Genomic DNA, 48,194 nt, shown 5'->3' with positions numbered 1-48,194 from the left:
GCCGGTCGATCAGCCGCAGGATCCCGGCGCGGGTGGCGAGCACCCAGGCCCGCGCGGCGCTCGCCTCGGTGTGTTCGACCAGCTCCCATGCCTTGTCGATCGCCACGACGACCTCGTCGAGCGTGCCGTCGACCGAAAGCAGCGCCTCCGCGTGCCGTCGCCAGACCTTGGCGGCCCGTTCGTTGCCGGTGTCCGGGCCGAGGGCCTCGGTCGCGGACCGCGAATAGGCGACCGCGCGCTCCGGCTCCCCCGACGTGCTCGCGAAATACGACGCCTCGTGCAGGAGGCGGAGCTCGTCGACGTCCGACGGGCGGTCCGCCGCGGGCACGGCGTCCCAAATGGACAGTGCCTGCTCGACGTGCCGCAACGCGGAACCGGGCGCGCCCAGCTTCTCCGCCTCGTCCATCGCGCGCAGCAACGCGGCCAGCGCGGTGACGAAGTCCTTGCTCTCCAGGCTGTGGTGCGCGAGCCGCGCGTGCTGGCCCCGGCCCTGGGTCCGGTTCCGGATACGGGCCGCGTACGCCGCGTGCATCCGCACCCGTTCGCCCGGCAGCAGGTCGCCGTAGACCGCTTCCTGCAGAAGCGCGTGGCGGAAGGTGTAGAAACCGTTTTCGATCACCAGGACGTGATGCTGCACGGCCTCGCGCAGCGCCTCGTCGAGTTCGAGCTCGTCCAGCCCGGAGATCTCGGCGAGCGCGGCGTGCGCCACCGAATCCTTGGCGACCGAGACCACGCGCAGCACCCGGCGCGTGATCTGGGAAAGCTGTTCCACCCTGGCGAGGAGCACTTCGGCCAGCCCGGCGGGGAGTTCGCGGCAGTCCTTCGCGGACGCGAGCAGCTCCTCGACGAAGAACGGATTGCCCTCGGAGCGGGAGACGATGTCGGCGATCATGTCCTGGCCGATCGGCTCGTCGGCCAAGGCCTCGACGAAGGCGCGCGCGTCCTCGGCGCCGAACGGCTTGACCTCGACGCGTTCGACCGCGCCCAACCGGACCACCTCGGACAGCAGCGCGCGGAGCGGATGCCGCCGGTGGACGTCCTCCTCGCGATAGCTCGCCACCACCAGCAGCCGCTGGGTGCGCAGCCTCGTCAAGAGGAAGGACAGCAGGTTCCGGGTGGAGCCGTCGGCCCAGTGCAGATCCTCCAGGAGGATCACCACGGGCCGGCGCTGAGCGATGACGGTCAGCACCCCCAGTACCGCGTCGAACAGCTGGAGCTGGCCGAGGTCCTGCTCGGGACCGAGCCGTTGCGTCGACACCCGTTCGCTCGCGGTGAGCTGACCGTCTTCGATGGCGGGGTAGTCCTCCGCCTGCTGCATCTGCGGGAGCAGCCTGCCCAGCGCCGGCCGGGCCCGGACCGCGGCGGTGACCGCGGGATCGGAGGTCGTCGCCAGCGGCGCCAGCGCCTCGGCGAACGGAAGATAAGGAAGACCGCCCTCATGGACGTCGATACAGCGCCCGGTGAGCACCAGGGCGCCCGCGCCCGCGGCGTACTCGCCGAGCGCGGTCAGCAGGCGGGTCTTGCCGACGCCGGCGTCACCGGAGAGCAGCACCGCGCCGGCCTCGGCCCGTTCTGCACGGGCGAAGGCGGCGCGGAGCTGCCGCATCTCCTGTGTGCGGGCGACGATCGGGATTCCGGAGCCAAGACGGGGCACGAGGTGCATTCTTGCCTACCGGACCGACAACTTCGCCTGTGTTTTCGCCGAGAGCTTCATCGCACTCGACCTCTACCGGGTGACGTCGCCGCTGCGGGCGGGCGCCTGCCGGACCTCGCGGCGCTCCTGGGCCGGCACCTGGACCTCGGCGCGCTGCGCGCGGATCCGCTTGCTCGCCCGGCGGGCCCGCTCGACCCACATGCTGCGGCCCGCTCGCTGCAGCGCCTCCCTCCGGTATTCGACCTCGGCTAGTACGCCGGTGAGGAGGGCGTCGTTCGTGTTCATCTTTTCCCCTTAGGAACTCACTGCCTTGTTGGTAGTGACGAGATTCGTCCTGAGGGGTGCCCTGAGGCATCGGGTGATCACCTACACCCGGACGTGATTCGACCCCTTACGCCGGCCCATCCCCTGCTCGGGGGGCGTAAGGGGTCGAGTTCGAGGGTGTTTAGCCGTGATCCGGGCCACTCGTGCGCACCGCGCCGAGCAGCCCGCGCCAAGCCTGCGGCGAGAGGCGGAAGGCACCTCCCTCGGGGTCCTTGGAGTCCCTCAGCGCGGCACCGTCACCGGTGAAGGCGACCTCGACGCAGTCGTTGCCGCCACCGCTGTGGCTGCTCTTGAACCACCGGGCCTGGGAAAGGTCATCGTTGGGCGTCATGCTCCCCACTCCTTACTTGTTTCCAGGGACTTCTCCGGAAGGGCCGCCTGTTCGGCGAACCTCCCGGCGGCCTCGGCGATCACCTCGACCGAGTCGTCCGGCTTCAACGCGGCGGCGCGGAGATGGTCGAACATCAACGCGTATCGCCGGACGTCCGGGGGTTCCTCCAGGTAGAGCCCGCTGGAGGTGCTGTCGACGTAGACCACGTCGGTGTCGGCCAGTTCGGGGAAGCCCATGATGAGGAACGGACCCTCCATCCCGGGATGGGCACCCGCGCCGAACGGCACGATCTGGACGGTGACGTTCGGCTGGGCAGCCATCGCGACCATCCGGTACAGCTGTTCCGCCATCACCTCGGGCCCGTCGACCACACGGTGCAGGACCGCTTCGTCGATGACGGCCCAGTATTCCGGGGGCGATGGATCGGTCAGCAGCTCCTGCCGTGCCATCCTCGCCGCGACCCGGCGCCTGATCTCGGCGTCCTCGGCGTCGGGCCGCATCGCCCTGATCACGGCCTTGGCGTAGCGCTCGGTCTGCAGCAGGCCCGGCACCAGCAGCGCCTGGAACGCGCGCAGCGAACTCGCGTCCGCCTCCAGGCCGACGAAGGTGCCGGTGAACACCTCGTTGTACGCATGCCACCAGCCGCGTTTGCGGGCTTCCCTGGCCAGCTGGACGAGCGCCTCCTGCTCGTCACCGGCGATGCCGTACAGCTCGAGCATGTCGCGCGCGTCGCGCGGGGTGACGCCGACATGCCCCGTCTCGATCCGGCTGACCTTCGACGCCGAGCATTCGAGCTTCTCGCTCACCTCGTCGATGGTGAGGTCGGCCGCCTCGCGCAACCGCCTCAGTTCGCTCGCCAGTCTCCGGCGGCGCACGGTGGGTCCCTGACCCCTCGTCATCACGGCACCTCCACAAGCTGTCCGAGCAACACCGATCGCGACACGGCGAGGAGAACAGTGTTCAGTAACCCCGCACGAAGCACATCTAACCAGCCCGAGACACATTCGGTGAGATGGTCACAGACCATTTTCACCCTCGCGTCGATTTTCATCCTGCAAATTGCAGATTGCCGTTGTAGGTTGAGCATTGTGCGACGCGGTACGCCCGCCCTCACCGGCGGCAGCGGATCCGCTCGCGGCACGGGCGCGGGGCCGCGAGCTGCACCGATGGGCTTTCGGAAGGATACCCGTCGAAGCCGGATTCACCCCCGGTGCAGGGCCGGAGCCGTCCCCCGATCGGTTCCGGCCCTCCCTTTAATTCGTAATGCTCTGGCTCCAGATGTTAATGCGTTTCGACATTCCCTCTAAAGGGTGGACAAGGCCCGCTACCGACTGCGGAACGTCACACGACTCGGAGAAGACCTTCCTGCACGACGGTCGCGATATGCGTTCCGTCCTCGGCGAAGAACCGGCCGGTCGCCAGACCCCGGGCGCCCGACGCCGTCGGCGACGCGCTGTCGTAGAGGAACCACTCGTCGGCCCGGAACGGGCGGTGGAACCAGAGCGCGTGGTCGAGGCTCGCGCCGAGCACCTTGTCGAGATCCCAGTAGACGCCGTGGCGCGCGAGGACCGAGTCCAAGAGCGTCATGTCGGAGGCGTAGGTCAGGACGCAGACGTGCAGCAGCTGCTCGTCCGGGAGTTTGCCGTCGGCCCGCATCCAGACCTGGTTCCTGGCGGGCCGGTCGCCCGTCTTCCTGGTCACCCACGGCGGATCGTTGACGTAGCGCAGGTCGATCGGACGCGGCCGGTCGAGATGGCCCATGAAGTACCCCTCGGCCCGTTCCTGCAGCGTCGGGAGCGATTCGGGGGACGGGACGTCCGGCATGGCCTCGGAGTGCTCGATACCGCCCTCGTCCTTCTGGAACGAGGCCGACAGGGAGAAGATCGCCTTGCCGTGCTGGATGCCCACGACGCGGCGGGTGGTGAACGAGCGGCCGTCGCGGATGCGGTCGACCTCGTAGACGATCGGGACACTCGGGTCGCCGCCGCGGATGAAGTACGCGTGCAGCGAGTGGACCTTCCGCTCCTCGGGGACCGTGCGGCCGGCGGCGACCAGCGCCTGCCCCGCGACCTGGCCGCCGAACACCCGCACCGGCGAGTGGGCTGGCGAGACGCCGCGGAAGATGTTCTCTTCGATCTTCTCCAAGTCCAGCAACGCGACCAGCCGGTCGAGCACGGGCTGTCCGCCCACCCCGCCGGCATTGTCGAAACCGGCCGCGGCTTCCCTGGCCATCTCAGTCATGTCCTGAACTTTAGGCCGTAAGGGTGCCGGGAGCCCCGGTGAGGCGGGACGTTTGTCGCGAAGGCCACCTTCGGGACACCTCGAACGCTATGAAGGACCCTTTCCTGGCAAATTTCGCAAGGAAAGGGTCCTTCATAGCGTTGGTAGGGGCGGTCAGGCGTGGTCGTCCTCGCCCAGCCGGTGCACCCGGATGAGGTTGGTCGACCCGACGGTCCCGGGCGGCGAACCGGCCACGATGACCACCAGGTCACCCTTGGCGTACTTGCCCATTTCGAGCATCGCGTGGTCGACCTGCTGGATCATCTGGTCGGTCGAGCCCACCTTCGGCACGATCCGCGTCGTGGTGCCCCACGTCATCGCGAGCTGGCTGCGGACGCTCTCCTCCGGCGTGAACGCCAGCAGCGGCAGCCGCGTGTGCAGCCGCGCGAGCCGCCGGACGGTGTCACCGGACTGGGTGAAGGCGACCAGGGCCTTGGCGTTCAGCCGCTCCCCGATGTCACGGGCCGCGTAGGAGATGACGCCGCGCTTGGTGCGCGGGACGTGCGACAGCGGCGGCACGACCGGCGAGTCGGTCTCGACGGCTTCGATGATCCGGCCCATGGTCTTGACCACGTCGATGGCGTAGCGGCCGACGCTGGTCTCACCCGAGAGCATGAGCGCGTCCGCGCCGTCGAGCACCGCGTTCGCGACGTCCGAGGCCTCGGCGCGGGTCGGGCGGGAGCTGTTGATCATCGATTCGAGCATCTGCGTCGCGACGATGACCGGCTTCGCGTTCTCGCGGGCGATCTGGATGGTGCGCTTCTGCACCAGCGGGACCTGCTCCAGCGGGAGTTCGACGCCGAGGTCGCCGCGCGCGATCATCACCGCGTCGAAGGCGAGCACGATGGCTTCGAGGTTGTAGACCGCTTCGGGCTTCTCGATCTTCGCTACCACCGGGAGGCGGCCCTTGCCGACGCGGTCCATCACCTGGTGGACCAGGTCGATGTCGGCGGGCGAGCGGACGAACGACAGCGCGATGAAGTCCACGCCGAGTTCCAGCGCGAACTCGAGGTCCTCGATGTCCTTTTCGGACAGCGCCGGTACGGAGACGTCCATACCCGGCAGGGAAACGCCCTTGTTGTTGCTGACGGGGCCGCCTTCGGTGACCTCGCAGACGACGTCCGGGCCCTCGACCTGCTTGACCACGAGGCCGACCTTGCCGTCGTCCACGAGGAGACGGTCGCCGGGCTTCGCGTCGTCGGCGAGTCCCTTGTAAGTGGTCGAGACGCGGTCGTGCGTGCCCGCGACGTCCTCGACGGTGATGCGCACGATGTCGCCGTTGTGCCACTCGACCGGCCCGCCCGCGAAGGTGCCGAGACGGATCTTCGGCCCCTGGAGGTCGGCGAGGATGCCCACCGCGCGGCCCGATTCGGCGGCGGCGGTGCGGATGAGGTCGTAGACCTGCTTGTGGTCGCTGTGCGTCCCGTGGCTGAAGTTCATCCTCGCGACGTCCATCCCGGCGTCGACGAGTTGCCGCATCTTCTCCGGCGTAGCGGTCGCGGGGCCCAGGGTACAAACGATCTTCGCGCGTCGGCTCACGTTCGCACAGCGTAGTCCCTCATCGTGGCTACGTCTGTACCGATACCGAAAGTTCAAGAAAAGTGTCAGTTGACCTGGGCGACGAGGAAACCACCGAACCTGGTTCGGCGGTTATCGGCGCGGCTTCTCGCTCGGCCCTACGCGGTCCCGCGCCCATTCGTTGAACGCGCGGACCTGCCGCCACGCCTTGCGCACCCGGTCGAGGGCGCCGCGTTCGTGCAGGACGTCGTCCGGCTCCCAGCCGCGGACCGCGTACACGGAGCGATACTTCAGCAGGTCGATGCGGGGATGATCCTCGGCGAAGCCGCGCGGCTTCGACTTGAGCCTGTCCCCCTTGACCTCCCAGCCCGCCTTCTCCAGCTTCGCGAGGATCTTGGCGAGCTCGGCGCCCCGCAGTTCCGTGTCGACGGCCTTGCGGAAACGGGCGAGCTGATCGGACTCGAAGTGGAAGCAGCCGCCGCCCACGCGCAGCCCCGCCGGGCCGACCTCGACGTAGTACGCGCCGCCGCCGCGGCCCTGCTCGATCACCGCGCCGCAGTGGGTCTTGTACGGCGTCTTGTCCTTGGCGAACCGGACGTCGCGATACGGGCGGAAGACCTTGCCCTCGCCGAAACCGTCGCCGAACTCCGGGACGAGCTCGGCGAGCAGCGCCTCCATCGGCGCGCGGACGTCGGCCTTGTAGGTGGCGAGATTCGCGTCCCAATAGGACTTGGAGTTGTCCGCCTCGAGACCGTCGTAGAAGTCGATGGCGTACTCGCCGAAACCCTCGAAACCCATAGGGTGACCGTAATCCTCGGCACCGACAGAAGCGCGTGAAGGGGGCCTTCACGCGCTTCTGTCGGAGAGGGTCTTACTTGGCCAGAGCGGTGATCAGTTCGCCGTCGGCGGTGTCACCGGACAGCTCCCAGAAGAAGGCGCCGCCGAGACCCTGGTTCTTGGCGTAGGTGACCTTGCCGCCGATGGTCGCCGGGGTGTCGTAGCTCCACCAGTCGCTGCCGCATTTGGCGTACGCGGTGCCCGCGACGGTGCCGGTGGGCGGGCAGGTGGTCTTCAGGACCTTGTAGTCCTGGATGCCCGGCTCGGTGCCCGCCGCCGGGCCGGTCGCCGTGCCGCCCGGGGCCTCCTGGGTGACGCCGGTCCAGCCGCGGCCGTAGAAGCCGATGCCCAGCAGCAGCTTGTTCGCCGGGACGCCCTTGGCCTTGAGCTTCTGGATCGCGGCGTCGGAGTGGAAGCCGGCGGTCGGGATGCCCGCGTAGTCGGTCAGCGGCGAGTGCGGGGCCGTCGGGCCCTGCGCGGCCCAGGCGCCGAAGTAGTCGTAGGTCATGACGTTGTACCAGTCGAAGTACTGCGCCGCGCCGCCGTAGTCCGCGGCGTCGATCTTGCCGCCGTCGGTGCCATCCGCGGTGATCGCGGCGGTGACCAGCTTCGAGCCGAACTTCTCCCGCAGGGCCTGCGCGAGGTTCTTGATCGCGGCCGCGCCGCTGGTGTCACAGGAGAGACCGCAGGCGTTCGGGTACTCCCAGTCGATGTCGATACCGTCGAAGACGCCGGCCCAGCGCGGGTCGTTGACGAGGTTGTAGCAGGACTCCGCGAACTTGGCGGGGTTCTTGGCGGCCTCGCCGAACCCGCCGGACCAGGTCCAGCCGCCGAACGACCACAACACCTTGAGATTCGGGTACTTGGCCTTGAGCTTCTTCAGCTGGTTGAAGTTCCCGCGCAGCGCGCCGGTGTCCCAGCTGTCGGCGACGCCGTCCACACTGCCGGCCGCGTCGTAGAACTTGCTGGTCGCCGCCTCGGCGTCACCGAGTGCGCAGCCACCGTTCGTCACGTTGCCGAACGAGTAGTTGATATGCGTCAGCTTGCTCGCCGAACCCGACGTGTCGATGTTCTTCACATGGTAGTTCCGCTGGTAGACGCCCCATTCGGCGAAGTACCCGAGTACCTTGCCGACCGAGGCCTCCGAGGTTTCCGGTGCGGCCGACGCCTGCTGCGCCGGAGCGGCGACGGCCAGCGCGCCGAGCGCGACGGCCGCGGCACCCACGATCGCGGTGAGCCTGAACGAACGGGACATGCGTTCTCCCTTCACGGTCACCGGCGGTGACGAGAGGACTGCGGCGGGACACGCACAAGCTAAGTGGACTAGACCACTCCGTCAATGGTTCAGACCAAGACTTTCGGATGGACATTTTCGAACATTCCTTGACGGAAATATGCCGCGCGGGGCACATTTCCCGGATGATGCAGACTTTCGAGATCCTCGCCGAGCCGCGGCGCAGGACCATCCTCGACCTCTTGCGCGACGGCGAGAAATCGGTCAACGAGCTGGTCGAGGTCCTCGAACTGAGCCAACCGGCCGTATCGAAGCACCTGCGTGTCCTACGCGAGGCCGGTCTGGTCTCGGTCCGCGTCGCCGCCCAGCGCCGGTGCTACCGGCTCCGTCCGGAACCGCTCGCGGAGGTCGACGCCTGGCTCGCGCCGTACCGCCGGTTCTGGGAAGGACGTATCGACGCGCTCGAACGGCACCTCGACGACGACAGTCAGTGAATAGGTAACGGCTCGAACGTGATGCCGCGGTCGGCCGCGCGCCGCGTCCCCCAGTCGTAGAGCGCCTGGAGTACGGGGCGTAATCGCTCCCCTTCCTCGCTCAACCGGTACTCGACGTGCGGCACCCGGCCCTCGCGGCTCTCCCGGAGCACGAGGCCGTCCGCCTCCAGTTCGCGCAAATGCTGGGTCAGCATCTTCTCGCTGACGCCCGGCATCCGGCGCCGGAGTTCGCCGTACCGGTGCACCCCTTCCTTCAGCTGCGCCAGGATCACCGGTTTCCACTTGCCGCCGATGACGTCGACCGCGAGTTCGACCGCGCAGTGGTACCGCTTCATCGCCGCTCCCCTTGGCACGCACCGGAAAGTAAGTGGTTGTCCCCGGCGACCCGGGGTGGTTGCCTTGCCGGACCGGAAGATCATCGCCGCTGGGAGGACCTTACGTGACCGGGACGCCGACGTTGTACGAATGGGCAGGCGGGCTGGACGCCCTGCGCGGGCTGACCACCGTCTTCTACGGCCACGTGCTGAAGGACCCGTTGCTGGAGCCGGTCTTCCGCCATATGGATCCCGGCCACCCCGAGCACGTGGCGGTCTGGCTGGCCGAGGTGTTCGGTGGGCCGGAGACCTACAGCGGCGAACACGGCGGGCACCGGCACATGGTCGGACGGCATCTGGGCCGGGCCATCACCGAGGAGCAGCGCCGTCGCTGGGTGAACCTGCTCTTCGACGCCGCCGACGAGGCGGGGCTCCCGGCCGATCCCGAATTCCGCTCCGCGTTCGCCGCGTATGTCGAATGGGGCAGCAGGCTCGCCGTGATGTTCTCCCAGCCCGGCCGCGAGGTCACCGTTCCCGAGCCCATGCCGAAATGGGACTGGGGCAACCGGCCGCCCTGGCAGCCGCCGTCGGACTGAGGCGTCATAGTGGTGCGGTCGTGAAAGGAGGCCGCCGTGATCCGGGTGGACGGCCGGACCCTGCGCTGCGCGGACGTCGTGACCGCCGCGAGCACCGAGGGCCCACTGGGCATCGACGTTTCGATCGCCGCGCTGCGCGGCGCGGAAAGCGCGTGGAAGCTCGCCGAAGAACTGAGCACCCGCAGGATCGTCTACGGCCGCACCACCGGCGTCGGCGCCAACAAGGAGGACCCGGTCGGCGAGGGCGAGTCACCGGATCACGGGCTGCGGCTGCTGCGCAGTCACGCGGGCGGCAGCGGCGATGTCATGTCGCCCGGCCAGACCAGGGCGATGATGCTCATCCGGCTCAACCAGCTGCTGGCCGGGCGCGCGGGGCTCAGCCCCGTGCTGATCGGGGCGCTGGCCGACGCGGTGCGGACCGGGGCACTGCCGCTCGTGCACCGGCTCGGCGCGATCGGCACCGGCGACCTCGCGCCGCTCGCGGAGACCGCGCTCGCCCTCACCGGCGAACGGCCGTGGCTGACCGGCGGCGTGCCCGCGGTACCGGTCCAGGCGGGTGACGCGCTCGCGTTCATGAGCAGCAACGCCGCGACACTGGCCGAGGCGACCCTCGCGGCGATGCGGCTCGACACGCTGACGCGGGCGAGTCACGTCGTCGCGGCACTGACCTACATCGCGCTCGACGGGAATCCGGAGGCGTACGCGACCCCCGTGCACGAGGCGCGTCCGCACGCCGGGCAGGTCGCGTGCGCGGCGGAGATGCGGCGGCTGCTCGGGATGGAGGGCACGCCCAAACCGGGCAGGCGGATCCAGGACCCGTTCGGGCTCCGCGCTTTCCCGCAGGTTCAGGGTCCCGCGCTGGACGCGATCCACTACCTGCGCGACGTCCTCGCGGTGGAGATCAACGCCAGCACCGAGAACCCGATGATCTCGACGGTGCACCAGGACGCCTACCACCACGCGCATTTCCACACCGCGTACGTCTCGACCGCGCTCGACCAGGTACGCGCGACCGTCCATCAGGTCGCCGAGCTGTCGGTGGCCCGGCTGGGTGATCTGGTGGAACCGGAGTTCACCGGGTTGCGGCCGTTCCTGGCGGCCGGGCCGTCGGGCAGCTCGGGCGTGATGATCCTGGAGTACGTCGCGCACGACGCGCTCACCGAGCTGCGGCAGGCCGCGCTGCCGGCGACGCTGGGCACGGCCGTCGTCTCACGCGGGATCGAGGACCACGCGAGTTTCTCGACGCAGGCCGCGCGGGCGGCGACCGCGGCCGGGGCGGCGTATCAGCAGGTGCTGGCGTGCGAACTGGTCGCCGCCGTCCGGGCGCTGCGGATGCGCAAGGCCGACCTCGTCGCCCTACCCGCGCGCGATGCCTACGAGACCGCCGCGGCCGTGCTCGACCCGAGCGTCGAGGACCGCCCGCTCACCGACGACATCGCCCGCGCCGTGTCCCTTTTGGACACCTTCGCACGCATCTGAACCCCGCATTTCGTCCTCTGAATGCGGTAGTTGGTGATGCCAACTACCGCATTCAGAGGACGAAATGCGGGAGGTCAACAGCAGCAACCCCGGCGCGCGAGGGAGTGGAGGCGGGCATTCGTCGGCGTGGGCCGGTTCGCGGCGGCCTCGACGGCGTCGAGCATCCGCCGCCGCTCCGCCCTGTCGAGCACCCGGCCGCGCGTGATCACCGTGTCGATCTTCGCGACGTTGCGGATGTCCGCGGCCGGATCCGCGTCCAGCAGCACGAGGTCCGCCTCCTTCCCCACCGCGACCGTGCCCGACGTCCCTTCCCGGCCGAGGAATCTCGCCGCGTCCCCGGTGACGGTCTTCAGCGCCCGCACCGGCGAAAGCCCGGCCTCGACCAGGAACGCGAGCTCCTCGTGCAGCCCGCTGCCGGGGAACGTGTACGGATTGAGGCAATCGGTGCCGCCGATGAGCCCGACACCCGCTTCGTGCGCGACGCCGACCAGCCGCAGCGTCTCCCGGTAGTACCGCTCCTGCAGGGCGACGTCCGCCGGGGTCTTCGGCGCGAAGCGTTCGATGCCCTTGGCCCAGCTCTCGCGCACGTCCGCGGGTACGTATTTCAGCCGCGGGTCACGCTGGTGGGTCTCGGCGGGCTGCGTGACGACCCGGTTGATCGTCAGCGTCGGCGAGTGCCAGGTGCCGTTGCACCGCAGCCGCTCGAAGTAGGCCCGCGCCGTACGGCGGTCGTACGTGCTGACCGAATCGAACTCCAGCCGCCGGGCCAGGTTGAAGAAGTCCCGCGGCGCCGCGGGGTCGTAAGGCGTCGACTTCAGCCGGGCCAGGATCTCGTCGCGCCGGGACGAGCAGTGGATGGACACCCCGAAGAAATGCTCGAGGCTGTGCTGCCCGAGGTCGCTCACCTCGAGATGCGACAGCTTGTACGGCCAATGCCCGGAGAACCGCAGGCCCTGGGCGCGGGCTTCGTCCGCGACCGCGCGCACGACGTCGGGTGCGAGGTAGGAGTAGGTCTTGACGAGCTCGGCGCCCGCGGCCTTCTCGGCGCGGACGGCGGCCCGCGCTTCGGCCTCCGTCGACACCTGGAGCACCGGCGGTCCCAGGAGCGTGACCGGCCCGTCGACGATCCCGCTCGCCAGCACGACACGCGGGCCGAGCAGCTCGCCGCGGTCGATCCTGCCCTTCGTGGCGCGGTTTTCCGCGTAGCCCCACATCTCGCGGACACCCGTGACGCCGTGCGCCAGATGCAGCGGCGGGACGATGTCCTCGAGGTCCGCGCCGTGGGTGTGCAGATCCCACAGGCCCGGGATGAGGTACTTGCCGCGGCCGTCGATCACCCGCGCGCCACCGGTTTCCGGGACCGGGCCGGAGCCGACCCAGGCGATCCGGTCGCCGACCAGCACGACCGAGACGTCACGCCGGGGCGCCGAACCCGTGCCGTCGATCAGCGTGACGTGGGCGAGGACGACGATCGCGTCCGTTTCCGCGGCGGCCGTACCGGGCAGCAGCCCGGCGAGCGCCGCCCCGGTCCCACCGGCGGCCAGCCACCTCAGGAACTCGCGCCTGCTGGACCCCATGAGCACCGCCGCCCTTCCACCCCGATCCCCCGGGTGGCCGATTCAACTCGCCGCGACGGCGGGGCCGCAAGAAAAGCGAAGGCCCCTTACCCGAGGTCAGCACAAAGTAAGGGGCCTTCTCCCGAAAACAGGGCTCAGCCGAAGAAGACCTCGGCCTCTTCGTAGCGTTCGACCGGGACGGTCTTCAGTTCGGCGGTCGCCTCGGCGAGCTTGACGCGGACGATGTCCGTGCCGCGCAACGCCACCATCACGCCGAAGTCGCCGTCGGCCACGGCGTCGACGGCGTTGAGACCGAACCGGGTGGCGAGCACGCGGTCGTACGCCGTCGGGGTGCCGCCGCGCTGGACGTGCCCGAGTACGACCGCGCGGGACTCCTTGCCGGTGCGGGCGGCGATCTCGTCGGCCAGCCAGGTGCCGATACCGCCGAGCCGGACGTGCCCGAAGGCGTCCTTCTCCCCGGTCAGCAGCTTCTCCTCGCCGCCCTCGGGCAGCGCGCCCTCGGCGACGACGATGATCGGCGCGAACTCCTTCTCGAAGCGGCGCTCGACCCAGGAGACGACCTGGTCGACGTTGAAGTGCCGCTCCGGCACCAGGATCACGCTCGCGCCGCCGGCGAGGCCCGAGTGCAGCGCGATCCAGCCCGCGTGCCGTCCCATGACCTCGACGACCAGCGCGCGGTGGTGCGACTCGGCCGTGGTGTGCAACCGGTCGATGGCCTCGGTGGCGATCGAGACGGCCGTGTCGAAGCCGAAGGTGTAGTCGGTGGCGCCGAGGTCGTTGTCGATCGTCTTGGGCACCCCGACGACGCCGACGCCGTCGTCCGTGAGCCGCTTCGCGACGCCGAGGGTGTCCTCGCCCCCGATCGCGATCAGCGCGTCGACCTGCTGCTCGGCGAGCACGGCCTTGATCTTGTCGACCCCGCCGTCGACCTTGTACGGGTTGGTGCGCGACGAACGCAGGATCGTGCCGCCGCGGGTGAGGATGTCCTCGACGTCGTTCAGGCCGAGCGGACGGCTGTCCCCGGTGAGGGGACCGTTCCAGCCGTTGCGGAACCCGACGATGTCCCAGCCGTGCACCTCGATGCCCTTGCGCACCACACCGCGGATCACCGCGTTGAGCCCCGGGCAGTCCCCACCGCCGGTCAGCACACCGACACGCATCAGAAGCCTCCGTCTTGTGTTCCGTAGAGATGACAGTCACATGTCCCGACGCCAGCGTAGCGGCAGTTCTCTGGATCGGTGCAGGGCGGACCACCTCGGGAATCGGTACGCGCCGCGGATGTGCTAGCTTGGCCCCGTGCAGCGCTATTTCTGGTTTACGAAGCCGGCCCCGGGTGGGCACGGCGGCGTGAACCTGCGCTGACCACCACCCCGAGCCGGATTTCCCACCGGCTCGGCGAGTTCCCGCGGGTCGGTATCCCTTTCGAAAGGAACCAGACCCGCGATGTCTCCCTCCGCTGACACCCTGATCGCCCTCGACGGGCACCGCACGGCGGCCATCAGCCCGCTGCTGTCGCCCGCGATGCTGCGGCACGAACATCCGATGACGGCGGAAATCGCCGATACCGTCCTAGCCGGGCGGGCCTCGGCCGTCGACATCCTCGACGGCCGGGACGACCGGCTCCTCGTCGTCGTCGGGCCCTGCTCGGTGCACGACGCGGACGCCGCGCTCGACTACGCCCGCCGTCTCGCCGCCAAGGCCGAAGAACACCGCCGCGACCTGCACATCGTCATGCGCGTCTACTTCGAGAAGCCGCGGACCACGCTCGGCTGGAAGGGCCTGATCAACGACCCCGGTCTCGACGGCACCTACGAGGTCAACCACGGTCTCCGGATGGCGCGCAAACTGCTGCTCGACATCTCCGCGCTGGGCCTGCCGGTCGGCTGCGAATTCCTCGACCCGATCACCCCGCAGTTCATCTCCGACACCGTGACCTGGGGTTCCATCGGTGCGCGGACCGCGGCGAGCCAGGTGCACCGGCAGCTGTGCAGCGCGCTGTCGATGCCGGTCGGGATCAAGAACTCCACCGAGGGCGACGTCCAGGTCGCCGTCGACGCCACCCGCGCGGCCGGCGCGAGCCACGTCTTCGCCGGGATCAACCCCGACGGGCTCGCCGCGCTCATCACCACCGCGGGCAACGAGGACTGCCACGTCATCCTGCGCGGCAGCTCCGCCGGCCCGAACTACGACCCCGCGACGGTGGCCGACACCCTGGCGCGGCTGGCGAAGTCGGGGCTGCCGGAACGCGTGATCATCGACGCGAGCCACGGCAACAGCGCGAAGGACCACGTGCGGCAGGCTTCGGTCGTGCGCGAACTCGCCGGGCGGATCGGGGCCGGTGAGCGGGGTATCGCGGGGCTGATGCTGGAGAGCTTCCTGGTGGAGGGGCGCCAGGACCTGACGCTGGGGTCGGCCGGTTCGCTGACTTACGGGCAGTCGATCACGGACGCCTGCCTCGGGTGGGAGAAGACGGCGGAGCTGCTGGACACCCTCGCCGAAGCCGTCGACTCACGCCGCTGAGCCCCTCGGGGGGCGCTAGGAACGGTCCTTTCCTCGCAAATTTCGCAAGTAAAGGACCGTTCATTGCACGGCACTCTGGCCTGCGAGGGGTGGAGCGGCTCCGGTCTCGTGTGGCGAAGGGAGCTTCCGCCGCATGGCACGCGGGGAGGGCGCCCTTCACCTCAGGAACTCTGAGCAGCGTGAACTCGGCTCGGCTGGCGCCTGAGCGTAGGAAAGCGGTGGCCGTGAAGGACTCCTTGAGGGACCCAGAGTCCCTCAAAGTTCCCCTTACCCGGCCGGAACCGGCAACTCCAGCCTCAGCAGTCCCAACAGCCACGACGACCGCACCAGCGCGAGTGTCATGAAAGGGCCGTTCAGGACACAAAACGTCCTGAACGGCCCTTTCATGACATCCGGACCGGACGGCCTACCGGTGCCAGTAGGACTCGATGATCTGCCACCGCTGGAAGTTGTGCCGCGCGTCCGCCAGCGCGTCGTGCTGGTCGTCCGGGGCCGACGGCAGCTTCGGCTTGCCCGCGTCCTCCCAGCGTTGCCGCAGGTCACGGGTGAAGCGCGGCAGCTGACGCGGCAACGCGGGCATCGGCCCCCACAGCTGCGCCAGCGCGACGTGGTCGTAGGCGGCGAACCAGGCCCACAGTTCGATCCCGCCGGGCGGTTTGCCGAAGAACTCGAGCAGATCCGTCCGGATCTTCTCGCGGCTGTGCCACGCCGGGTCGGCGGGCGACGGGAGTTTCGGGAGCACGTTGTCGCGGACCCAGGGGCCGGCCTTGCCGGGATCGAAATCGGTCGAGACCGCGTAGAACTCGCGGCCTCTTTCGTCCACGACACCGATCGACACCAGATCGATGGTCACGCCGTCCTCAATGAATTCGGTGTCGTAGAAAAAGCGCACCGGAGAACCCTAGTGGGGCCTCAGCCGACCTTGGTGTCCGGGATACGGGCGACGTCCTGGGCGGAGGGCTGCGCGGGCACCTTGGGGCGGACTCCCGCCTCTTCGGCGGCGAGCAGTTCCTTCGCCTTGGCGGCGTAGATGTCCACGTACTCCTGGCCGGAGAGCTCCATGAGCGCGTACATGATCTCGTCGGTGATGGACCGCTCGATGAAGCGGTCGCCGGCGAGGCCCTCGTAGCGCGAGAAGTCGAGCGGCTTGCCGAAGCGGATCTCGAGGCGGCGCGGCCACCACATCTTCGAGCCGATCGGGTTGACCTTGTCGGTGCCGATCATGGCGACCGGGACCACGACGCCACCGGATTCGAGCGCGATCCGCGCGACGCCGGTCTTGCCCTTGTACAGGCGGCCGTCCGGGGAACGGGTGCCTTCGGGGTAGATGCCGAGCAGGTGCCCTTCGCGGACCAGGCGGGTCGCGGTGTCGAGCGCGGCCTGCGCGGCGTTGCCGCCGGAGCGGTCGATCGGGAACTGGCCGACGCCGGTGAAGAACCACTTCTTCAGCAGACCCTTGAAGCCCTTTTCGGTGAAATACTCCGATTTGGCCGGGAAGGTCACCTTGCGCTTGACACGCAGCGGCATGAAGAAGGAGTCGGCCACCGCGAGGTGGTTGCCCGCCAGGATCGCGCCACCGTCGTCGGGGATGTTCTCCGCGCCGACGACTTTGGTGGGCCACAGCGCCTTGAGCAGTGGCCCGATAAACACGTGTTTCATGAGCCAGTACAGCACTGCGAAAACTCCTCCTAGCAGCTCAACCCCTGCGCCCGATGGTCAAGACTACGAATCGCGCACCCCCGGCACAACGAAGTCCACCCGGTTACCCGCACCCAGCGACGGATCTCACACCCGATCCGGCCCGATTCCGGCAGTGGCCGGGGCCCCACAAGCCGCTCCGGTCGTGCGAACATGGTAGACCTACCCAGCTCTCACGGAAGGCGATCGCATGGCCGTCCTCGCCGGCGCGGAACCGTTCGCTCACACCGGTTCGACCGAAGCAGGGTTCCTGCTGTGCCACGGATTCACCGGCACTCCCGCGAGTATGCGGCCGTGGGGCGACCATCTGGCCGAAGCCGGTTACACGGTGCGCTGCCCGTTACTCCCCGGCCACGGGACCCGGTGGCAGGACATGAACCGGACAGGCTGGGAGGACTGGTACGGCGCGGTCCGCGAAGAGCTGCTGGCGCTCTTCTCGACCTGCGAGACGGTGTTCGTCGCCGGGATGTCGATGGGCGGGACGCTGACGCTGCGGCTGGCCGAGGAGTTCGGCGACCGGATCGCCGGCATCGTGCTGGTGAACCCGTCGGTCATGACACTGCGCTGGGACGCCAAGCTGCTGCCCGTCCTGTCGCGGATCCTGCCCTCGGTTCCGGGCGTGGCCAACGACATCGCGAAGCCGGGCGTGACCGAGCTGGCCTACTCGCGGACGCCGGTGCGCGCCGCGGCGAGCCTGGCGAAGCTGTGGAAACTCACCCGCGCGGATCTGCGCAAGGTGACCCAGCCGGTACTCCTGCTCCACTCGGCCGTCGACCACATCGTCGAGCCGGTCAACTCGCGGGTGATCCTCGACGGGATCGGCAGCGACGACGTGACCGAGGTGGTGCTGGAGAACAGCTTCCACGTCGCCACCCAAGACCACGACGCGGGCCTGATCTTCACGCGTACGGTGGACTTCGCCCGGTCCGTGCGCCGGGCGGGACAGGTGGACGCCGGATGAGCAGAGGCAAGGACGGGCCGGAGGACGTCGACGCGACGTTCGCCGAGATCGTGGCCGACCTCCGTGCGGAGGGTGTCGGCCTGTTCCCGGAAGAAGACCTGGAGAAAACGCCGGAGAAACCCGCCGAGAAGGCACCCCGGCCCGAGCCGTCGGACGCCGAACCCGAACCGGGCTGGCGCGGCGGCGGCACCAGCTGGGACAAGACCCTTTTCGAGGACGACCCGGCCGGGCCGAGCGACGACGAAGGCCACTTCGTGCCGCCCGAGCCGCCTCCCCTTCCGCGTCCGCGCAAGGGCGCGTTCGTCGTCCTGCTGTTCTTCCTGCTCGGTCTGCTGCTGCTGATCGCGCCCACCCTGATCGGCATGGGCACCCGCCTCGGCACGCCGCTCGGGATCCTCGCCCTCGCGACCGCGATCGCCCTGCTCCTGCTTCGGGTGCGCCAGGGGCCGCCGCCCGGCGCGGATCCGAACAACGGCGCCCAAGTCTGATCTGCCGGACAATTCGGAAGATGAAGATCGACTTCACTCCCTCGCGCCGGTCGACGGTCGGCGCGGAATGGGAACTCGCCCTCGTCGACCGGCGGACCGGTGAGCTCTCGTCGGTCGCGGAACAGGTGCTCGACGCCGTCCGGCCCGACGGCGAGGAGGAGCATCCGAAGATCAAGCAGGAACTGCTGCTCAACACCATCGAGGTGATCAGCGGGATCTGCGACACGATCGCCGAGGTCAAGGCCGATCTGAACGACTCGCTCGACGTGGTGCACTCGGTGCTGGACCCGCTGGGCGTCGAGCTGTTCTCCGCCGGGTCGCATCCGTTCTCGACCTGGTACCAGCAGAAGGTCACGGACAAGGAGCGCTACGCCAAGCTCATCGACCGGACCCAGTGGTGGGGACGGCAGATGCTGATCTACGGCGTCCACGTGCACGTCGGTGTCGACCACCGGGACAAGGCCCTGCCGATCCTCGACGCCCTGCTCAAGTACGCGCCGCATCTGCAAGCGCTTTCGGCGTCTTCGCCGTACTGGGGCGCGGAGGACACCGGGTACGCGTCGAACCGGGCGCTGATGTTCCAGCAGCTGCCGACGGCCGGGCTGCCGTTCCAGTTCCGGAAGTGGACCGAGCTGGAGAGCTACGTGGACGACATGTTCACCACGGGCGTGATCGACCATTTCTCCGAGATCCGCTGGGACATCCGGCCCGCGCCGCATTTCGGGACGGTCGAGATGCGGGTGTGCGACGGGCTGCCGACGCTGGAGGAGGTCAGCGCGATCTCCGCGCTGACCCAATGCCTGGTCGACGACTTCAGCGCGCGCCTCGACGACGGCGAGATCCTGCCGACGCTGCCGCCGTGGCACGTCCAGGAGAACAAGTGGCGCGCGGCGCGGTACGGCGTCGACGCGATCGTCATCCTCGACGCGGCGGGCAACGAGCGGCTCGTCACCGACGACACCTACGACCTGCTGAACCGGCTCGAACCGGTGGCCCGGCGCCTGGACTGCGTCGACGAGCTGCGCTCGGTGGAGACCATCCTGGCGTACGGGCCCAGCTACCTGCGTCAGCGCGCGGTCGCGAAGCAGTACAACGGCAGCCTGCGCGCCGTCGTCGCTTCGCTCATCGCGGAGATGCGGGACGGGAAGATCGCGCGCCCCTGACCAGGACCGCATTCAGAGGACTAAATGCGGGAGTCGAGGTGCCCCAGGAGGGTGCCGGGGCCGAAGGTCGAAGCACCCAGGACCTCGACGCGGGAACGCAGCTCCCGGTCGGCGGTGACCACGACGACGTGGTCGTCCGGGCCCGCGGTACGGGCTTCACGCGCGACGGCCACGATCTTGTCGTCGCCTTCGCCGTCCGCCTCGACGACCTCGACCCCCGGCACCGTCGCGACGCCCCGCGCCTTGCCCTCGACGACCAGCACGACCTTCGGCGACCACGACCATCCGCCGCCCCCGGGCAACGCCGGATCGGTGAGCCCGGTCCCGGCCAGGGTCGCGAGCTTGTCCCGCAACCGTTCCGCGGCGCCGCGCCGGTCACGCCACCAGCCGTCCGGCCGCGATCCGACGACGTTCGCGCCGTCGACCACCAGTACCAGCCCGCGATCCAAGTGTTCCCTCAATCCCGGCCACGCCGCCGCGAAGTCGCGATGCAGCCGGAAATCGGCGACCTCGCCCGCGTGGACCCATCGCAGTTCCGCGCTCTCCGCGCTCTTCACCCTGGCCGAAAGCGGGCCGATCGGCGCGGCGAGGACCGTGGTGTAGCGCCAGTTCCCGTGGTCGACGTGCGACGCGGCCAGTGGACGGACCCGCGCGGGCGGGATGTCGGCCTCCTCGTGCGCCTCGCGGGTGGCGGCCTCACGCGGGCTCTCCCCCGCCTCGACGGCGCCACCGGGCAGCGCCCAGGTGCGTCCGTGGTGGACCCACCAGGCCCGCCGCTGCAGCAGGACCCCGCGCGCGGGATCGGACAGCAGCAACCCGGCCGCGCCGTTCAAACCCCAGTGAAGATGCCCGAAGTCGCACTTCACGAAGCCGTTGCCGTCCTGCCGGGTCACCGCCTCAGCGTGTCACACCGATCTCGGCGCCGGGAGCCTTCGCCGCGTCGACGGCGAGGGCGGCGGCACCGACGATCGCCGAATCGTCGCCGTGGTGCGCGGCCCGGATCCGCGCCAGCGGCCGGTGGCCGGCGCCGGTGATCTTGTCCGCGTAGTGCTCGCGGGCCTCGTCCAGGAACAGCGGGGCCGATTCGGACACGCCGCCGCCGATCACGATGAGCTCGGGATCGAAGACGTCGGCGACCAGCGCCAGCCCTTCGGCCAGCCATTTCGCCAGTTCGGTCATCGCGCGCTGGGCGATCGGGTCGCCGTCGCGGGCGGCCCCGGCGACGCGGCGGCCGGTGACCGAACCGGGGTCTCCCCTGGTCTCGCGCGCCAGCACGGTCGAGCGCCCGGGATGCCGCGCGAGCAGCTCCACCGCCGTCGCCGCCAGCGCCGTCCCGCTGCAGTAGCGCTCCCAGCAGCCGTACTTCCCGCACGGACAGGGCCTGCCGCCGGGGACGACGGTCAGATGCCCGAGTTCCGGCGCGACGCCGTACGCGCCCCGGTAGATCTTGCCGTCGAGCAGCAGTCCCGCGCCGATCCCGGTACCGAGGGCGATCAGCGCGGCGACATGAGCGCCGCGGGCGGCCCCGAAGCGGTATTCGCCGACCGCGGCGGCGTTCACGTCGTGCTCCAGGGTCACCGGCAGACCGACCCGCTTCTCGATGCGCTCGGCGACCGGCGCGGCACGCCAGGACAGATGCGGCGCGAACATCACCGTGCGCCGGTCGTTCGCGACGAACCCGGCGACCGCGAGCCCGACCCCGGACACGTCGTGCCGGTTGCGGAGGTCTTCGACGACGCCGGCGATGGCGTCTTCGAGCGCGTCCTCCCCGCTGGGCGTCCCGACCCTGGCGGTGTCCATCAGCGAGCCGTGCTCGTCCACCACGCCGGCGCGCACACTCGTGCCCCCGACGTCCACCCCTACCGTCAGCAACTCAGTTCTCCCGGTCCGGCTGCCAAGCGTCGCGCCTGGTCACCGTGATGTGCTGGACCCGCGAAGCTCCCATCGGCTCATCTTCGGCCGCGGGCTCCTTCCGCGCAGGCTGGAACCCCGGCATGTGCACGCCGGCCTCGGGTTCCCATCGGTCGGCGAGCACCGCCCGCAGCAACGCGACGAGCTGCGCGGCCTGCTCCAGCAGGCGGGCCACGAACTCGGGCCGTTCCCCTCGGAAGACCCCGACGACGGCGCAGAGCGGGCACCATCCGTCGGTGTCGTGGTCGGTGCAGCCGTGCCCGGCGGAGATCAGGCCCTCCAGCCACGGCGCGGCGTGCTCGACGACCAGTTCGACCAGGAGCCGGATCTCTTCGGCCAGTTCGAGCGGCTTCGATCCGGTGTACTCGTTGTTCTCGCTCACCCGGGTCCCCGGTTCCCGGCCAGGCTCACGACCAGGCCGTGCGCGTCGGATTCCGCACCGGTGATCCGGCACGGGCGCAACATCTCCGGCAGCGCGATCAGCCGCCGGAAACCGTCCACGGTGACGGCGAGATCATCGTCCACTCTGGCCAGGTCCACTTCGGAATCGAGGTGCAGGGGCACCGCGATACGCAGCTCGTAGCCGTCGTCCGATTCGGACACCCGCAGCAGCGGGGTCACCCCTTTTTCGTTCCCCGCCAAGGGGTCCAGCCCTTGGTAGAGCTCGTACGCGATTTCCTGCAACGCCTCGAGCCCCACCGGCTCGACGGCGCGATGCTCGACGGGCTTCACCTGCGTCGGCCCGAATCCCGCGTCGGCGAGTTCGGCGAGGACGGCGTTCTGCTGCGTGCGGCGGGTCCGCATCCAGGTGGCCGCGGCGCCGCGCCAGAACCCGGGCGCGGGCATGAGCCGGTTGACGATCAGGCCGTCGACCAGGATCCCGCGCAGGGCAAGGGAACTGAGGGTGCGGCGGGCTTCGGCGACGACGACGCGCTCCGGCGTCAGCACGAGCCGCACGGTGGTGGTGGCCGGATCGGTCAGCAGCGTGCGCAGCGACTCCAGATGCGCGCCGAGGCGGCGCACCGCGGCCGCCGTGCGCCGCGCGCCCGGTTTGAACATCCGCGACAGATAGCCGGAGACCGCTTCGGGCAAAGCCAGCAGCCGCAGGGTTTCCGCGGTGGGCCCGCAGTCGACGACGACCGTCTCCCAGGGACCGTGCTCGGCGAGGCGCTGGACCTCGGTGAGGGCGAGGAGTTCGTCGACGCCGGGCACCACGGTGAGTTCTTCGGCGTCGAGCGAGTCGAGGCCCACCCCCGCGAGCGCGGTCTGCAGTTCCCGCCGGAGTTCGCGCCAGGTGCTGTCGACGAGGCCACGGGTGTCGATCTGGGCGGCATGGAGCAGCGTGTCCACTTCGGACGGTTCACCGCCGAGCGGGCGGCCGAAGGCGTCACCGAGGGAATGCGCCGGGTCGGTCGAGACCACGAGCGTCTTCCTGCCCCGCCCGGCCAGTGCCGCCGCCGTCGCCGCGGCCAGCGTGGTCTTGCCGACACCCCCCTTGCCGGTGAACAGCAGGATCCGCATGCCTACCCTTCGACTCAGGATGCTTCAGCGCGCTTCTTGAGCTCCTTGAGCGCGGTGTCCATGACCATCTTCTCGGCCTTGCGGCGCAGCAGCCCGATCATCGGCAGCGCCAGCTCGACGGACAGCGTATACGTCACCTTGGTGCGTCCGGCGCCCAGCGCTTCGAGGGCGTAGCGGCCGTTCTGGGCCTTCTGCATCTGCCCCTTGACCAGGTGCCAGCTGACCCCGTTGCCGTCGGCGTCCCAGTCGTACTCGAGGGTGTACACGTCCTTGATGGGGCCGGCGTCGAGGGTGAGTTTCACCTGCTTGGCGCGGCCGTCGGCGTCCTCGCCGAGCACCTCGGTCTCCCGGACGGCCTTGGCCCATTCCGGGTACGCGGGAAAGTCGGCGATGACGGCCATGACCCGCTCGGGCTCGGCGTCGACCTCGATGGATTGCGTGGACTGCTCGGCCATGAACGCAGCCTAGCCGCAGCCCAGGGTCACCAGCGAAGCACGTAGGGCTGTGCCGTCTCTTTGAAGTGACCGACGTTACGGCATTCGGTCCTGCCGAGCCGCGTCCGCGGGGTCAGCGGCTGGTGGACGTGCCCGAACACCGACCAGCGCGGCCGCTGCTCGCGGATGAGGTCCACCAGCGCGGCCGAGCCGATCTCGGACCGCCGCGCGATCACGTCGTAGGTCAGTTCCGGGACGGCGGGCGGGATGTGGGTGCACAGGACGTCGACGTTCTCCAGCCCGGCGACCGCGACGTCGTACTCCTCGCGGGTGCGCAGGTACGGCCGCCAGAAGCCGTTGCGGCGCGGGACCACGTTCGGCGGGAGCAGCGCGCCGCCGATGAACCCGAAGCGCAGACCACCGAACTCGGCGATCTCGCCGTCGAGGACGGTGATGCCGTCGCCGGCGAACTCGGGCCACAGCGAGGGGTCGTCGACGTTGCCGGGGGTCGCGAACGTCGGCGCGGTCAGCGCGCCGAACAGGACGCCGTACTGGTCGTGGATCGCCTCGCCGACGGCGGCCGCGGGATCGGCCAAAGTGGCCCACAACGATCGCGAGAAGGCAACGGTCTCGTCACGAGTGCCCTCACGCCGCAGGCGCGCGAACTCGCCGACCTTCTCGGCGCCGAACAGCGCGCCCATGATGCCCTTGTCGTGCTCGCGGTAGTCGACGAAGTCCAGCAGGTCGCCGAGGACGATCAGCGCGTCGGCGCCGTCACCCGCGCGTTTGAGCGCGTCGGCGTTGCCGTGCACGTCCGACACCACGTGAACCCGCATGCTCTCCCCTACTCGACCCGGGGACCGACCCCCGGCTCCCGCCCGTCCTCCAGGACCTCCTTGAGCCCGAGCGCGATCGCCTTGGCGGCACGGGCACGGCGGTCGAACTCGCGGCGCAGTTCCCGCGGTGCCAGGCCGATCGGCTCCCCGTCGGGACCGGCGGGGGTGGCGCGCAGGAAGTAGTGCAGCAAGGTTCCGTCGAGCACCGGCTCGAGCCAGACCTCCATGGTACCGATCAAGGCACCGCGCACGGTCCAGCGCAATCCCTGGTCCCCGCGGTCGGTGTAGACCTCCAGGACGAGGTCCGGCCAGTAACGTGACCAAGATCGCGGATCGGCGAAAGCGGCGGCCACGGTGGAGGGCGGGACCACGAGGAAGGTCTCGTCGACGATGTCGAGAGCTGGCGGCGCCTGGTTCACAGCGGCAGAATGTCATGCCCTGGGTATGGCCGATTCGTCAGCATGGTCTTAAGGTGCACGGCACGCTAAGTTGACTGGCGGGTAACACCGGTCACACCACTTGCACGCGAACACGGAGGTTCCTCGTGCGCGAATACAGCGCCCCCGCCGCCAATCCGGTGACAGACGACGAGAATCTCGCCGACGTCGTCTGGGCGAACGCGGAGCGGTTCTCCGATGTCGTGAGTTTCCGCCGCCAGGTCGACGGTACCTGGTTGGACGTCACCGCCAAAGACTTCGCCGCCCAGGTTCTGGCCGTGGCCAAGGGAATGGCCCAGGCGGGCATCGCACCGGGCGACCGGGTCGGGCTCATGTCCAAGACCCGCTACGAATGGACGCTGATCGACTTCGCGATCTGGGCCGCCGGCGCGGTCACCGTCCCGATCTACGACACCTCGTCGGCCGAGCAGGTCCACTGGATCCTCTCCGACTCGGCCGCGAAGGCCGTGTTCGTCGAGACCGACGAGCACCTCGCGACGCTGGAGTCCGTGAAGGGCCGCCTCGACGGGCTCGAGCACACCTGGCAGATCGACGCGGGCGCCGTCGACCAGCTCACCGAGCAGGGCGCCGAGCTGAGCGACGACGACCTGCACGAGCGCCGCCGCACGGTGAAGGCCGGCGACCTGGCCACGATCGTGTACACCTCGGGTACGACCGGCCGTCCCAAGGGCGTCGAGCTGACCCACCGGAACCTCCTCGCCGAGATCCGCGCCGACATCGCCGCGTTCCCGCAGCTGATGGAGCAGGGCAACTCGCTGCTGGTGTTCCTGCCGCTCGCGCACGTCCTCGCCCGCGCCATCGCGGTGACCGCGCTGAGCGCGCGAGTGACCCTCGGGCACACATCGGACGTCAAGAACCTCGTCGCCGACCTCGGCACCTTCCGGCCGACGTTCGTCGTCGCCGTGCCGCGCGTGTTCGAGAAGGTCTACAACAGCGCGAAGCAGAAGGCGCACGGCGACGGCAAGGGCAAGATCTTCGACGCCGCCGAAGCCACCGCCGTCGCGTACAGCCAGGCTCAGGACACCGGCGGCGCCGGACTGGGTCTCAAGGTCAAGCACGCGCTGTTCGACAAGCTGGTGTTCAGCAAGCTCCGCGCGGCCCTCGGCGGCCGGTGCGTCGCCGCGGTGTCCGGCGGTGCCCCGCTCGGCGTGCGGCTGGCGCACTTCTTCCGCGGCATCGGCGTCCCGGTGTTCGAGGGCTACGGCCTGACCGAGACCTCCGCGGCGGCCTGTGTCGGCACCCAGGACGGGTTCCGCGTCGGCACCGTGGGCCGCCCGGTCGCCGGCACCTCGGTCCGGATCGCCGACGACGGCGAGATCCTGCTGAAGGGCGACGTCGTGTTCGGCGGCTATTTCAACAACCCCGAGGCGACCGCCGAAGCGCTGGAGGACGGCTGGTTCCACACCGGCGACCTCGGCGAACTGGACAACGACGGCTTCCTGAAGATTACCGGGCGCAAGAAGGAGATCATCGTCACGGCGGGCGGCAAGAACGTCGCCCCGTCCGGGCTCGAGGACACCATCAAGGCCAGCCCGCTGGTCAGCCAGGCGATGGTCGTCGGTGACCAGCGGCCGTTCATCGGCGCGCTGATCACCATCGACGAGGAGTACTTCCCGTCGTGGAAGTCGCAGCACGGCAAGCCTTCCGACGCGTCGGTGTCCGATCTGGCCGACGACGCCGAACTGCGCGCCGAGATCCAGACGGCCGTCGATCAGGCCAACAGCGCGGTGTCGCAGGCCGAGGCGATCAAGAAGTTCACGATCCTCTCGAAGGACTTCACCGAGGCGGGCGGGGAGATCACGCCGAGCCTGAAGCTGAAGCGCAACATCGTGAACAAGAATTACGCGAACGACATCGAGGCCCTGTACAAGAAGTAGCCTTTCGCGCGTGAAGGCCTCCTTCCCTCGGCTGAGCCGAGGGAAGGAGGCCTTCACGCGCTTGGCGAGCCTTGCAATTAGTCGGCTAAACGCGAATGGTCTCGTCCCAGTCGATGTGGTGCCGGTAAAGCCAATTCCGGTCCCGGTCGGACGTCGTCCCCGAGGACACCGCAGCGCTGCTCGCCACCAGCTCCTCCACCCGCGCCCGCCGCAGCCGCTCATAGGCCGCGAAAGCCGTTGGCGCGTCGGGAAGATCCCGCAAACACTGCGCCAGCACGACACTGTCCTCCAACGCCATCGACGCGCCCTGCCCGGCGGCGGGCGAGGCCGCGTGCGCCGCGTCGCCGACGAGCACCATCGTCGAGTTGAACCACACCGGTGTCGACGGCACGTCGTAGGAGTGACCGCCGAACACGTCGTCGCCCGTCGACCGGATGATTTCCGCGGCAGGCAACGGTTCCCCGTCGAAAGCGGCGAAAGCGGCCGCGCGCCATTCGGCCGGTGTCAGGCCGGAGCGCACTCCTTCGGCCGTGGGAAGCCGCGCGAACCAGTACGTCGAGCCGTCGGGTGTACTCGTGTAGCCGAAGAAGGCGTGCAGGCTCTGAATCATCCGATAGAGGGAAGGCGCCTGCGGGATGTTCGTGTCGGTCGTGTAGCCGTAGACGACGTCGAGGCCCGTCGAACGCGGCGGCGGGCAGTCCGGGTCGATGATCGTCCGGACGACCGAACGCAGGCCGTCGGCGCCGATCAGGATGTCGCCTTCGGCCACGGAACCGTCCTCGAACCGCGCGATCCCCGGCGAGGCGGAAACCAGCCGTTTCCCGCGCTCGAAGGTGATCCCGCGCGAGATCGCCTCGTCCTGCAGCGCACGGTAAAGCGACGCCCGCGTCATCGTGCGCGGACCGGCGAGGCCTTCGATGTCGAAGGAACGTCGTTCGACGGTCCGCCCGTCGGGCGTCACGAGTTCCAAACCCACCGCGCCGAACGAAACGTCGATCACCGGTGCCTCGGCGCCGATCGCGCGCAGGGCGTCCATGCCGTTGTGCATGATCGTCAGGAACGCGCCCGCGTCCTCGCCGCCGGACGGATGCGCCTCGTGGACGCTCGCCTCGATCCCGGCCCGGCGCAACGCCATCGCGGTCACCGTGCCGGAGACGCCGCCGCCGATGATCACTGCCTTCACCGCGAACCCCCTCCTCGTGTCGCCGACCCCCGACGGTACCGGGAAACGGCGACACGACAGAGGGGATCACGCGCCGCCGCTGGCGACGATGTCGCCGTTGACGCCCTTGGGGAAGAACCCGCCCTCCTTCACCGCGCCCGGGTTCAGGTAGACGACGTTCAGCACGCGATCGGCGCCGCGGCCGAAGCAGATGCCGTTGTGGTCGGTCGGCACGATGTTGGCCTGGTTGCCGAGCAGGACACCCTGGTCGTCGTCGCCGGGACCGTCGAGGGCGTCGCGCGCGTTGGAGATCTTGGCGGCCGCGTCGCCGAGTTCCCGGTCGAACAGCGCGGTCCGGATGGTGGCGGCGTGGTAGGCCTCGGCGGCCAGGATGCCGGCGGCCGCGTCGAGGAACGTCTTGTTGGTGATCAGCGGCGCGGCACCCTTGTAGGCCGTCACGCCGACGTCCTCGAACAGGAACGCCGCGAGCAGGAAGTTCTTCTCGTTGGCGAACGGGTCGAACTGCTGGTACCCGCTGATCAGCCCGGCCGCCTTGGCCGCGGCGGTGAAGCTGTCCTTGAGATCGATCTCGGGCCGCGACACCGCGGCCTCGCCCAGCGCGCCGCGCAGGAATTCGACGTGCGCGACCTCGTCGCCCGCGATCTCCTTCGCGAACTGGTGCAGCGCCTTGTCGTGGAACATCACCTTCTTGCCGCCGGAGACGCCGCCCTGGGTGCCGACGCCACCGGTGAGGTCGTCCGGCAGCCCGCGGCCGTGGACGGCGAAGGAGTAGAACTCGGCTTCGAGGTACTCCAGGTTGAGCGCGAAATTGAGCACGGCGGCGTCGCTGGGAGCACCCGCGGCGGCAGCGGCGTCACCCGTGGCCGAAGCCGACGAAGTGGCCTGGACCCCGAGGTAGGTCGCGCCGACGACACCGAGCCCCGCCGCGCCCGCGGCCTTCAGGAACCTGCGGCGATCCGTGCGGTTCTCCGCGCTGCGGGAGATCAGGGTACGAACGAAGGGCTTTCCGAACACGAGTGGTTCCTCTCGTCTTTGCGGTGCACACCCACCCACTCGGACGTTCGGAACCACCCGTGACCCGGATTGGAGAAGATCTCGAACTTATTTCTTCGTCGCCGCGGCAAGGCGGACGCAGACGGCGAGACCGCGGATGGCCTCTTCCACCTCGGCCAGCTCGGGGTACGTCGGCGCGATGCGGATGACGGCGTCCTCGGGGTCGTCGCCGTACGGGTGGGTCGCGCCGGCCGGGGTCAGGGCGATACCCGCCTCCTTGGCCAGCCGCACGACCTCCTTGGCGGTCCCGGACGGCACGGTGAGCGAGATGAAGTACCCGCCGGTCGGCTTGGTCCAGGACGCGAGGCCCGATTCGCCCAGTTCCTTGGTGAGGATCTCGTCGACGGCCGCGAACTTCGGCCCGATGAGCTCGGCGTGCTTGCGCATGTGCTCGCGGACGCCGTCCTCGTCGCGCAGGAACTGCGCGTGGCGGAGCTGGTTGACCTTGTCCGGGCCGATGGTCCGCTTGCCGATGAGGCCGGTCCACCAGGCCAGGTTCGCCTCGGACGCGCCGAAGAAGCCGACGCCGCCACCCGCGTAGGTGACCTTCGAGGTGGAGCCGAAGACGAACACGCGGTCGGCGTTGCCCGCCTCGGTGGCCAGTGCGAGCAGGTCGGCCAGCGGCGCCTCGTCCTCGGTGAGGTGGTGCACGGCGTAGGCGTTGTCCCAGAAGATCCGGAAGTCCGGGGCGGCCGTGGTCATCGTCGCCAGGCGGCGCACGGTGTCGTCGCTGTAGGTGACGCCGGTCGGGTTGCTGTACTTCGGCACGCACCAGATGCCCTTGACCGCGGGGTCCTCGGCGACGAGCCGCTCGACGACCGCCATGTCCGGGCCGGTCTCGGTGAGCGGCACCTGGATCAGCTCGATCCCGAAGCGCTCGGCCAGCGCGAAGTGACGGTCGTAGCCCGGCACGGGGCACAGGAACTTGACGCTCGGCTCGTCGGCCCAGCGGCGCTCGGCGCCCGGCAGCTTGCTGAGGAAGGCCTGCACGATCGAGTCGTGCATGAGCTCCAGGCTGGAGTTGCCCGCGGCCAGCAGCTGCTCGGCCGGGACCTGCAGCGGCCCGGCGAAGATGCGGCGGAGCTCGGGCAGGCCCTTGAGGCCGCCGTAGTTGCGGACGTCCGTGCCGTCCTCGGCCTTGCGCACGTCTCCGGGGAGGGCGAGCAGCCCGTCGGCGAGGTCCAGCTGGCGAGGGGACGGCTTGCCGCGGGTGATGTCCAGGGAGAGGCCACGGTCGACGAGGGCCGCGTAGTCGCGGCGGGCGCTCTCGACATCGACAGGTGCAGTGGTCATGCCTAACGCTAAACCCGGCGGCGGTCCGGCGTGAGACGAGGGTGGCCCTAGGCCCGCGCGCACAAGATCCGATAACGGTTCCGGCGCGTTTTTCAGCAATCGTAACGAGGCCAAATCCCCTATTGATGCCGCCGCCGTTCCCGCATTCTCGGTAGCACGAGGAAAAGGGGAGAAAATGGGTGCGAAGAAGTGGGCGATGGTGACGTTGGCGGCGGCGGGAACGCTGGCCGCGTGCGCGGTACCGAATCAGGGAACGGCGATGCCCGCCGTCGCGGTGGCCGCTCCGCCCAACACGATCGTGATCCAGCCGCCCGCCGTCGCAGCCCCGCCGCAAACGGTTTACGTCGCACCACCCGCGACGCAGACCGTCTATCCCGCACCGTCGGTTCCCGTGGCGCAAACGGTGATCGCCTTCTACGACGCGATCAACCGGCGTGATTTCCTCACCGCATGGAATCTCGGTGGGCAACGGCTGGCGAAAGGCGGCACTTTCGCTTCCTGGTCCAGCGGATACGCGACGACTTCGTGGGCCGCCGTCACCGTGCGGAGCGTGAGCGGGAACACCGTGTACGTCGACCTTTCGGCCCGGCAGAACGATGGTTCGCTCCGCACTTTTTCCGGTTCCTACACCGTTTCCGGCGGCGTGATCACCGCCGCGAACATGAAACGCCTCTCCTGATCACAGCGGGACGAGCTGAGAGATCTTCCACCGGCCGTCGACACGCTGCGCGGTGACCGAAAGCTGGGACACCGTCGACTGCGGTGCCCCGCCACCGGCGGTCATCGTCTGCTGGTCGAGGAACAGCAGCACCTCGGCCTGGTCGCCGCGCAGGGACCGGACGCCGAGCGACCGCACCGTCGTCGTGCGCACCAGCTTCCCTTCCTCGGCCCGCTTCCTCGCCGAGGCGAACTGGTCTCGGTACTGGCCGGTCGCCTCCCCGATCAGCACGTCGGCGGCGGCCCGCTCGGTGCGCGCGAGGTTGCTGTAGTCGTAGGAGAAAACGGCCTTCACCCCGGCACCGACCTGGTCCGCGACCTCGGTCGTGGCGGCCTGGTCGACCAGCGCCGCGTTGCCGTCCGAACCCAGCGAGGACGCCTGGAGGCCGAACCACACCGCACAGCCGGTGGCCAGCACGATGATCGCGATGAGGAATCGCGGAGCACGTCCGGTCATGAGCCCGCCGCCTGGACCGCGCTGACCTTCCAGCCGTCCTCGACGCGCTGGTAGTCCACGGTCAGCCTGCTCACCTTCGGCGCGGCCGACCCGCCGCCGGTGCTGACCCGCACGTCCAGCACGGCCATCAGGCGCGCCGTCCCGGCCGCGGCGTCGAGTTCGGTGACCGCGGCCTGCTTGAGCTTGGCGGTGGCGACGGTCTTGCTCGCGGTCGCCCGGTCGATCTGGATCTGGCGGTCGCCGGTGAGGTCCTTGCCGAGCCGTCCGGTGGTGACGCCGAGCCAGCGGTCGACGTCCTTCGCGCCACTGCGGTAGTCGATCGTGTTGAGCACCTCCAGCTGGCCGGACGCGGCGGCGAGGACGGCCTCGCGCTCGCGGCCCCTGGCCTGGCCGTCGTCGCCCGCGGCGCTCCACCACGACCAGCCGAACCAGGCAGCCGCGAGGACCGCCAGCGCGGCCACGACGGTGAGGGCGCGGGTGAGCATCACTTCCCGCCCAGCAACGCGCCGAGCCCGCCGGGCGCGGATCCGGTGAGCAGGCTCAGCACCCCCGGCAGCTGGGCGGATTCCGCCGCCTGCGGGGTCTGCTTCGGCCGCTCCGGGACCGCCGGCGGCTTCCCGGCGTACGGGGCGTTCTGCGAGCCTCGCACGCCGGTGGGGCTTCCTGGCGGCTCGGCGCAGTACGCCTGGGTGTTCACCGGCGCTTCGGTGGTGTCGTTGGCGGGACGCTGTTTCGTGCCCTCGTAACCCTTCGTGCACGAGACCGGGTCGAAGAAGTTGAACACGACGCCGAGGTGGCCGGTGCCGTCCGGCGACGTCGAACGCGAGAACGCCGAGATGATCGGGTATGCGACCAGGAGTTCCTCGATGGCGTCGGTGCGGGCGGAGGTGATCTGGGCCGTGGTGAGCGTGTTCGCGAACAGCACCCCGAGGTCGGTCCCGGACACCGCGAGCACGTCGCTGATCTGGCGGCTCAGCTTCGGCGCCTCGTCGATCACGCGCCGCAGATCCGGGTCGGACGTCTTCAGCTGCGCGGCGATCGTCTTGAGCCCGCTGGAGAACTGCGTGATGTTGTCCGCCTGCCGCCGCTGGGTGTCCAGCACGGTCCGCGAGTTGGCGAGCAGGCCTTGGGTGTCGGGCAGGTACTGGGTCGCGGTCGCGGTGAGCGAACCGGTGCTGTTCAGCAGCTGCCGCAGATCCGGGCCGGTGTTCGCGAACGCCTCGTAGGTCTCGTCGACGACGGTCCGCAGCGATTCCGGCTTCACACTCGACACCAGTTTGTCCAAATTGGACAGTACGGTGTCCGGGGCGAGCGGGATCGAGGTCTTGTCGCGTTTGATGACCGAACCCTCGGTGAGGTACGGCCCGTTTTCGTGCATGGGCAGCAGATCGACGTACTGCTCCCCCACCGCCGACCGGTTCGCGACCGCGGCCTTGGTGTCCGCGGGGATCTTCGGCGCGCCCGAATCGATGTCGAGACCGAGGTCGATGCCGTGTTCGGTGAGCGTCATCGACGCGACCTTGCCGACCGCGACGCCGCGGTAGGACACCTCGGCGTTGACGAAGATCCCGCCGGAATCCACCAGCTGCGCGGTGACGAGGTAGCCGCGGGTGCCGAAGAGCCGGTCGAGCCCGGCGTAGTTGCCGCCCGCGTAGACGACCGAAACCACCGCGATGACGACGAACACCGCCAGCTGGATCCTGATCTTGCGCGTGATCACCGGCCACCTCCCAGCAGCGGCCCGAGAATCCCGCCGAGCACGCCGCCCAGCGCGTCCCCTTGCGCGGCCGGAGGCGCTTGCGGCAGATCACCGGGCAACGGCAGCACCGGCGGGGCGGCGCCGTTGTTGAACGGGATCGCGCCGGGTGTGCCGGTGCCCTGGGTGCCCGGCAGCTGGATGATCGGCTGCGACGAGTTGTTCATGTTCTCCAGGAAGGTGTCCAGGTTCAGGTCGATCTTGGCCTCGACGTTCGCGTAGTCGCCCTTGATCACGTTGCCCGCGTAGTCCGGGAACGGATACGTGAGCAGGATCCGCAACGCCGTCGGCAGATCCTGGCCCGCCTCGGTCAGCTTCTTCAGCGTGGGCTGCAGCGCGCGCAGGTTCGCGACCAGCGTGTCCTTGCTCGCCTTGATCGTCTCGGTGGCGACCCCGGAAAGGGTGTTGAGCGACTGCAGCATGCCGACGAGCTGATCCCGTTGCTCGGTCACGACCTTGAGCCCCGGCGAGAGGTTGTCGAGCGCGTTCGTGAGGTTCTGCGTCTGGCCGACGAGGGTCTTGGACAGCTTGTCGAGACCGTCGATGGCGCGCAGGATCTCGCCCTTGTGCCCGTCGAGTTCGGTGGCGAGTTTGTCCACTTGGGACAGCAAGGAGCGGACCTCGGCCTCGTTGCCGGTGAGCGCTTCGTTGAGTTCGTGGCTGATCTTCTGGATCTGTTCGACCCCGCCGCCGTTGAGCAGCAGGGAAAGCGCGCCGAGGACCTCTTCGACCTCGGGATTGCGGTTCGTGCGGTCCAGCGGGATCTTCGCCCCCTCGGCGAGCGTTCCTTCCGGCTTTTCGGGGGCGTGCAGATCGACGAACTTCTCCCCCAGCAGGCTCGACTGGCGCAGCTCGGCACGCGCGTTCGCGGGCAGCGCGATGTCGCCGTTGACCACCATGCTCACCCACGCCGAACGCGTGTCCGGCGCGAGGTCGATCTTCTCGACGCGACCCACCGGGACGTCGTTGACCTTCACACTCGCCTGCGGCACGAGGTCCAGGACGTCGGAGAACTGCGCGGTGAGCCGGTACGGATGGTCGCCGAGATCCGCGCCGCCCGGCAAGGGGGTGTTGTACAGCCCCGAAAACCCGCCGTCACTGCATCCGGCGAGCACGAGGACGCCCGCCATCACCCCGGCGATCTTCTGCCGCTGCCGCCTCATTTCGGGAGTCCTTTGGTCATCACGTCCACCAGCGGGAGCGGCAACGGCGGCAGTTCGCCGCTCTGCAGCGAGGCCAGCACCTGCGGGACCGACGGGAGTTTCAGCGTGCCGTCGAGGACGGGCGCGAGCTGTTTGCAGATGTTGCCCAGCGCGTCAGGGATCGGTTTCGGCGTGCTCGCGCTGATCAGGCGGCACACGGTCAGGATCGGCGGGTGGGTCAGCTCGTTGAGGTTGTCGCGCACCGCGATCGTGCCGGAGGCGGCGTCGTAGGAGTTGATGAAGTTGGTCGCCCCGGTCGGCGCGATGTCGATCACCTCGGCGAGCGAGGCACGCTGGTCCACGAGCACCTTCGTCAGCCCGGCCAGCTTGTCCACATTGGACGAGAGCAGGTCCTTGTTCTCCGCGACGAACTTCTCGACGTCGCCCATCGCCGTCGCCAGTGAGCTCAGCGCGGAGCCGACGTCGGCGGAGTCCGCGGCCAGGAAGCCGCTCACGTCCGCCGCCCGGCGATAGAACTCGTTGAGCTGCTTGTCGCTTTCGGCCAGCGCGCCGGTGAAGGAGTTCAGGTTCCGCACGGTGGTGAACAGGTCGCCTTTGGAACTGTCCAAGGTCTTGGCCAGTTCGGACAGCCGCGTCACCGTGGTGTTGAGGTTCTTCCCGTTGCCGGCGAGGTTCGCCGCCGCGGTGTCGAGCACGTCGGACAGCGCGCCGTTCTTGTTGGCCCCGTTGGGTCCGAGGCTGGTCGAGAGCTTGTCGAGACTCGTGTAGAGGTCGTCGAGTTCGGCGGGCGTCGCCGTCTTCTCCTTGGCGATCACCGTGTCCGTCGCCATTTCGGGGCCGCTTTCGTAGGCCGGGGTCAGCTGGACGTAGCGGTCGCTGACCAGGCTCGGCGCGACGACGACGGCGCCCGCGTCGGCCGGGATCGGTGTGTCGCCGTCGATCCGCATGTCGACCCGGACCGCCTCGCCCTGCGGGGTCACGCCGGTGATCTCCCCGACCTTCACCCCGAGCACCCGGACCGACGAACCCGCGTAGAGGCCGACGGTCTTGCCGAAATAGGCGCTGATCCGGGTCCCGCCCGGTTCCTTGAACACCAGCCACAGCCCGGCGGTCAAGAGGAGCACGAGGACGCAGGCGAACGCGACCCAGTTGTACAACGTACGAGTCCGGGTGCTCATCGTCCACCCACCCCCTGGTTCGGCGCCGCGATCGGCGGGGTGCAGCCCTCCGGGTTCACCTGGAACGCGCCCGCGATGATCGTCGGCGGCAGCAGACCGCACAGGTAACCCTCGAACCAGCGTCCGTTGCCGGTCGCGTTGGCGCCGACGCGGGCGAACGGCGCCATCAGCGCGAGGCTGCGGCTGAGGTTGTCCTGGTTGCGCTGCAGGATGTCGGTGACCTTGCCGAGTTTCTCCAGCGTCGGCTTCAGCTGTTGCCGGTTGTCGGCGACGAGACCGGACAACTGCGCCGAAACCTGTTGCGTGCCCTTGAGCAAGGTGCTGATCGCGTCCTTCCGGTTCTGCAGTTCGGCGAGCAGGAGATTGCCGTCGTCGAGGATCCGTTTCAGCTGCGCGTTGCGATCGGACAGCGTCTTGGACACCTTGCTCGTGTTGGCCAGCAACGCCTTCAGGTCACTGTCGCGTGAGGACACCGTCTTGGACAACGAGGAAAGCCCGCCGAGCGCGTCCTTGAGGTACTGCGGGCTGTCCTTGAGCGCGTCGGACAGGACGGTGAAACTCGTCGCCAGCTGCGCGGTGTCGATCTCGCCGACCGTGCCCGACAGCTCCTGGAACGCGTCCTGCAGTTCGAACGGCGTCCGCGTGCGGTCGAGCCCGATGGTGGTGTTCGGGTCCTGGTTGGCCTTGCCCTTCGGCGTGAGCGCGAGGAACTTCTCGCCCAGCAGCGTCTTGATCTCGATCGAGGCCGCGGTCGCGTCGCCGACCCGCACGTCCTTGACCCGGAACTTGACCAGCACCTTCTTGCCGGCCAGCTCGACCGAGCTGACCTGCCCGACCTTGACCCCGGCGACCTGGACCTCGTTGTCCGGCGCCAGCCCGGCCGACTCGCCGAAGTACGCGGAGTACGTCGTCCCGCTGCCGAACAACGGGATCCGGTCGGAGAAGTACGTCGTCGCCGTGATCAGCACGATCAGGATCAGCGTCACACCGCCGACCACGGCCTGGTTGCGTTCCTTGAGCGGCTTCACGGCCCGCACCTCTCCGGTCGCTGCGTGCCGGGCAGCGGCGTGATCGGCAGTTCGATGTTGAGCGATTTGATGCCGATACTGCCGGAGATCCCGCACAGGTAGTAGTTGAACCAGCTGCCGTAGCTCAGTGTCCTGGTGAACTTCTGCAGGTTGCCCGGCAGCACGCCGAGGAGATGGTCGAGCAGCTGTTCGGAATCGCCGAGGTTCTGCGACAGCGCGCCGAGCTGCGCGACGTCGTCCTTGAGCGCCGGCCGCGCGTCGGCCAGCAGGCCGGTCGTGGCGACGGTGAGGTCACCCAGCGCCTTGACCGCTTCCCCGATCGGCTGGCGCTGCTCGGAAAGCCCCGTGACCAGCCGCTGGGTCTGATCGATCAGCTCGCCCAGCTGCGGCGAGCGCTGCTCGACCGTGCCGAGCACGGTGTTGAGGTTCGCGATGACCTCGCCGATGATCTTGTCTTTGCCCGCGATGGCCGACGTGACCGACGCGGTGTGCGCGAGCAGGCTGGTGATCGTGCCGCCCTCGCCTTGGAAGACCTGGATGATCTCGTAGGACAGTTTGTTGACGTCCTCGGGGTTGAGCGCGCGGAAGAGCGGTTTGAACCCGTTGAAGAGGACGGTCAGGTTCAGGGCCGGTTTCGTGCGCTCGGGCGGGATGATCCCGCCGCGCGGCAACGACTTCTCGTCCCCGATATCCGTACCGAGCGAGAGATACCGCTGCCCGACGAGGTTGCGGTACTTGATGGTCGCGGTCACCGAGGCGGGCAGCCGGTGCGAGGTCTGGACGTCGAAGTGGACCTGGGCGAAGTTCCGCTCGCCCTCCTCGACCTCGATCTTGCCGACCTGGCCGACCTTCACGCCGACGATGCGGACGTCGTCGCCCTCCTTGAGACCGGACGCGTCGGTGAACTTGGCCGTGTAGCCCGAGGTCTCGCCGAAGTTGGTGTTCGCGATGGTGGCGCCGAGGATCGCGGTGAGGAGCACGGTCACCACCGCGAAGACGAGGATCTTGATCAAGTCGGGAACGAAGGACCTCATCGGGCGCCCCTCCCGTCCCCTGTGCTGAAGGACGCTTTCGCCGCGTCACATGCGGTGAAGGGCCCCTGCAGCCCGGCCTTGCTCCAGGGGGTCGTGAGTGGCGATTCGGGTTCTAACCCGAATCGCCACTCACGACCCGCCGCAGCGCGCCCGGGCCCGGACCCCACGTTCGGCACAGTCCTCATCGCAGTTCCACCTCCGCCCCGCGGTACAGCGGCCCCACCAGCAGGCTGCCCCAGTTCGGCACCTGGTCCGGCGTCGTGCCCATCGCCGGCGACACGAGCAGATCGATCAGCCGCTGCTCGTCCGGCGAGTTCACCATCGAACCTCCCGCGTTCCCGCCCGCGGGAATGGTCCCGTTCGAGGGCAGGGTGCCGTCGGGATCGCGCGGCGGCGCGGGTTTCGACGATCCGTCGTCGATGGCGCCGTCCGGCGGGTACTGCGGCCAGCGGCCCGGCGGCGGGACCTCCGGGTAGCACCGGGGCCCGCGTTTGTCGTTGTACTTCGGCTCGTCGACGCCGGGCAGGTACTTGCCCCGGCTCGGCGTGAACTCGATCGTCACCCGGCTGACCTCGGGATGCGCGGTGCCCTTGCCGAACGCGAGTTCCGCGCGGGGCACCGATCCGGCGAGCTGTTTGAGCAGGCACGGGTATTCCGGCGCGTATTTCGCGAGGACGTCCAACGTGGGCTGCAGGTTGGTGGTGAGGCGGATCAGGTTGTCCTGGTTGACTTTCAGGAAGCTCGTCAGGTCGATCGAGGCCGCGGTCACGGTCGAGTAGACGTCGGCGAGCCCGCGCTGGCTCTCGACCAGCGTTTTGCTTGTGGTGGTCAGATCCGAAAGCGCGGCCAGCAGATCCGGCGCGGCCTTGTCGTAGATCGCGGCGGCGTCGGCGACCCCGGTGATGTCAGCCTTGAGGTCGGGCAGCGACGGATTCACTTTGCCGAGGTACTCCGAAAGTCCCGCCATCGTCGCGCCGAGCTGCTTGCCCTGACCGTCCAAAGCGGACGCGACGGCGTTGAGCGTGCTGGCCATCTTCTCCGGCTGGACGGCCTGCAGCAACGGCATCACGTTGCCGAGCACGGTTTCCAGCTCGATCGCGCTGCTGCTGCGGTCTTGCGGGATGACGTCGCCCTCGGCGATGTGCCGTTCGGGTTTCTCTGGTACCTGCAAGGCGACATACCGTTCGCCGAACAACGTCTTCGGCAGCAGCCGCGCGGACACGTTGGACGGGATGACCGACGTCTTGTCCGGCTGCAGCGCCAGATCCATCGTCGCGCGGTCACCGTGGGCCTGGATCGCGCGGACCTCGCCGACGACCATTCCCCGCACCTTGACGTCCGCGCCCTCGCGCATCTGGTTGCCGATGCGGTCGGTCTCCAGTTTCACCAGGGTCACCGAAGTGAAGGCCTTCTGGTAGAAGGCGATGGTGGTGACGAAGAACAGCACGACCACCACGAGGAAGATCAGCCCCAGCACCTGGTGCCGGAGCCGCTGCAGCAGCATCCTCCTGTTCACCCGGAAATCCTCACTGTCGTGGTGGCGCCCCAGATCGCCAGGCTCAGGAAGAAGTCGAGCACCGAGATCAGCACGATCGACGTCCGCACCGCGCGGCCGACCGCGACGCCGACCCCGGCGGGCCCGCCGCTGGCGGTATAGCCGTAGTAGCAATGGGACAGGATGACGAGCACGCTGAAGATGATCACCTTGAGGAACGACCAGAGCACGTCCTCGGGCGGCAGGAACAGCGTGAAGTAATGGTCGTAGGTGCCCGCGGACTGGCCGTAGAGCCAGATGGTGATCTGCCGCGACGCGAGATAGGACGAAAGCAGCCCGACGGCGTACAGCGGGATCACGGCGGTGACGCCGGCGATCACCCGCGTCGTCACCAGATACGGCATGCTCGGCACACCCATCACTTCGAGCGCGTCGATCTCCTCGGAGATCTTCATCGCGCCCAGTTGCGCGGTGAACCCGCAGCCGACGGTGGCCGAAAGCGCGAGCCCGGCCGAAAGCGGCGCGACCTCGCGGGTGTTGAAGTAGGCCGAGATGAACCCGGTCAGCGCGGCCGTGCCGAGCTGGTTCAGCGCCGAATACCCCTGCAGGCCGACGATGAGACCGGTGAACAGGGTCATCCCGATCATCACGCCGAGCGTCCCGCCGATCACCGCGAGCGCGCCCGTGCCGAAGCTGACTTCGGTCAGCAGGCGGAAGATCTCGCGGCCGTAGCGCCGGATCGTGCGCGGGGTCCAGGCCAGCGCGCGGAAGTAGAACGACAGCTGGCCGCCGAAGCCTTCCAGCATCGCACCGGGACGCGCGATGATCTCGAGCGTCCGATCGGAAACAGCGGGTTCGCCTGCCATGTCACATCGCCTTCGGCGGCACGATCCGCAGGTAGATCGCGGTCAGCACGACATTGATCAGGAACAGCAGCAGGAACGTGATGACCACGGCCTGGTTCACCGCGTCGCCGACACCCTTCGGCCCGCCGGCCGGGTTCAGCCCGCGGAACGCCGCGACCACCCCGGCGACGAAACCGTAGAGGAGCGCCTTGATCTCGCTGATCCAGAGGTCCGGCACCTGCGCGAGCGCGTTGAAGCTGGCGAGATACGCGCCCGGCGTGCCGCCCTGCATGACGACGTTGAAGAAGTAACCGCCGAGCACGCCGACGACGCTGACCAAACCGTTCAGCAGCACCGAAACCACGATCGCCGCGAGCACGCGGGGCACGATCAGGCGCTGGATCGGGTTGACCCCGAGCACCTCCATCGCATCGATCTCTTCGCGGATCTTGCGGGCGCCGATGTCGGCGCAGACCGCGCTGCCGCCCGCGCCCGCCACCAGCAGCGCGGTGATCAGCGGGCTCGCCTGCTGCACGATCGCGAGCGCGCTCGCCGCGCCGGTGAACGACTGCGCGCCGATCTGCTGCGTCAGCGATCCCAGCTGCAGTGCGATGACCGCGCCGAACGGGATCGCCACGAGTGCCGTGGGCAGGATGGTGACACTGGCGAAGAACCAGCACTGCTGGATCCATTCGCGGAACTGGAACGGTCGTTTGAAGATCGCGCGCAGGACTTCCCACGACAGCGTCGCGAGCCTGCCGACCTGTGTGAGCGCACCCGTACCCGGGACGGACACCGATGCGTTCACAGAACCTCCCAGTAGCCTGCCCCGAGTCTTACTCCACCTGTCAACGCCCCATTGCGTTAGCGGTGTTCACTTTGCTCTCGGCACCTCCGCGTCAGAACTTGAGAGCGTGCGTCGCGGTCGCGCCGCCGTCGGCGACGAACTCCGCGCCGGTGCTGTACGAACTTTCGTCACTGGCCAGGAACAACACGAGTTTCGCGATGTCCTCCGGCTGTCCGACGCGGCCGAGGGCGACCTTCTTGCCGACCCACGACATGTCGACTTTCTGCCCGCCCGCGGCGGCCGCGACCATCGGGGTGTCGATCGCGCCGGGGTGGACCGAATTGACCCGGATGTTCTTCGCGCCGAGTTCGAGCGCGGCGACCTTGGTCATCCCGCGGATCGCGAACTTGCTCGCGGTGTAGGCGACGAGGAACGGCATCCCGGCGAGCCCCTCCACTGAGGACACGTTGACGATGGAGCCGCCTCCGGCCCCGGTCATCGGTTCAACGACCGAGCGCATCCCGAGAAACGCGCCGATCTGGTTGACCCGGACGACGCGTTCGTAGTCGGCGAGCGTGGTCTTGCCCAGTTCCGAGAAGTGCAGGATGCCCGCGTTGTTGACCAGCACCGTCGGGGGGCCGAGCTCCGCCTGAGTGCGCTCGATCGCCGCATCCCATTCGGCTTCGTCGCCGACGTCGAGATGCTGGTAGACGGCCGCTTCGCCGAGATCGGCGGCGAGTTTCTTGCCGTCGAGGTCGTTGATGTCGGCGATCACCACACGCGCGCCCTCGGCGACGAACAGCCGCGCGGCCGCCTCACCCTGCCCGCGGGCACCGCCGGTGATCAGCGCTACCTTGCCGTCGAGCCTGCCCATCGTCATCTCCTCCGATTCACGGCAGCGACATGATCTCGGACGCGGAGAACATCCGCTCCGGGTCGCGGTCGGCGAAGTAGCCGCCCACGCTGGTGGCGAGTTCTTCGGGGGTCCAGGTGCCGTTGGCGGTGTCGAACCGCTGCTCCACCGACGGTGGCCGCATCAGCGCGACCATCCCGCCGTAGACGAGGAACACCTGACCGTTGACGCGATCCGCGTCCGGCGAGCAGAGGAACGACACGAACGGCGCGACATGGTCGACCGAAAGGGGATCGATCCCCTCCGGAGCGTCGGCGCCGAAGACGCCTTCGGTCATCGCTGTGCGGGCACGCGGGCAGATCGCGTTGGCGCGGACCCCGTAACGGGAGAGACCGCGCGCGGTGGAGACGGTCAGCGCGGCGATGCCCGCCTTGGCCGCGCCGTAGTTCGGCTGGCCGGGGGCGCCGAGCAGGAACGACTCCGACGCGGTGTTGACCACTCGGCCGTACACCGGCGCGCCGTCCACTTTGGACTTGTCGCGCCAGTACGCCCCGGCGTTGCGCGAAAGCAGGAAATGCCCGCGCAGGTGGACGCGGAGCACCGTGTCCCATTCGTCGTCGGTCATCGAGAAGAGCATCCGGTCGCGCAGCACGCCCGCGTTGTTGACCAGGACGTGCAGCCCGCCGAAGTGGTCGACGGCGGCGGTGAGCAGCGCGTCGGCGGTCGCGGACTCCGACACGTCGCCGGTGACCGCGATGGCCGTGCCGCCCTCGGCCTCGATCTCGTCGGCCACCGCCTGCGCGGCGGTGGACACGTCGTTGACCACGACCGACGCTCCCGCGGCGGCCAGCGCCAGCGCCTCGGCCCGGCCGAGTCCCGCGCCGGCGCCGGTCACAATGGCCGTCTTGCCGTCCAAACTCACTCCGGGCCTCCTTGCCTCTCCGCACACACTAGAATCTGTTCTTGCTCGATGCAAGCAGCAAATAAACGGTGCTAACCACGTATGAGCAGCGCGTTTTTCGGGCAGCTCGCCACGGCTTGAGTAACACGTTCTACTTGATTCTGTGGAACTTCGCCCGGCGCGAGGACAAGCTCCTCGTCGTCATCGAGATCGAAGACCTCCGGCGCGAAGCCGACACAGATCGCGTTCGCCTCGCAGAGTGAGCGATCGACGTCGATCTCCATATTCCCTCCTCGCCGTCACACCTGGTACAACTAGAACAGGTTCTACCCTACCGCCGCGAGCGGCCATGGCACCAGTAACGAGCACCGACGGCAGAGGTGACGGATGCGGATCGACTACACGCCGGAGCAGCGGGCACTGGCGGGCGAACTCCGGGAGTACTTCGCCGGGCTGATGACCCCGGAGCGCCGCGAAGCCCTGGCCGGCGACGGCGGCGAGTACGGCAACGGCCTGGTGTACAAGGAAATCGTCCGCGACCTCGGCAGGGCGGGCTGGCTCGCGATCGGCTGGCCCCGCGAGTACGGCGGGCAGGACCGGCCGATGCTCGACCAGCTCATCTTCACCGACGAGGCGGCCGCGGCGGGGGTGCCCGTCCCGTTCCTCACGGTGAACACCGTCGGCCCGACGATCATGCGGTACGGCACCGAAGAACAGAAGGCGTTCTACCTGCCGAAGATCGCCGCGGGCGAGCTGCACTTCGCGATCGGCTACTCCGAGCCGGGCGCGGGCACCGACCTGGCGGCCCTGCGCACGCGCGCGATCCGCGACGGCGACGACTACGTCATCAACGGCCAGAAGATGTGGACGAGCCTGATCGAGTACGCCGACTACATCTGGCTGGCCGCCCGCACCGATCCCGAGGCGCATCGGCACAAGGGCCTGAGCATGCTGATCGTGCCGACGTCGGCCCCCGGTTTCTCCTGGACGAAGGTGCACACGGTCGCCGGGCCGGGCACGAGCGCGACCTACTACGACGACGTCCGCGTCCCGGTGACCTCCCGGGTCGCGGGCGAGAACGAGGGCTGGCCGCTCATCACGAACCAGCTCAACCACGAGCGGGTCGCGCTGACCTCGGCCGCGCCGATCCAGACGTCGCTGCGCGAGGTGCGCGCCTGGGCGCAGACCACGAAACTGCCCGACGGCACCCGCGTCGCCGACCAGCCGTGGGTGCGGCTGCACCTGGCGCGGATCCACACCCACGCCGAGTACCTGAAACTGCGGAACTGGCGGATCGCCTGGGCCGCCGCCAGCAGCGAGCTCGGCCCCGAGGAGGCGTCGGCGACCAAGGTGTTCGGCACGGAGTTCGCGACCGAGGCCTACCGGCTGATGATGGAGATCCTCGGCGCGGGCGCGGTGGTCCGCGAGGGCTCCCCCGGCGCCCAGCTGCGCGGCCGGATCGAACGGCTGCACCGCTCGTCGCTCATCCTCACCTTCGGCGGCGGCGCCAACGAGATCCAGCGGGACATGATCGCCGCGACCGCACTCGGCCTGCCCGTCACGCGCTAGGAGACATCCATGGACTTCACGCTCACCGAAGCGCAGCGAGACCTCGCGTCGCTCACGCGCCGGATCCTCACGGACAAGGTCACCCCCGAGGTGCTGGGGCCGCACGGTTCCGGCGGCTTCGACGCTCCACTGTGGACTTCACTGGCCCAGGCGGGCGTACTCGACGCGGCGCTGCCGCAGTCGGTCGGCGGTGGCGGGTTCGGGCTGCTGGAGCAGTGCTCGGTACTCGCCGAGATCGGCCGCGCGGTCGCGCCCGTGCCGTATCGGACGTCGGTGGTCATGGGCGCGGCGGCGGTGGCCTCCTTCGGCGACGGACGGCTCGCCGAACGCTGGATCGTCCCGGTCCTGCGCGGTGACCACGTCCTCGCGGTGGCGTTGCCGGATTACGGCGTGCCGTGCGGGTTCACGGCCGAGGCCGACGGCGACGGCTGGCGGCTGACCGGCGCGCAGACCGCGGTGCCGTCGGGCGCGTTCGCGCACGGGTTCCTCGTCGAAGCCGCCATCGACGGCGGCCGTCAGGTGTTCCTGCTCGACCGGGACGCGGTGACGGTCTCGCCGCAGCGGACCGTCGACCACGCCGACGCGGCGCTCGTTGAACTGTCCGGCGCGAAGGCCACGGTGTCCTTGGGCGACGTCGGCGAATGGCTGCGGCTGCGAGGCACGATCGGTGTCTGCGCGCAGCAGCTCGGCGTCGTCGAACGGGCTTTGGAGCTGACCGCGGCGTACGCGCGGGAGCGCAAGCAGTTCGGGCATCTGATCGGGAGTTTTCAGGCGGTGCGGCAGCGGCTCGCCGACGCCTACGTCGACGTCGAAGCCGTCCGGCTGACGTTGTGGCAGGCCGCCTGGCGGCTGAGCGAAGGACTTCCGGCGGCCGAAGAGGTCGCGACGGCGAAGTTCTGGGCGGCCGAGGCCGGGCACCGTGTCGCGCATACCGCCGTGCACATCCACGGCGGGGTCGGCATCGACGTCGAGCACACCCTGCATCGCTACTTCGTCGCGGCGAAGCGGCTCGAGTTCACCTTCGGCGGGGCGACCGCGCAGCTGGGCGGGCTCGGCGACCTCCTGGCCGCGGCTCCGGCATGACCCCCACGGTCACGGAACTCCTGCTCGCGCGGGCGGAGGACCACTCGACCGGGTTGCTGTTCGAGGACCGGCGCTGGACCTGGGCCGAACACGTCCGGGCCTGCGCCGGATACGCCGCCGCGCTCGCCGGGATCCTGCGTCCCGGCGGGCATTTCGGCTTGCTGGCGGACAACGTCCCCGAGTTCTCGTTCCTGCTCGGCGGGGCGGCGCTCTCGGGGCACGTGCTGGCCGGCCTGAACCCGACGCGGCGGGGCGCGGCGCTCGCCCGGGACATCGCGCTGGCCGACTGCGAGCTGGTGTTCGCCGAGGAGAAATACCTTCCCTTGCTGTCCGAGGCGGGCGTGCCGGTGCTGCCGCTGAGCGAGCTCGAACCGGCCCGGGAGGCCGTGGTCCCCGTGGCCGCGAAGCCCGAAGACCTGCTCATGCTGATCTTCACCTCCGGCACCAGCGGCGACCCGAAGGCCGTCCGGTGCACGCACGGGAAGATCGCCTACCCCGGCGAGATGCTGGCGACGCGCTTCGGTCTGTCCACAGAGGACAATGTCTACGTGTCGATGCCGATGTTCCACTCCAACGCCATCATGGCGGGCTGGTCGGTCGGGCTCGCGGCGGGCGCGGGGATCGCGCTGCGGCGGCGGTTCTCGGCCTCCGGTTTCCTTCCGGACGTCCGGAGGTTCGGGGCGACTTACGCCAACTACGTCGGCAAGCCAATGTCCTATGTGCTCACCACGCCCGCTCGGGACGACGATGCCGACAATCCGCTGAAACTGGTCTATGGCAACGAAGGCGCGGAGGCCGATCTCGCCGCGTTCGGCGCGCGATTCGGCTGCCACGTGGTCGACGCGTTCGGTTCGACCGAAGGCGGCGTGAACTTCGGCAGGGACGCCACCACTCCGCCCGGTTCGCTCGGCCGCTTGCTCGACGGCGTCGCCGTCCTCCATCCGGAAACCGGGAAACCCTGTCCCCCGGCGGAATTCGGCGAAGGCGGGAAGCTGCTCAACGCCGCCGAAGCGGTCGGCGAACTGGTCAACACCGGTGGTCCCGGCTTCTTCGCCGGGTACTACGGCGATCCCGAGGCCGAGGCCGAACGGATGCGCGGCGGGATGTACCACACCGGCGACCTGGCGTACCTCGACGCGGACGGTTACTGCTATTTCGCGGGACGGCTCGGCGATTGGCTGCGCGTCGACGGGGAGAACCTCGGCACCGCACCGATCGAACGCGCGCTCCTGCGGCATCCCGCCGTCAGCGAGGCGGCCGTGTACGGCGTTCCGGATCCGCGCGTCGGGGACCAGGTGCTGGCCGCCCTGGTCTGCCGGGCGCCGATCGATGCGAACGAGTTCGCCGCTTTCGTTGCCGCGCAAGGTGATCTCGGGCCGAAACAGTGGCCGAGGTTCGTCCGCGTGCTCGACGCGCTGCCCCGGACGGCCACGCACAAGGTGCTCAAACGGGAACTGGCCGCGGACGGCACACACGACGCCCTGGAGCTCCGCTACCCTCGCGTTTAGTCCTCTGAATGCGATAGTTCGCATTCAGAGGACTAAATGCGGAAGGGGACCCGGGGGGGGCCGATCCCAGGGTCGGGACCGGTGATCTTCCCGATGTCCGCGGCCGGGCGCGCTCCCTACGTTCGGTGCCATGAAACGAACAACGCGCCGGATCGGCGTACTCGCCACCGCACTCGCCCTTCCCGCCGTCCTCCTCGCGCCGTCCGCGTCGGCGGCCCCCGTCCGCTTGAGCCTTCCCGCGCCGACCGGCCCGTTCGCGGTCGGCACCACCGACCTCCACCTGATCGACCGCTCCCGCCAGGACCCGTGGGTTCCCGGCACCCCAAGGGAACTGATGGTCACCGTCCGGTACCCGGCATTGCCGAGCGGAAAGCCGAAGGCGCCGTACATGGCGCCGGGTGTCGCGAAGGTGGTGGCCGAAGGCGACGCCGCCAAACTCGGCATGCCGTCGGACCGGATCGACTACCGCTTCCCCACCCACTCCCGGATCGGCGCGCCCGCGATCGGCGGCGGACGGCCGGTCGTGCTGTATTCACCCGGGGGCACGCTGTCGCGTTCGCACGGCACCACACAGCAGGAACAGCTCGCGAGCGAGGGCTACGTAGTGGTGGCCATCGACCACACCCACGAAGCGGAAGCGGTGGAGTTCCCCGGCGGCCGTGTCGAGAAGAAGGCCTTGCCGCCGTCGAGCATCGAGGTGTCGAAACGCGTGATCGAGACCCGCGTGCGGGACACGCGTTTCGTCCTCGATTCGCTCGGCCTGGGCCAAGTCGGCATGTTCGGCCATTCCGCCGGCGGGTTCACCGCGGGCGAGACGATGGTGAGCGACCGGCGCGTCGTCGCCGGGGCGAATCTGGACGGCAGCATGGCCCACTCGCAGTCTCAGCGGATCTTCGGCCGCGTCGCCGACGAAGGACTGGACCGGCCGTTCCTGCTGATGAGCGCCGGCGACCACAGCGCGGCGTCGGACGCGTCCTGGCAGGAGTTCCAGCGCAACCAGCGCGGCTGGACCGGGGAAACACGGCTGCCGGACGGTGAGCACTTCAGCTTCACCGACTATCAGACCCTGCTGCCGCAACTGGGGAACGCGCCGGCCGCGTTCGTCGGCACCATCGATCCCGCACGAAGCGTCGCCGTCCAGCGCGCCCGGCTCTCGGCGTTCTTCGCCGAGCACCTGCGTCACCGAAGCAGCGACGCGACCAAGGTGTCCTTGAGCCAGGCTTCGTAGTCGTCGTGACTCCACCCGGCCTCGGCGACGAGGCTGGTGTGGACGTCGGCGCTCATCAGGGCCACGGCGATGTCCGTGGCCCTCGGCACCAGGGCGCGGCCGCTCTTCCGGACGCGGTCCATGACCATCTCGACGCCGAGCCGGTTGCGCCGCGCGCCCTCCGCCTGGGTCGCGGCGATGTCCGGATCGACGGCGGCACCGGAGCTCAGCATCGCGACGATGTCCCCGCAGCGTTCCCGGACCTGGCGGGCGACCGTGGCGAGCAGGCCGAGCAGCGCGACCGGATCGTCGATCCGCTGCGCCTCGGCGACGAGGTCGGGGATCCCGGCCTCGTCGTCGAGGAGGTCGACGAGACCACCGAGGACACCGGCCTTCGACCCGAAGTGCGCGTAGATGGTCTGCGGTGAGACCCCTGCCTCTTGGGCGATGACGCGGATCGGCGTCCGCGCGTACCCGCGCTCGGCGAACAGGCCGCGGGCCGCCGTCAGGATCGTGCGCAGCGTCAGCGCCTCACGGCGATCGCGCAACCGGACGATGCCGGGAAGGTCCGCCGACATG

The 48,194-nt window shown here is 69.2% G+C and carries 50 protein-coding genes; 13 read left to right on the top strand and 37 right to left on the bottom strand.

Going from position 1 to position 48,194, the window contains the following annotated elements:
* The 8 genes from ED92_RS43435 to ED92_RS27655 form a co-directional block, all read right to left on the bottom strand.
* Window positions 1–1,663, bottom strand: a 1,663-nt coding sequence (locus tag ED92_RS43435; protein ID WP_037343403.1) for an AAA family ATPase, incomplete at its 3' end; no start/stop codon positions are given.
* Window positions 1,664–1,726: 63 nt separating this feature from the next.
* The gene (locus tag ED92_RS27685; RefSeq protein WP_037343402.1) at window positions 1,727–1,939 is read right to left on the bottom strand and encodes a hypothetical protein; all 213 of its coding nucleotides are present in this window, start codon (window positions 1,937–1,939) and stop codon (window positions 1,727–1,729) included.
* A 160-nt stretch (window positions 1,940–2,099) separates the two neighbouring features.
* Entirely contained in the window at window positions 2,100–2,309 is a 210-nt protein-coding gene (locus ED92_RS27680; RefSeq protein ID WP_037343401.1) for a DUF397 domain-containing protein, read from the bottom strand.
* Window positions 2,306–3,208 (bottom strand): helix-turn-helix transcriptional regulator, encoded by a 903-nt coding sequence (locus ED92_RS27675; RefSeq protein ID WP_037343399.1) that lies wholly within the window; start codon window positions 3,206–3,208, stop codon window positions 2,306–2,308. Before ED92_RS27675 ends, ED92_RS27680 begins: the two co-directional genes overlap by 4 nt.
* A gap of 442 nt (window positions 3,209–3,650) precedes the next feature.
* A complete protein-coding gene (gene tesB / locus ED92_RS27670; protein ID WP_037343397.1) occupies window positions 3,651–4,550 on the bottom strand; it encodes an acyl-CoA thioesterase II in 900 nt (299 codons plus the stop codon).
* Window positions 4,551–4,703: 153 nt separating this feature from the next.
* On the bottom strand, window positions 4,704–6,128 hold the full coding sequence (gene pyk / locus ED92_RS27665; protein WP_007033718.1) for a pyruvate kinase: 1,425 nt from the start codon (window positions 6,126–6,128) through the stop codon (window positions 4,704–4,706).
* Between the two features lie 111 nt (window positions 6,129–6,239).
* Window positions 6,240–6,905 carry a DUF2461 domain-containing protein gene (locus ED92_RS27660; RefSeq protein ID WP_005166098.1) on the bottom strand — a complete coding sequence of 222 codons (666 nt, stop codon included), beginning with the start codon at window positions 6,903–6,905 and terminating at the stop codon, window positions 6,240–6,242.
* Window positions 6,906–6,978: 73 nt separating this feature from the next.
* The gene (locus ED92_RS27655) at window positions 6,979–8,199 is read right to left on the bottom strand and encodes a glycoside hydrolase family 18 protein (protein WP_037343396.1); all 1,221 of its coding nucleotides are present in this window, start codon (window positions 8,197–8,199) and stop codon (window positions 6,979–6,981) included.
* 164 nt (window positions 8,200–8,363) lie between these two features.
* Between ED92_RS27655 and ED92_RS27650 the strand changes: the two genes are divergently transcribed.
* Window positions 8,364–8,672: a metalloregulator ArsR/SmtB family transcription factor gene (locus tag ED92_RS27650; RefSeq protein ID WP_037343394.1), complete on the top strand. Its 309-nt coding sequence runs from the start codon at window positions 8,364–8,366 to the stop codon at window positions 8,670–8,672.
* Here ED92_RS27650 and ED92_RS27645 read toward each other — a convergent pair.
* Entirely contained in the window at window positions 8,666–9,007 is a 342-nt protein-coding gene (locus tag ED92_RS27645) for a helix-turn-helix domain-containing protein (protein WP_037343392.1), read from the bottom strand. The genes ED92_RS27650 and ED92_RS27645 overlap by 7 nt on opposite strands.
* A 104-nt stretch (window positions 9,008–9,111) precedes the next feature.
* Between ED92_RS27645 and ED92_RS27640 the strand changes: the two genes are divergently transcribed.
* On the top strand, window positions 9,112–9,582 hold the full coding sequence (locus ED92_RS27640; protein ID WP_052120895.1) for a group II truncated hemoglobin: 471 nt from the start codon (window positions 9,112–9,114) through the stop codon (window positions 9,580–9,582).
* Window positions 9,583–9,618: 36 nt separating this feature from the next.
* Window positions 9,619–11,061 carry an aromatic amino acid ammonia-lyase gene (locus ED92_RS27635; protein ID WP_037343391.1) on the top strand — a complete coding sequence of 481 codons (1,443 nt, stop codon included), beginning with the start codon at window positions 9,619–9,621 and terminating at the stop codon, window positions 11,059–11,061.
* Window positions 11,062–11,135: 74 nt separating this feature from the next.
* Here ED92_RS27635 and ED92_RS27630 read toward each other — a convergent pair whose 3' ends face one another.
* Both ED92_RS27630 and ED92_RS27625 read right to left on the bottom strand, forming a co-directional pair.
* Window positions 11,136–12,638 carry an amidohydrolase family protein gene (locus ED92_RS27630; RefSeq protein WP_081975931.1) on the bottom strand — a complete coding sequence of 501 codons (1,503 nt, stop codon included), beginning with the start codon at window positions 12,636–12,638 and terminating at the stop codon, window positions 11,136–11,138.
* A gap of 134 nt (window positions 12,639–12,772) precedes the next feature.
* Window positions 12,773–13,798 carry a 6-phosphofructokinase gene (locus ED92_RS27625; RefSeq protein ID WP_037343389.1) on the bottom strand — a complete coding sequence of 342 codons (1,026 nt, stop codon included), beginning with the start codon at window positions 13,796–13,798 and terminating at the stop codon, window positions 12,773–12,775.
* 283 nt (window positions 13,799–14,081) lie between these two features.
* Here ED92_RS27625 and ED92_RS27620 point away from each other — a divergent pair, with 283 nt between their 5' ends.
* The gene (locus tag ED92_RS27620) at window positions 14,082–15,158 is read left to right on the top strand and encodes a 3-deoxy-7-phosphoheptulonate synthase (RefSeq protein WP_037343388.1); all 1,077 of its coding nucleotides are present in this window, start codon (window positions 14,082–14,084) and stop codon (window positions 15,156–15,158) included.
* Between the two features lie 406 nt (window positions 15,159–15,564).
* Here ED92_RS27620 and ED92_RS27615 read toward each other — a convergent pair whose 3' ends face one another.
* Both ED92_RS27615 and ED92_RS27610 read right to left on the bottom strand, forming a co-directional pair.
* Window positions 15,565–16,050: a polyadenylate-specific 3'-exoribonuclease AS gene (locus ED92_RS27615; protein WP_037343386.1), complete on the bottom strand. Its 486-nt coding sequence runs from the start codon at window positions 16,048–16,050 to the stop codon at window positions 15,565–15,567.
* Between the two features lie 20 nt (window positions 16,051–16,070).
* Window positions 16,071–16,832: a 1-acyl-sn-glycerol-3-phosphate acyltransferase gene (locus tag ED92_RS27610; RefSeq protein ID WP_016332794.1), complete on the bottom strand. Its 762-nt coding sequence runs from the start codon at window positions 16,830–16,832 to the stop codon at window positions 16,071–16,073.
* A gap of 214 nt (window positions 16,833–17,046) precedes the next feature.
* Here ED92_RS27610 and ED92_RS27605 point away from each other — a divergent pair, with 214 nt between their 5' ends.
* Genes ED92_RS27605 through ED92_RS27595 form a run of 3 tightly spaced genes read left to right on the top strand, consistent with a single transcriptional unit; the run spans window position 17,047 to window position 19,468 of the window.
* Window positions 17,047–17,817, top strand: a complete 771-nt coding sequence (locus ED92_RS27605; protein ID WP_037343382.1) for a carboxylesterase — start codon at window positions 17,047–17,049, stop codon at window positions 17,815–17,817.
* Window positions 17,814–18,305 carry a hypothetical protein gene (locus tag ED92_RS27600; RefSeq protein WP_037343380.1) on the top strand — a complete coding sequence of 164 codons (492 nt, stop codon included), beginning with the start codon at window positions 17,814–17,816 and terminating at the stop codon, window positions 18,303–18,305. Before ED92_RS27605 ends, ED92_RS27600 begins: the two co-directional genes overlap by 4 nt.
* A 20-nt stretch (window positions 18,306–18,325) precedes the next feature.
* Entirely contained in the window at window positions 18,326–19,468 is a 1,143-nt protein-coding gene (locus tag ED92_RS27595) for a glutamate--cysteine ligase (RefSeq protein WP_037343378.1), read from the top strand.
* Window positions 19,469–19,488: 20 nt separating this feature from the next.
* On the opposite strand, the gene ED92_RS27590 is transcribed toward ED92_RS27595, so the two are convergent.
* From ED92_RS27590 to ED92_RS27560, 7 genes are read right to left on the bottom strand one after another with little or no spacing between them, the layout of a single operon-like run.
* Complete coding sequence (locus ED92_RS27590; RefSeq protein ID WP_037343377.1) at window positions 19,489–20,361, bottom strand: NUDIX domain-containing protein; 873 nt, start codon at window positions 20,359–20,361, stop codon at window positions 19,489–19,491.
* 4 nt (window positions 20,362–20,365) lie between these two features.
* Complete coding sequence (locus ED92_RS27585; protein WP_037343376.1) at window positions 20,366–21,325, bottom strand: ROK family protein; 960 nt, start codon at window positions 21,323–21,325, stop codon at window positions 20,366–20,368.
* Window positions 21,326–21,341: 16 nt separating this feature from the next.
* The gene (locus tag ED92_RS27580; RefSeq protein WP_037343375.1) at window positions 21,342–21,761 is read right to left on the bottom strand and encodes a hypothetical protein; all 420 of its coding nucleotides are present in this window, start codon (window positions 21,759–21,761) and stop codon (window positions 21,342–21,344) included.
* Window positions 21,758–22,900 carry an ArsA family ATPase gene (locus tag ED92_RS27575; RefSeq protein ID WP_037343374.1) on the bottom strand — a complete coding sequence of 381 codons (1,143 nt, stop codon included), beginning with the start codon at window positions 22,898–22,900 and terminating at the stop codon, window positions 21,758–21,760. The genes ED92_RS27580 and ED92_RS27575 overlap by 4 nt, the downstream gene beginning before the upstream one ends.
* A 14-nt stretch (window positions 22,901–22,914) precedes the next feature.
* Complete coding sequence (locus ED92_RS27570) at window positions 22,915–23,355, bottom strand: SRPBCC family protein (RefSeq protein WP_037343373.1); 441 nt, start codon at window positions 23,353–23,355, stop codon at window positions 22,915–22,917.
* A 26-nt stretch (window positions 23,356–23,381) separates the two neighbouring features.
* Complete coding sequence (locus ED92_RS27565; RefSeq protein WP_037343372.1) at window positions 23,382–24,170, bottom strand: metallophosphoesterase; 789 nt, start codon at window positions 24,168–24,170, stop codon at window positions 23,382–23,384.
* 8 nt (window positions 24,171–24,178) lie between these two features.
* Window positions 24,179–24,589 (bottom strand): hypothetical protein, encoded by a 411-nt coding sequence (locus ED92_RS27560; RefSeq protein ID WP_037343371.1) that lies wholly within the window; start codon window positions 24,587–24,589, stop codon window positions 24,179–24,181.
* A 125-nt stretch (window positions 24,590–24,714) separates the two neighbouring features.
* On the opposite strand from ED92_RS27560, the gene ED92_RS27555 reads away from it, so the two are divergent.
* The gene (locus ED92_RS27555; protein WP_037343370.1) at window positions 24,715–26,505 is read left to right on the top strand and encodes a long-chain fatty acid--CoA ligase; all 1,791 of its coding nucleotides are present in this window, start codon (window positions 24,715–24,717) and stop codon (window positions 26,503–26,505) included.
* 85 nt (window positions 26,506–26,590) lie between these two features.
* Here ED92_RS27555 and ED92_RS27550 read toward each other — a convergent pair whose 3' ends face one another.
* The 3 genes from ED92_RS27550 to ED92_RS27540 all read right to left on the bottom strand — a co-directional run bounded on the left by ED92_RS27550 (window position 26,591) and on the right by ED92_RS27540 (window position 30,034).
* A complete protein-coding gene (locus ED92_RS27550) occupies window positions 26,591–27,688 on the bottom strand; it encodes an NAD(P)/FAD-dependent oxidoreductase (RefSeq protein ID WP_037343369.1) in 1,098 nt (365 codons plus the stop codon).
* A 66-nt stretch (window positions 27,689–27,754) separates the two neighbouring features.
* The gene (locus ED92_RS27545; RefSeq protein WP_037343368.1) at window positions 27,755–28,702 is read right to left on the bottom strand and encodes a ferritin-like domain-containing protein; all 948 of its coding nucleotides are present in this window, start codon (window positions 28,700–28,702) and stop codon (window positions 27,755–27,757) included.
* 87 nt (window positions 28,703–28,789) lie between these two features.
* A complete protein-coding gene (locus tag ED92_RS27540; RefSeq protein ID WP_037343367.1) occupies window positions 28,790–30,034 on the bottom strand; it encodes an aminotransferase class I/II-fold pyridoxal phosphate-dependent enzyme in 1,245 nt (414 codons plus the stop codon).
* A gap of 175 nt (window positions 30,035–30,209) precedes the next feature.
* On the opposite strand from ED92_RS27540, the gene ED92_RS27535 reads away from it, so the two are divergent.
* Complete coding sequence (locus ED92_RS27535; protein WP_037343366.1) at window positions 30,210–30,713, top strand: hypothetical protein; 504 nt, start codon at window positions 30,210–30,212, stop codon at window positions 30,711–30,713.
* Here the strand turns inward: ED92_RS27535 and ED92_RS27530 are convergent, their stop codons facing one another.
* The 13 genes from ED92_RS27530 to ED92_RS42080 all read right to left on the bottom strand — a co-directional run bounded on the left by ED92_RS27530 (window position 30,714) and on the right by ED92_RS42080 (window position 42,532).
* Complete coding sequence (locus ED92_RS27530) at window positions 30,714–31,208, bottom strand: hypothetical protein (protein WP_037343364.1); 495 nt, start codon at window positions 31,206–31,208, stop codon at window positions 30,714–30,716. It abuts the gene before it with no gap.
* Window positions 31,205–31,693, bottom strand: a complete 489-nt coding sequence (locus tag ED92_RS27525) for a hypothetical protein (protein WP_037343363.1) — start codon at window positions 31,691–31,693, stop codon at window positions 31,205–31,207. The genes ED92_RS27530 and ED92_RS27525 overlap by 4 nt, the downstream gene beginning before the upstream one ends.
* A complete protein-coding gene (locus ED92_RS27520) occupies window positions 31,693–32,928 on the bottom strand; it encodes an MCE family protein (protein WP_037343362.1) in 1,236 nt (411 codons plus the stop codon). Before ED92_RS27520 ends, ED92_RS27525 begins: the two co-directional genes overlap by 1 nt.
* On the bottom strand, window positions 32,925–34,127 hold the full coding sequence (locus tag ED92_RS27515; protein WP_037343360.1) for an MCE family protein: 1,203 nt from the start codon (window positions 34,125–34,127) through the stop codon (window positions 32,925–32,927). Before ED92_RS27515 ends, ED92_RS27520 begins: the two co-directional genes overlap by 4 nt.
* On the bottom strand, window positions 34,124–35,305 hold the full coding sequence (locus ED92_RS27510) for an MCE family protein (RefSeq protein ID WP_037343358.1): 1,182 nt from the start codon (window positions 35,303–35,305) through the stop codon (window positions 34,124–34,126). Before ED92_RS27510 ends, ED92_RS27515 begins: the two co-directional genes overlap by 4 nt.
* A complete protein-coding gene (locus ED92_RS27505) occupies window positions 35,302–36,333 on the bottom strand; it encodes an MCE family protein (protein ID WP_037343494.1) in 1,032 nt (343 codons plus the stop codon). The genes ED92_RS27510 and ED92_RS27505 overlap by 4 nt, the downstream gene beginning before the upstream one ends.
* Window positions 36,330–37,367, bottom strand: a complete 1,038-nt coding sequence (locus tag ED92_RS27500; RefSeq protein ID WP_037343356.1) for an MCE family protein — start codon at window positions 37,365–37,367, stop codon at window positions 36,330–36,332. The genes ED92_RS27505 and ED92_RS27500 overlap by 4 nt, the downstream gene beginning before the upstream one ends.
* A 181-nt stretch (window positions 37,368–37,548) precedes the next feature.
* Entirely contained in the window at window positions 37,549–38,871 is a 1,323-nt protein-coding gene (locus tag ED92_RS27495) for an MCE family protein (protein ID WP_037343492.1), read from the bottom strand.
* Window positions 38,872–38,879: 8 nt separating this feature from the next.
* A complete protein-coding gene (locus ED92_RS27490) occupies window positions 38,880–39,728 on the bottom strand; it encodes an ABC transporter permease (protein WP_016332769.1) in 849 nt (282 codons plus the stop codon).
* Between the two features lies 1 nt (window position 39,729).
* Window positions 39,730–40,515, bottom strand: coding sequence for an ABC transporter permease (locus tag ED92_RS27485; protein WP_152611023.1), 786 nt, complete (start codon window positions 40,513–40,515; stop codon window positions 39,730–39,732).
* Window positions 40,516–40,606: 91 nt separating this feature from the next.
* Entirely contained in the window at window positions 40,607–41,368 is a 762-nt protein-coding gene (locus tag ED92_RS27480) for a glucose 1-dehydrogenase (protein WP_037343352.1), read from the bottom strand.
* 16 nt (window positions 41,369–41,384) lie between these two features.
* The gene (locus ED92_RS27475; RefSeq protein ID WP_037343351.1) at window positions 41,385–42,269 is read right to left on the bottom strand and encodes a 3-oxoacyl-ACP reductase; all 885 of its coding nucleotides are present in this window, start codon (window positions 42,267–42,269) and stop codon (window positions 41,385–41,387) included.
* 71 nt (window positions 42,270–42,340) lie between these two features.
* Window positions 42,341–42,532, bottom strand: a complete 192-nt coding sequence (locus ED92_RS42080; RefSeq protein WP_081975930.1) for a ferredoxin — start codon at window positions 42,530–42,532, stop codon at window positions 42,341–42,343.
* 103 nt (window positions 42,533–42,635) lie between these two features.
* Here ED92_RS42080 and ED92_RS27470 point away from each other — a divergent pair, with 103 nt between their 5' ends.
* From ED92_RS27470 to ED92_RS27455, 4 genes are all read left to right on the top strand, one after another.
* On the top strand, window positions 42,636–43,817 hold the full coding sequence (locus ED92_RS27470) for an acyl-CoA dehydrogenase family protein (protein WP_037343349.1): 1,182 nt from the start codon (window positions 42,636–42,638) through the stop codon (window positions 43,815–43,817).
* A gap of 9 nt (window positions 43,818–43,826) precedes the next feature.
* Window positions 43,827–44,900 carry an acyl-CoA dehydrogenase family protein gene (locus ED92_RS27465; protein ID WP_037343348.1) on the top strand — a complete coding sequence of 358 codons (1,074 nt, stop codon included), beginning with the start codon at window positions 43,827–43,829 and terminating at the stop codon, window positions 44,898–44,900.
* Window positions 44,897–46,408, top strand: coding sequence for a long-chain-fatty-acid--CoA ligase (locus tag ED92_RS27460; RefSeq protein WP_037343347.1), 1,512 nt, complete (start codon window positions 44,897–44,899; stop codon window positions 46,406–46,408). Before ED92_RS27465 ends, ED92_RS27460 begins: the two co-directional genes overlap by 4 nt.
* Before the next feature lie 130 nt (window positions 46,409–46,538).
* Window positions 46,539–47,636 (top strand): lipase, encoded by a 1,098-nt coding sequence (locus ED92_RS27455; protein WP_037343345.1) that lies wholly within the window; start codon window positions 46,539–46,541, stop codon window positions 47,634–47,636.
* Here ED92_RS27455 and ED92_RS27450 read toward each other — a convergent pair.
* A complete protein-coding gene (locus tag ED92_RS27450; protein WP_037343343.1) occupies window positions 47,588–48,193 on the bottom strand; it encodes a TetR/AcrR family transcriptional regulator in 606 nt (201 codons plus the stop codon). The two genes, ED92_RS27455 and ED92_RS27450, sit on opposite strands and share 49 nt — an antisense overlap.
* Window position 48,194 lies beyond the last annotated feature (1 nt).

This window comes from Amycolatopsis sp. MJM2582 (assembly GCF_000754115.1).
GTDB classification, from domain to species: Bacteria; Actinomycetota; Actinomycetes; order Mycobacteriales; family Pseudonocardiaceae; genus Amycolatopsis; species Amycolatopsis japonica.
Note: the sequence above shows the minus strand (reverse complement) of the source record. Positions and strands in the feature narration are given on the sequence as shown.

Bases quoted from the DNA above. Each gene is read 5' to 3' on its own strand.
- ED92_RS27685 (WP_037343402.1), bottom strand. From the start codon at position 1,939: ATGAACACGAACGACGCCCTCCTCACCGGCGTACTAGCCGAGGTCGAA.
- ED92_RS27680 (WP_037343401.1), bottom strand. From the start codon at position 2,309: ATGACGCCCAACGATGACCTTTCCCAGGCCCGGTGGTTCAAGAGCAGC.
- ED92_RS27675 (WP_037343399.1), bottom strand. From the start codon at position 3,208: ATGACGAGGGGTCAGGGACCCACCGTGCGCCGCCGGAGACTGGCGAGC.
- tesB (WP_037343397.1), bottom strand. From the start codon at position 4,550: ATGACTGAGATGGCCAGGGAAGCCGCGGCCGGTTTCGACAATGCCGGC.
- ED92_RS27660 (WP_005166098.1), bottom strand. From the start codon at position 6,905: ATGGGTTTCGAGGGTTTCGGCGAGTACGCCATCGACTTCTACGACGGT.
- ED92_RS27655 (WP_037343396.1), bottom strand. From the start codon at position 8,199: ATGTCCCGTTCGTTCAGGCTCACCGCGATCGTGGGTGCCGCGGCCGTC.
- ED92_RS27650 (WP_037343394.1), top strand. From the start codon at position 8,364: ATGATGCAGACTTTCGAGATCCTCGCCGAGCCGCGGCGCAGGACCATC.
- ED92_RS27645 (WP_037343392.1), bottom strand. From the start codon at position 9,007: ATGAAGCGGTACCACTGCGCGGTCGAACTCGCGGTCGACGTCATCGGC.
- ED92_RS27630 (WP_081975931.1), bottom strand. From the start codon at position 12,638: ATGGGGTCCAGCAGGCGCGAGTTCCTGAGGTGGCTGGCCGCCGGTGGG.
- ED92_RS27625 (WP_037343389.1), bottom strand. From the start codon at position 13,798: ATGCGTGTCGGTGTGCTGACCGGCGGTGGGGACTGCCCGGGGCTCAAC.
- ED92_RS27620 (WP_037343388.1), top strand. From the start codon at position 14,082: ATGTCTCCCTCCGCTGACACCCTGATCGCCCTCGACGGGCACCGCACG.
- ED92_RS27605 (WP_037343382.1), top strand. From the start codon at position 17,047: ATGGCCGTCCTCGCCGGCGCGGAACCGTTCGCTCACACCGGTTCGACC.
- ED92_RS27600 (WP_037343380.1), top strand. From the start codon at position 17,814: ATGAGCAGAGGCAAGGACGGGCCGGAGGACGTCGACGCGACGTTCGCC.
- ED92_RS27595 (WP_037343378.1), top strand. From the start codon at position 18,326: ATGAAGATCGACTTCACTCCCTCGCGCCGGTCGACGGTCGGCGCGGAA.
- ED92_RS27575 (WP_037343374.1), bottom strand. From the start codon at position 22,900: ATGCGGATCCTGCTGTTCACCGGCAAGGGGGGTGTCGGCAAGACCACG.
- ED92_RS27570 (WP_037343373.1), bottom strand. From the start codon at position 23,355: ATGGCCGAGCAGTCCACGCAATCCATCGAGGTCGACGCCGAGCCCGAG.
- ED92_RS27565 (WP_037343372.1), bottom strand. From the start codon at position 24,170: ATGCGGGTTCACGTGGTGTCGGACGTGCACGGCAACGCCGACGCGCTC.
- ED92_RS27540 (WP_037343367.1), bottom strand. From the start codon at position 30,034: ATGACCACTGCACCTGTCGATGTCGAGAGCGCCCGCCGCGACTACGCG.
- ED92_RS27535 (WP_037343366.1), top strand. From the start codon at position 30,210: ATGGGTGCGAAGAAGTGGGCGATGGTGACGTTGGCGGCGGCGGGAACG.
- ED92_RS27530 (WP_037343364.1), bottom strand. From the start codon at position 31,208: ATGACCGGACGTGCTCCGCGATTCCTCATCGCGATCATCGTGCTGGCC.
- ED92_RS27525 (WP_037343363.1), bottom strand. From the start codon at position 31,693: ATGCTCACCCGCGCCCTCACCGTCGTGGCCGCGCTGGCGGTCCTCGCG.
- ED92_RS27515 (WP_037343360.1), bottom strand. From the start codon at position 34,127: ATGAGGCGGCAGCGGCAGAAGATCGCCGGGGTGATGGCGGGCGTCCTC.
- ED92_RS27510 (WP_037343358.1), bottom strand. From the start codon at position 35,305: ATGAGCACCCGGACTCGTACGTTGTACAACTGGGTCGCGTTCGCCTGC.
- ED92_RS27500 (WP_037343356.1), bottom strand. From the start codon at position 37,367: ATGAGGTCCTTCGTTCCCGACTTGATCAAGATCCTCGTCTTCGCGGTG.
- ED92_RS27495 (WP_037343492.1), bottom strand. From the start codon at position 38,871: ATGCTGCTGCAGCGGCTCCGGCACCAGGTGCTGGGGCTGATCTTCCTC.
- ED92_RS27490 (WP_016332769.1), bottom strand. From the start codon at position 39,728: ATGGCAGGCGAACCCGCTGTTTCCGATCGGACGCTCGAGATCATCGCG.
- ED92_RS27480 (WP_037343352.1), bottom strand. From the start codon at position 41,368: ATGGGCAGGCTCGACGGCAAGGTAGCGCTGATCACCGGCGGTGCCCGC.
- ED92_RS42080 (WP_081975930.1), bottom strand. From the start codon at position 42,532: ATGGAGATCGACGTCGATCGCTCACTCTGCGAGGCGAACGCGATCTGT.
- ED92_RS27470 (WP_037343349.1), top strand. From the start codon at position 42,636: ATGCGGATCGACTACACGCCGGAGCAGCGGGCACTGGCGGGCGAACTC.
- ED92_RS27465 (WP_037343348.1), top strand. From the start codon at position 43,827: ATGGACTTCACGCTCACCGAAGCGCAGCGAGACCTCGCGTCGCTCACG.
- ED92_RS27460 (WP_037343347.1), top strand. From the start codon at position 44,897: ATGACCCCCACGGTCACGGAACTCCTGCTCGCGCGGGCGGAGGACCAC.
- ED92_RS27455 (WP_037343345.1), top strand. From the start codon at position 46,539: ATGAAACGAACAACGCGCCGGATCGGCGTACTCGCCACCGCACTCGCC.
- ED92_RS27450 (WP_037343343.1), bottom strand. From the start codon at position 48,193: ATGTCGGCGGACCTTCCCGGCATCGTCCGGTTGCGCGATCGCCGTGAG.